Annotated in this window: 55 protein-coding genes and 4 pseudogenes (1 of these 59 cut by a window edge); 37 read left to right on the forward strand and 22 right to left on the reverse strand. The window is 63.2% G+C overall.

Going from position 1 to position 55909, the window contains the following annotated elements; all coding sequences use genetic code 11:
* The first annotated feature begins 228 nt into the window (after positions 1–228).
* The 6 genes from F6X39_RS18035 to F6X39_RS18060 all read left to right on the forward strand — a co-directional run bounded on the left by F6X39_RS18035 (position 229) and on the right by F6X39_RS18060 (position 3967).
* Positions 229–711: a DUF2778 domain-containing protein gene (locus tag F6X39_RS18035; protein ID WP_187617597.1), complete on the forward strand. Its 483-nt coding sequence runs from the start codon at positions 229–231 to the stop codon at positions 709–711.
* A complete protein-coding gene (locus F6X39_RS18040) occupies positions 708–986 on the forward strand; it encodes a hypothetical protein (RefSeq protein WP_187617598.1) in 279 nt (92 codons plus the stop codon). Before F6X39_RS18035 ends, F6X39_RS18040 begins: the two co-directional genes overlap by 4 nt.
* Positions 976–1446 (forward strand): Hcp family type VI secretion system effector, encoded by a 471-nt coding sequence (locus tag F6X39_RS18045; protein WP_187617599.1) that lies wholly within the window; start codon positions 976–978, stop codon positions 1444–1446. Before F6X39_RS18040 ends, F6X39_RS18045 begins: the two co-directional genes overlap by 11 nt.
* Before the next feature lie 179 nt (positions 1447–1625).
* The gene (locus F6X39_RS18050) at positions 1626–2924 is read left to right on the forward strand and encodes a TAXI family TRAP transporter solute-binding subunit (protein WP_187617671.1); all 1299 of its coding nucleotides are present in this window, start codon (positions 1626–1628) and stop codon (positions 2922–2924) included.
* Positions 2925–3159: 235 nt separating this feature from the next.
* Positions 3160–3363, forward strand: coding sequence for a DUF3562 domain-containing protein (locus F6X39_RS18055; RefSeq protein WP_184030727.1), 204 nt, complete (start codon positions 3160–3162; stop codon positions 3361–3363).
* Positions 3364–3505: 142 nt separating this feature from the next.
* Entirely contained in the window at positions 3506–3967 is a 462-nt protein-coding gene (locus F6X39_RS18060) for a GNAT family N-acetyltransferase (RefSeq protein WP_187617600.1), read from the forward strand.
* Positions 3968–4065: 98 nt separating this feature from the next.
* Here F6X39_RS18060 and F6X39_RS18065 read toward each other — a convergent pair.
* Together F6X39_RS18065 and F6X39_RS18070 are read right to left on the reverse strand one after the other, a co-directional pair.
* Positions 4066–4224: pseudogene (locus F6X39_RS18065) on the reverse strand (MFS transporter); the annotation flags it as partial.
* A 116-nt stretch (positions 4225–4340) separates the two neighbouring features.
* Positions 4341–4622, reverse strand: a pseudogene (locus tag F6X39_RS18070) (IclR family transcriptional regulator C-terminal domain-containing protein); the annotation flags it as partial.
* Between the two features lie 229 nt (positions 4623–4851).
* On the opposite strand from F6X39_RS18070, the gene F6X39_RS18075 reads away from it, so the two are divergent.
* The 12 genes from F6X39_RS18075 (at position 4852) to F6X39_RS18130 (ending at position 15207) form a co-directional block, all read left to right on the forward strand.
* Complete coding sequence (locus F6X39_RS18075) at positions 4852–5148, forward strand: hypothetical protein (protein ID WP_184030734.1); 297 nt, start codon at positions 4852–4854, stop codon at positions 5146–5148.
* A 101-nt stretch (positions 5149–5249) separates the two neighbouring features.
* Positions 5250–6962 carry an acid phosphatase gene (locus F6X39_RS18080; protein ID WP_187617602.1) on the forward strand — a complete coding sequence of 571 codons (1713 nt, stop codon included), beginning with the start codon at positions 5250–5252 and terminating at the stop codon, positions 6960–6962.
* A 217-nt stretch (positions 6963–7179) separates the two neighbouring features.
* Positions 7180–7539: a DUF3564 domain-containing protein gene (locus tag F6X39_RS18085; protein WP_184004683.1), complete on the forward strand. Its 360-nt coding sequence runs from the start codon at positions 7180–7182 to the stop codon at positions 7537–7539.
* A gap of 321 nt (positions 7540–7860) precedes the next feature.
* Positions 7861–8610: a DNA/RNA non-specific endonuclease gene (locus tag F6X39_RS18090; protein WP_090808067.1), complete on the forward strand. Its 750-nt coding sequence runs from the start codon at positions 7861–7863 to the stop codon at positions 8608–8610.
* Positions 8603–8863, forward strand: coding sequence for a hypothetical protein (locus F6X39_RS18095; protein ID WP_184057752.1), 261 nt, complete (start codon positions 8603–8605; stop codon positions 8861–8863). The genes F6X39_RS18090 and F6X39_RS18095 overlap by 8 nt, the downstream gene beginning before the upstream one ends.
* Before the next feature lie 309 nt (positions 8864–9172).
* On the forward strand, positions 9173–10288 hold the full coding sequence (locus F6X39_RS18100; RefSeq protein ID WP_187617603.1) for a SpoIIE family protein phosphatase: 1116 nt from the start codon (positions 9173–9175) through the stop codon (positions 10286–10288).
* Positions 10289–10300: 12 nt separating this feature from the next.
* Positions 10301–10864, forward strand: coding sequence for a SiaB family protein kinase (locus tag F6X39_RS18105; protein WP_090808073.1), 564 nt, complete (start codon positions 10301–10303; stop codon positions 10862–10864).
* Positions 10865–10883: 19 nt separating this feature from the next.
* Entirely contained in the window at positions 10884–11279 is a 396-nt protein-coding gene (locus F6X39_RS18110; RefSeq protein ID WP_090808074.1) for a DUF1987 domain-containing protein, read from the forward strand.
* Position 11280: 1 nt separating this feature from the next.
* Positions 11281–12006, forward strand: coding sequence for a GGDEF domain-containing protein (locus F6X39_RS18115; RefSeq protein WP_184073471.1), 726 nt, complete (start codon positions 11281–11283; stop codon positions 12004–12006).
* The gene (locus F6X39_RS18120) at positions 11933–14137 is read left to right on the forward strand and encodes a putative bifunctional diguanylate cyclase/phosphodiesterase (RefSeq protein WP_262414736.1); all 2205 of its coding nucleotides are present in this window, start codon (positions 11933–11935) and stop codon (positions 14135–14137) included. Before F6X39_RS18115 ends, F6X39_RS18120 begins: the two co-directional genes overlap by 74 nt.
* A gap of 148 nt (positions 14138–14285) precedes the next feature.
* A complete protein-coding gene (locus F6X39_RS18125) occupies positions 14286–14648 on the forward strand; it encodes a hypothetical protein (RefSeq protein WP_187617604.1) in 363 nt (120 codons plus the stop codon).
* Positions 14649–14889: 241 nt separating this feature from the next.
* Positions 14890–15207, forward strand: coding sequence for a hypothetical protein (locus F6X39_RS18130; protein WP_187617605.1), 318 nt, complete (start codon positions 14890–14892; stop codon positions 15205–15207).
* Here the strand turns inward: F6X39_RS18130 and F6X39_RS18135 are convergent.
* Positions 15204–15560 (reverse strand): annotated as a pseudogene (locus tag F6X39_RS18135) (Crp/Fnr family transcriptional regulator); the annotation flags it as partial. The gene F6X39_RS18130 and the pseudogene F6X39_RS18135 sit on opposite strands and share 4 nt — an antisense overlap.
* 127 nt (positions 15561–15687) lie before the next feature.
* On the opposite strand from F6X39_RS18135, the gene F6X39_RS18140 reads away from it, so the two are divergent.
* A complete protein-coding gene (locus F6X39_RS18140) occupies positions 15688–16215 on the forward strand; it encodes a DUF962 domain-containing protein (RefSeq protein WP_187617606.1) in 528 nt (175 codons plus the stop codon).
* A gap of 1 nt (position 16216) precedes the next feature.
* Here F6X39_RS18140 and rarD read toward each other — a convergent pair whose 3' ends face one another.
* Complete coding sequence (rarD, locus tag F6X39_RS18145) at positions 16217–17113, reverse strand: EamA family transporter RarD (RefSeq protein ID WP_187617607.1); 897 nt, start codon at positions 17111–17113, stop codon at positions 16217–16219.
* Between the two features lie 560 nt (positions 17114–17673).
* Between rarD and egtD the strand changes: the two genes are divergently transcribed.
* Positions 17674–18657, forward strand: a complete 984-nt coding sequence (egtD, locus tag F6X39_RS18150) for an L-histidine N(alpha)-methyltransferase (RefSeq protein WP_187617608.1) — start codon at positions 17674–17676, stop codon at positions 18655–18657.
* A 103-nt stretch (positions 18658–18760) separates the two neighbouring features.
* On the opposite strand, the gene F6X39_RS18155 is transcribed toward egtD, so the two are convergent.
* Complete coding sequence (locus F6X39_RS18155; protein WP_187617609.1) at positions 18761–19054, reverse strand: acylphosphatase; 294 nt, start codon at positions 19052–19054, stop codon at positions 18761–18763.
* Between the two features lie 138 nt (positions 19055–19192).
* Between F6X39_RS18155 and hpnA the strand changes: the two genes are divergently transcribed.
* Together hpnA and F6X39_RS18165 are read left to right on the forward strand one after the other, a co-directional pair.
* Positions 19193–20203: a hopanoid-associated sugar epimerase gene (gene hpnA, locus F6X39_RS18160; protein WP_187617610.1), complete on the forward strand. Its 1011-nt coding sequence runs from the start codon at positions 19193–19195 to the stop codon at positions 20201–20203.
* Positions 20204–20325: 122 nt separating this feature from the next.
* The gene (locus tag F6X39_RS18165; protein WP_187617611.1) at positions 20326–20952 is read left to right on the forward strand and encodes a hypothetical protein; all 627 of its coding nucleotides are present in this window, start codon (positions 20326–20328) and stop codon (positions 20950–20952) included.
* Positions 20953–21042: 90 nt separating this feature from the next.
* Here F6X39_RS18165 and F6X39_RS18170 read toward each other — a convergent pair whose 3' ends face one another.
* Together F6X39_RS18170 and hpnC are read right to left on the reverse strand one after the other, a co-directional pair.
* The gene (locus tag F6X39_RS18170) at positions 21043–22215 is read right to left on the reverse strand and encodes a glycosyltransferase (protein WP_187617612.1); all 1173 of its coding nucleotides are present in this window, start codon (positions 22213–22215) and stop codon (positions 21043–21045) included.
* Complete coding sequence (hpnC, locus tag F6X39_RS18175) at positions 22215–23081, reverse strand: squalene synthase HpnC (protein WP_187617613.1); 867 nt, start codon at positions 23079–23081, stop codon at positions 22215–22217. The genes F6X39_RS18170 and hpnC overlap by 1 nt, the downstream gene beginning before the upstream one ends.
* Before the next feature lie 376 nt (positions 23082–23457).
* On the opposite strand from hpnC, the gene ispH reads away from it, so the two are divergent.
* Positions 23458–24402 (forward strand): 4-hydroxy-3-methylbut-2-enyl diphosphate reductase, encoded by a 945-nt coding sequence (gene ispH / locus F6X39_RS18180; protein ID WP_187617614.1) that lies wholly within the window; start codon positions 23458–23460, stop codon positions 24400–24402.
* A gap of 10 nt (positions 24403–24412) precedes the next feature.
* Positions 24413–25567 (forward strand): adenosyl-hopene transferase HpnH, encoded by a 1155-nt coding sequence (hpnH, locus tag F6X39_RS18185; RefSeq protein ID WP_018423996.1) that lies wholly within the window; start codon positions 24413–24415, stop codon positions 25565–25567.
* 142 nt (positions 25568–25709) lie between these two features.
* Here the strand turns inward: hpnH and F6X39_RS18190 are convergent, their stop codons facing one another.
* Complete coding sequence (locus tag F6X39_RS18190) at positions 25710–26312, reverse strand: phospholipid-binding protein MlaC (RefSeq protein WP_184030891.1); 603 nt, start codon at positions 26310–26312, stop codon at positions 25710–25712.
* A 211-nt stretch (positions 26313–26523) separates the two neighbouring features.
* Here F6X39_RS18190 and F6X39_RS18195 point away from each other — a divergent pair, with 211 nt between their 5' ends.
* Positions 26524–29139: an MMPL family transporter gene (locus F6X39_RS18195; protein ID WP_187617615.1), complete on the forward strand. Its 2616-nt coding sequence runs from the start codon at positions 26524–26526 to the stop codon at positions 29137–29139.
* A 2-nt stretch (positions 29140–29141) separates the two neighbouring features.
* Entirely contained in the window at positions 29142–30161 is a 1020-nt protein-coding gene (locus F6X39_RS18200; protein WP_187617616.1) for a VacJ family lipoprotein, read from the forward strand.
* Positions 30162–30289: 128 nt separating this feature from the next.
* Here F6X39_RS18200 and F6X39_RS18205 read toward each other — a convergent pair whose 3' ends face one another.
* Positions 30290–30775: an acyl-CoA thioesterase gene (locus tag F6X39_RS18205; protein WP_090808106.1), complete on the reverse strand. Its 486-nt coding sequence runs from the start codon at positions 30773–30775 to the stop codon at positions 30290–30292.
* 296 nt (positions 30776–31071) lie between these two features.
* Between F6X39_RS18205 and F6X39_RS18210 the strand changes: the two genes are divergently transcribed.
* Together F6X39_RS18210 and F6X39_RS18215 are read left to right on the forward strand one after the other, a co-directional pair.
* Positions 31072–31530: a hypothetical protein gene (locus tag F6X39_RS18210; protein ID WP_187617617.1), complete on the forward strand. Its 459-nt coding sequence runs from the start codon at positions 31072–31074 to the stop codon at positions 31528–31530.
* Positions 31527–31748, forward strand: coding sequence for a hypothetical protein (locus F6X39_RS18215; protein WP_187617618.1), 222 nt, complete (start codon positions 31527–31529; stop codon positions 31746–31748). The genes F6X39_RS18210 and F6X39_RS18215 overlap by 4 nt, the downstream gene beginning before the upstream one ends.
* Before the next feature lie 55 nt (positions 31749–31803).
* Here the strand turns inward: F6X39_RS18215 and F6X39_RS18220 are convergent, their stop codons facing one another.
* The 7 genes from F6X39_RS18220 to F6X39_RS18250 all read right to left on the reverse strand — a co-directional run bounded on the left by F6X39_RS18220 (position 31804) and on the right by F6X39_RS18250 (position 38935).
* Positions 31804–32562 carry a phosphorylase gene (locus tag F6X39_RS18220; RefSeq protein ID WP_184030923.1) on the reverse strand — a complete coding sequence of 253 codons (759 nt, stop codon included), beginning with the start codon at positions 32560–32562 and terminating at the stop codon, positions 31804–31806.
* Between the two features lie 3 nt (positions 32563–32565).
* Positions 32566–34644 (reverse strand): squalene--hopene cyclase, encoded by a 2079-nt coding sequence (gene shc, locus F6X39_RS18225; protein WP_187617619.1) that lies wholly within the window; start codon positions 34642–34644, stop codon positions 32566–32568.
* Positions 34641–35909: a hydroxysqualene dehydroxylase HpnE gene (gene hpnE / locus F6X39_RS18230; protein WP_187617620.1), complete on the reverse strand. Its 1269-nt coding sequence runs from the start codon at positions 35907–35909 to the stop codon at positions 34641–34643. Before hpnE ends, shc begins: the two co-directional genes overlap by 4 nt.
* A gap of 4 nt (positions 35910–35913) precedes the next feature.
* Positions 35914–36762, reverse strand: coding sequence for a presqualene diphosphate synthase HpnD (hpnD, locus tag F6X39_RS18235; protein ID WP_187617621.1), 849 nt, complete (start codon positions 36760–36762; stop codon positions 35914–35916).
* A 244-nt stretch (positions 36763–37006) separates the two neighbouring features.
* On the reverse strand, positions 37007–37957 hold the full coding sequence (locus tag F6X39_RS18240; protein WP_187617622.1) for a diguanylate cyclase: 951 nt from the start codon (positions 37955–37957) through the stop codon (positions 37007–37009).
* Positions 37954–38577: a chemotaxis protein CheC gene (locus F6X39_RS18245; RefSeq protein ID WP_187617623.1), complete on the reverse strand. Its 624-nt coding sequence runs from the start codon at positions 38575–38577 to the stop codon at positions 37954–37956. The genes F6X39_RS18240 and F6X39_RS18245 overlap by 4 nt, the downstream gene beginning before the upstream one ends.
* Entirely contained in the window at positions 38570–38935 is a 366-nt protein-coding gene (locus F6X39_RS18250; RefSeq protein ID WP_090808122.1) for a response regulator, read from the reverse strand. The genes F6X39_RS18245 and F6X39_RS18250 overlap by 8 nt, the downstream gene beginning before the upstream one ends.
* Before the next feature lie 605 nt (positions 38936–39540).
* Here F6X39_RS18250 and F6X39_RS18255 point away from each other — a divergent pair.
* Complete coding sequence (locus tag F6X39_RS18255; protein ID WP_187617624.1) at positions 39541–41835, forward strand: hybrid sensor histidine kinase/response regulator; 2295 nt, start codon at positions 39541–39543, stop codon at positions 41833–41835.
* A 235-nt stretch (positions 41836–42070) separates the two neighbouring features.
* A complete protein-coding gene (locus F6X39_RS18260) occupies positions 42071–43240 on the forward strand; it encodes a hypothetical protein (protein WP_187617625.1) in 1170 nt (389 codons plus the stop codon).
* A gap of 104 nt (positions 43241–43344) precedes the next feature.
* On the opposite strand, the gene F6X39_RS18265 is transcribed toward F6X39_RS18260, so the two are convergent.
* On the reverse strand, positions 43345–43899 hold the full coding sequence (locus F6X39_RS18265) for an NADPH-dependent FMN reductase (protein WP_187617626.1): 555 nt from the start codon (positions 43897–43899) through the stop codon (positions 43345–43347).
* A gap of 290 nt (positions 43900–44189) precedes the next feature.
* Here F6X39_RS18265 and F6X39_RS18270 point away from each other — a divergent pair, with 290 nt between their 5' ends.
* Positions 44190–44405: a hypothetical protein gene (locus F6X39_RS18270; RefSeq protein WP_187617673.1), complete on the forward strand. Its 216-nt coding sequence runs from the start codon at positions 44190–44192 to the stop codon at positions 44403–44405.
* A 153-nt stretch (positions 44406–44558) separates the two neighbouring features.
* Here F6X39_RS18270 and F6X39_RS36870 read toward each other — a convergent pair whose 3' ends face one another.
* The gene (locus F6X39_RS36870; protein WP_018424013.1) at positions 44559–44693 is read right to left on the reverse strand and encodes a hypothetical protein; all 135 of its coding nucleotides are present in this window, start codon (positions 44691–44693) and stop codon (positions 44559–44561) included.
* Positions 44694–45152: 459 nt separating this feature from the next.
* Here F6X39_RS36870 and F6X39_RS18275 point away from each other — a divergent pair, with 459 nt between their 5' ends.
* Positions 45153–45761, forward strand: a complete 609-nt coding sequence (locus F6X39_RS18275; RefSeq protein WP_187617627.1) for an RNA polymerase factor sigma-70 — start codon at positions 45153–45155, stop codon at positions 45759–45761.
* Entirely contained in the window at positions 45742–45954 is a 213-nt protein-coding gene (locus tag F6X39_RS18280; protein ID WP_187617628.1) for a zf-HC2 domain-containing protein, read from the forward strand. Before F6X39_RS18275 ends, F6X39_RS18280 begins: the two co-directional genes overlap by 20 nt.
* Positions 45955–45978: 24 nt before the next feature.
* Here the strand turns inward: F6X39_RS18280 and F6X39_RS18285 are convergent.
* Positions 45979–46270 (reverse strand): annotated as a pseudogene (locus F6X39_RS18285) (DUF1272 domain-containing protein).
* A gap of 133 nt (positions 46271–46403) precedes the next feature.
* Positions 46404–47780 (reverse strand): gluconate:H+ symporter, encoded by a 1377-nt coding sequence (locus tag F6X39_RS18290; protein WP_187617630.1) that lies wholly within the window; start codon positions 47778–47780, stop codon positions 46404–46406.
* A gap of 247 nt (positions 47781–48027) precedes the next feature.
* On the opposite strand from F6X39_RS18290, the gene F6X39_RS18295 reads away from it, so the two are divergent.
* Positions 48028–49011, forward strand: a complete 984-nt coding sequence (locus F6X39_RS18295; protein ID WP_187617631.1) for a sulfonate ABC transporter substrate-binding protein — start codon at positions 48028–48030, stop codon at positions 49009–49011.
* Positions 49012–49065: 54 nt separating this feature from the next.
* Here the strand turns inward: F6X39_RS18295 and arsC are convergent, their stop codons facing one another.
* Positions 49066–49425, reverse strand: a complete 360-nt coding sequence (gene arsC, locus F6X39_RS18300) for an arsenate reductase (glutaredoxin) (protein ID WP_187617632.1) — start codon at positions 49423–49425, stop codon at positions 49066–49068.
* A gap of 730 nt (positions 49426–50155) precedes the next feature.
* Here arsC and parA point away from each other — a divergent pair.
* The gene (parA, locus tag F6X39_RS18305; protein WP_013092840.1) at positions 50156–50818 is read left to right on the forward strand and encodes a ParA family partition ATPase; all 663 of its coding nucleotides are present in this window, start codon (positions 50156–50158) and stop codon (positions 50816–50818) included.
* A gap of 24 nt (positions 50819–50842) precedes the next feature.
* On the forward strand, positions 50843–51898 hold the full coding sequence (locus tag F6X39_RS18310; RefSeq protein WP_187617633.1) for a ParB/RepB/Spo0J family partition protein: 1056 nt from the start codon (positions 50843–50845) through the stop codon (positions 51896–51898).
* Positions 51899–51956: 58 nt separating this feature from the next.
* On the opposite strand, the gene F6X39_RS18315 is transcribed toward F6X39_RS18310, so the two are convergent.
* Positions 51957–53306 carry a replication initiation protein gene (locus tag F6X39_RS18315; protein ID WP_184057688.1) on the reverse strand — a complete coding sequence of 450 codons (1350 nt, stop codon included), beginning with the start codon at positions 53304–53306 and terminating at the stop codon, positions 51957–51959.
* Between the two features lie 2025 nt (positions 53307–55331).
* Here F6X39_RS18315 and F6X39_RS18320 point away from each other — a divergent pair.
* Positions 55332–55909 carry the 5' end (the start) of a DNA-binding protein gene (locus tag F6X39_RS18320; RefSeq protein WP_187617634.1) on the forward strand. Its footprint extends 652 nt past the window's final position, so only the first 578 of its 1230 coding nucleotides appear in the window; its start codon is at positions 55332–55334; its stop codon lies off the right edge, out of view.

Here is a 55909-nt window from a genome sequence, read left to right on the forward strand (position 1 = left end):
GTGAGGTGGGGGTGGGGGCGTAGTACAGCACAGCGGTCGTGCGCACTCGTGATGTCATCAAAAGAGCTAGCAGGACATCGGCCCAATTTTGCCTCGCTTTCCGAGTCGTCTGATTGAGCATGGTTCCGTCTTCGCCGAAGCTGACGGTGTCACGAACGTTACCTCGAGTCACCCGTCTTCTCGCTTCCGTCGCCACCACGGAGTGACCGCCTTTTCGATGTGTAAACCATGCCCGCAGAGTGCTATTTCACGCTTAACCGTCGACTCATCTCTGTATTGACCTGCAAAGGCTTTGGCAACGTGTCTGCTTTTTCGGGCAAACCAGCCCATGTCAACAACCCCGCAGATACAGCGGTCGCCGAAAGCGGTCCGCTTCCGCAAGGCCTGTACTACATCGTAGACCGACAGAGTGGCGGTCATCTGGGATGGCTGTATGACCTTGTCAAGGACGCATGGTCCGATGTCGATCATTCGACCTGGTTAGCGCTTTATCGAAACGACGGCGTGATTGACGATTGGACATTTATCAATGGCGTGAAGCGAGGCAACTTCCGCCTGCATCCGACTGGTCGCTGGGGAGAAAGTGAGGGATGCATCACGGTCACGGACCAGTCCCAGTTCGATCGCTTACGCTCGTTCTTGCTGTCGCACCCAACCCGGAAGATGCCCGGCACCACACTGCAGTACTACGGTACGGTACTTGTGCAATGAAAACTGCCCTGCGGATCTTTACGGCCTTCGTGCTGACTGTCCCGGTCTGCCTTGCGTTGTCGACGATCGACCCGCTTGCGCGCTGGGTTGGCAGCGAATCCACGTTAGAAATGCTTCGCCCCCTCTTCAAGCTCGTTGGCGCCGTCGGTGTGGAAGGCGAAGAGGACGTGGTGGTTACGCTGCTGCTCGCAGTCAGTTTCCTACTATGCTGGGGGCTCTCCTGGGGCGGGTCCGTGCTTTTTGTTAGAAAGAGGTGTCGCCTTGATGTCAAATGACGTTTTCATAAAAATCGACGGGATTACGGGCGAGTCGCAGGACGCGACACACCCGGACGAAATCGAGGTGATCAACTGGACATGGAAGATGGCACAGCGGCTCTCCATGATGTCCGGACCAGGAAACGGCGTCAGCAAAGCCTCGGTCGACGACCTCGTGTTCTTCCACAACGTGGACCGGGCGAGTCCGAGCCTGATGTCCTACTGCCTGACCGGCACGCACGTTTCGAAAGCAGTTCTTACCATGCGCAGGGCGGGTGGCAGCCCCCTCGATTTCCTCAGGCTCACAATGAACGATGTATTCATCACGGGCGTAGAGATGACCGCACAACACGAACAGGTTCGCCTCTCTTTTGCCAGGGTCAAGCAGGAATACATCGTTCAAAATGCCAGAGGCGGCAGCAACGGCGTCGTTACCGGAATCTTCGACATCAGGGCCAACCGACCTGTGCCCCGATGACAGTGTCAGCCAGACCGTTTCAATGCACATCACTGACTATCCAATAAAACCCCCTGATATCGTAAAGTTGAGGAAATAGAGACCGCCTCCATCCCATTAGTCACCAAGGCCGGACCTGACCAAACCGGGTAACGATGCCGAGACCAGACCCCGCGCTGTACCGCAGCCCGACAACCCCGATGACGCGGCGGCGCCGGCGTCTTCTGATCGTCGGCGCGATCGTGCTCATCGCCGCATTCGGCTGGATGCTCGCGCTCGTGCTCGAGCCCGCGTTCCAGCGCACGATCGTCATCACCTCCGGCGCGGACGGCGGCATCTATCGCGGCTTCGCCGATCGCTACGCGCCGCTGCTCAAGCGCGAAGGCATCAAGCTCGACATCCGAAGCTCGTCGGGCTCGGTCGAAAACTACCAGCGGCTCGCGGACCCGGACAGCGCCTATCAGGTCGGCTTCATCCAGTCGGGCACGACCAGTCCGAAAGACACGGACAATCTGCAAACCATCGCCGCCGTGTCGTACGAGCCGATCTGGGTGTTCTATCGCGGCGATGCGACGATCGACCGGCTGTCGCAACTGCGCGGCAAGCGCATTTCGATGGGCGTGCCAGGCAGCGGGTTGCTCAACGTCTCGCAGGTGCTGCTCGGCTATAGCGGCGTCACGAGTCAGAACTCGACGCTGCTGCAGATGGACGCGAACGCCGCATACCAGGGGCTCGAAAGCGGTCAGGTCGACGCGGCATTCTTCATTGGCCGGCCCGACGCCGACATGCAGCACACGCTGCTCACCAGCAACCTGAAGCTGATGAGCTTCGCGCAGGCCGACGCACTGGCGCAAAAATTCCCATCGCTGTCCAAGATCATCTTGCCGCGTGCCTCGACGAGCGTCGCCGACGATCTGCCGCGCAGCGACGTCACGCTGCTCGCGGCGACGGCGCTGCTCGTGTCGAAGGACACGCTGCATCCGGCGCTCGTCTATCTGTTGCTCGACGCGGCGCGCACGGTGCACGGCGGCGAGGACTACTTCACGCCGCTCGGCACGTTCCCCAACCTGAACACCGAAGAATTCCCGATCTCCGACGAAAGCGTGCGGTACTTCAAATCGGGCCGGCCGTTTCTGTATCGCTACCTGCCGTTCTGGCTCGCGAGTCTGATCGAACGGCGGCTGCTGATTCTGGTGCCGTTCCTCGCGCTGCTGATCGGCCTCGCGCAGGCGCTGCCGCGCATGCTCGAAGCGCGGATGAAGAAACGCCTGTTCGTGTGGTACCGCGCGATCAAGGCGCTCGAGGACGAAGTGTGGAGGAACGCCGACCCGTCTCGCGCGCAGATCGCACAATGGAGTGAGGAGATTGAAAGCATCGACGCGAACGCTAGTCAGATCCGAATTCCGTACCGCTACTTTCAGGATGTTTACGCGCTGAAGCAGGCGATCGGCATCGTGCGCGACCGGATCGCGCATGTAGCGCAGAAAGCGCAGAGGTAGAGACGACGGTCGCTTAGCCCTGTGCGTTTCCCATGTATTCACCACCGCGCAGCCAGTTGATTTTCCGCACGGCCTCACCGCATGGGAGCTTGCCGCAGCGCAAGAAAAAAATCTCTGTGGAATCAGTCGAACGATAGGTCGATTCAATTGGCGCGCTCGCGATTCGCATCCTGTAATGGACTCCTACCGTCCGCGTACCGCCCATCCAGCCTGCCGTCCTACCCGGAGAGAGACCATGTCCCAGCCTGAGCCGAATGTAGACGAAGTGGTCCGAAGCATCGCCGAGGAAACCGACACGCCGGCAGAAACGGTGTCGCGCATGTACGCCGATACGCTCGCCGAATTCCGGAACGAGGCGCGCGTGTTCGACTACGTGCCGCTGTTCGCCGCGAAGAAGGTCCGCAACGAGTTGCGTCACAAGCAACATCGCGAGCACTGACTCGCGGCATGCGGTGATGCATCGGCTCACCGCACTGTCGCACGCGTCGTGGCTCCAGATGTTGCGAGCATGGTGGAGCTAACAATCGCGTCGCAAATTTTTTATGCTGGCGGTTCCACAGCTTTCCAAAGGAACCGTCCACATGTCCGCCCCGCTGCAGATTCGCGCCGTCACCCGTGACGATTTCGATGCATGGTTGCCGCTATGGGACGCCTACAACGCGTTTTATGGCCGCTCTGGCGAGACCGCGTTGCCGCGCGAGATCACGCAAATCACCTGGAATCGCTTTTTCGATGGCTACGAGCCGATGCATGCATTCGTCGCGGAATGCGCTGGGCAATTGCAGGGCATCGTGCATTTTCTCTATCACCGTCATACGACGATGGCGGGGCCGATCTGCTATCTGCAGGACCTATACACGCTCGATAGCGAGCGCGGCAAGGGTGTCGGCCGTGCGCTGATCGAGGCCGTCTATGCGCGGGCAAAAGCCGACGGCGCGCAACGCGTCTACTGGCAGACGCACGAGACGAATCACACCGCCATGCAGCTCTATGACAAGGTCGCGGATAAGTCCGGCTTCGTGGTTTATCGCAAAGCGCTTTAGCGCTCAGCGCTTCGTCAAGGCTCATCAAAGACGAAAGGCGCACCACCACCCGGTGCGCCTTTCGTTTTACTGCTCAAACGGTCATCACGCACTCCCGGTCAGGCCTCGAGCTGCTCCAGCACCTTGCCCTTGGTTTCGATACCGAGGATGTGCACCGCCACCGCCGCGATGAACGGCACGGCGGCGAGGATATAGAACGCCACTTCCAGGTTGCCGCCGATCATCGTCTTCGACACGATCGCCGGCGCGAAGATCGCCGTTCTGATGATTTTGACGACGTGACACGGCGAGTCCGGCTGTGCAATGCAGCAGGACTCGCCGACAGATATGAAATAAGTATTTGAAGTAGTTGCGCCGTGAAGTCAGCGCGCACTCAATGCGCGGCAATCGATCTGCGGCGCGCCTGCATCGCGGTCGGATCGTCCTGCCTCGGGCGATAGCTCAGGCGCTCGGACAGCTCCAGCGCCGCCTGGCATACGGCGATGATCAGCGGCTCGCGCTCGGCGGTCTCGCCGATATCCGAACGCGGGATCGTCACCGTCAACGCGGCGGCGATCTTACCGCGCTGGTCACGCACCGGCGCGCTCACCACCGCAATCCCCCGCTCGAACGACGCCTCGCTGACCGCATAGCCAAGCGCCGCGCTCTCGCGCGCACCGTTCATACACTGCCGCACGCGGTTTGGCCTGCCCGCGTCCCACTCCTGTCTGCTCTTCTTTTGCCATCTTGGCTGCCGTCTCTATGCGGTTCATCGGGTTCAATTCAGGTTGATAGCGCGAAGCATGCGGCGAATCGGCCATGCGCGGTGCTATGCTTTGATCCGGTCCGCGGCGCGGTGTATTCCAGCCGCTCGCTCGCGCCGCCCAAGCGTAGGAGGCCACGTCATGTCCAACGCGGTCCAGATTCAGGTTGCCGACTCGCATCTTTATCCGGGCTGCGCGGTGCGCATCGCGAATCTTCCCGAGCCGGCCTGCGCGTCAAACGTCGCCGAGGCGCGCGTCGAATTCGCGGACGGTTCCGGTGCGCACGCCACCTGCCATCGCCGCGCACATGACGAACTCGAATTGACCGTCGACCGTTATGCGACGCAAAAACGTCATCCGATCGACGCACGGCACTGGCTACTATTGGCCGTCGATGCCACGCATCACAGTTGGCGCGTCAAGCGTCGGCTGCCGTAAAGCCGCGAGGCCTGCCGCGCTCGGCGGACCCGTAACCGGTGTCGCGCGCGCCGCTTCGAGCGGCGCCGATGCGACCGTCACGTCTCCTTCGGAACTCACCGATGACCGACCACGATCCTCACCTGCCGCCGAAACTGGACAACCCCGATTCAATCGATAACACCAACGACGCCCCCGACGATCCCGAACGCCGGCGCGTACTGACCGGTCTCGCGGCGGTCGGCCTCGGCCTTGCGCTGACCGGCTGCAAAACAGGCGAGGGACTCGCGGGCAACGGGCCGCCGCGCAGCGCCGCCGACTTGCGGCTCGACGCTGCGCTGCACGATCAGGTGAAGAACATCGTGGTGATCTACGCCGAGAATCGCAGCTTCGCGAACCTGTACGGCAACTACCCGGGCGTCCAGCATCCGCTCGACGCGGTCACCGCCGAGCAATACGTCCAACTCGACCGCGATGGCAAGACGCCGCTGCCGCGGCTGCCGGCGATCTGGGGCGGGCTCGTGCCGCAGGCGCAGGAAGTGGACGGCAAGCGCTACATGATCGGCGAAAAGGATCTCGATCATCTGCGCAACCGGCCGTTCCGCATCGTCGATGCGCACGGCGCGCCGCTGCCGACCGGCGTGATCACGCGCGACCTCATCCATCGCTTCTATCAGAACCAGATGCAGATCAACGCGGGGCGCAACAACCAGTTCGCCGCGTGGGGCGATTCCGGCGGCCTTGTGATGGGGCACTACCGCAATTCCGCCGACACGCTGCGTCTGTGGAATCTCGCGCAGCAGTACACGCTGTGCGACAACTTCTTCATGGCCGCCTTCGGCGGCTCGTGGCTGAACCATATCTTCCTGATCTCGGCGCAGGCGCCCTACTATCCGGACATTCACAACAGTCCGGCGAAGAAGATGGTGTCGGTCGTGGAAGGCGACGATCCGACCGGCACCCGTTTGAAGCTCGCGCCCAATTCGCCTGCGTCGGCGCTCGACGGTCCGCCGAAGTTCGTCAATGACGGCGCTTTCACCGCCGACGGCTACGCAGTCAACACGATGGCGCCGCCGTATCAGCCGAGCAGTGTGCGTCCGGCCGAAGGCGGCGACCCGGCTTTCGCGGATCCGTCGAACCCGCGGGTGATGCCGCCGCAGAATTACGCGACGATCGGCGACCGGCTGACCGGCAAGGGCATCGACTGGGCGTGGTACAGCGGCGCGTGGCAATTCGCGCTCGATCATCGCGATACGGGGTCGATGCCCGACTTCCAGTACCACCATCAGCCGTTTAACTACTTCGCCAATTACGCGCCGGGCACCGCCGCGCGCCGCCGCTATCTGCGCGACGGCGGCATGGGTAACGACGCGTCGACCAATCGCCTGATTGCCGACATCGACGCGGGACGTTTGCCGACCGTGACGTTCTATAAACCGCAGGGCGACCTGAACATGCACGCGGGCTATGCGGACGTCGCCTCGGGCGACCGTCACATCGCAACGCTGATCGAGCACATCCAGCGCGGCCCGCAATGGCAGAACACCGTCGTGATCGTCACCGTCGACGAGAACGGCGGTTGGTGGGACCACGTCGCGCCGCCGATCGGCGATCGCTGGGGTCCGGGTTCGCGCGTTCCCGCGCTCGTGATCTCGCCGCTGGCGAAGACGGCTTATGTCGATCACACGGTGTACGACACGAACTCGATTCTGCGTTTCATTAACCGTGTGCATGGACTCGCGCCACTCGATGGCGTGGTCGCGCGCGACATGGCATTCGCAAGCAACGGACTCGCGCCGCTCGGCGATCTGACCGCTTCGCTCGATCTCGCTTGAGCGCCTCTCGGCTGCGTTGATTTGTCGCGGCTCGCGGTCTGCATGGGGTCGTTACTGCATGCACATCGCGTACGCCGCGGCGCAGTAAGGATTCACCGTACCTCGCCACACCTTTTGGCGACTTGATTTTCCATTCGCACGTCATGCCTTTGTCTTGCATAAAGCGCCGCGCCGCCTAGACTGATAAAGCGCTTCGCAATTTATGAACGGAACTGATATGCGGCTGACCATCCTGATTAACGGTTCCGATCCCACCGTAAGCCATGATTACGCTGTGCTCTGGCTCGATACCGATGAACATCGGTGGTCGAGAGAAGCGCATCAAGGGATCGACCTGCCCCCGTGGGGCGAACTGCGCGACGAAAACGGCGTGACCACGCTGTGCGCACCGAGCGCCGACGCGCCGCTTTGTACGTTGCGCGGTCTGCACGTCGATCGCAAGGAGCGAGTGAGCGCCGCGCAAGGCGCCGCTGCATGGACCGCGCTGCAAACACGCAAGGCGACTAGCGGCTTCTGGCGTTTGCAGGCGGTGGATCGTCAAAAAGTGCGCGCTGAAAACAGCGTGTTCGGTAATTAAGTTCTGGCGCGATTCGTCGCGCTTCTCTTTTCCGGTCGAAACTTCCGGCTCACTACGCCAGCACTGTTCGTACGCGTAAATCTGTTCGTGCGCAATCGAACATAACGTGCCGCGATATCGCAAAGCCTTAAGACATTCTTAAGATTGCGTGCGTAGATTCGGAAGTCCACGCATTCGGGTCGCTGCAAGGCGGCCCACTTTTTTGTCCGGCGCACGCCGCCTCTGCCGTTTCCAATTCCCTTCCTTCGATTCGCATTGTGCAGTCGCTCGATGCGGGCCACGACGCTATACTTGCGTCCCCGTTCATCGAACCACCGACACATGAAGAAGTGGCTTGCCTGTCTGTTACTCGCCGTCGCCGCTCATGCGAGCGCGGCGCCTTCCTGCACCGGATTCACGCCGAATGCGCAATGGCCCGTCCTCACCAATCAGAAGATGGCGCCGAAAACGCGCCTGCTTTGTTATAGCGATTTCGCGGTGCTGCATTCGGGTATCACGCACGGTCCGCTGTGGTCTGCCGAGCATCTGACGCGTGAGCACATCGAAGAAGCGAAGGACATGGTGCGCACCAACAAGTTCTTCGAAGACGCGCGTCTGCCCGAAGGCGAAGGCGCGACACTCGCCGACTACAAACGCAGCGGCTTCGATCGCGGTCATATGAGTCCGGCGGGTAATCGGTGGAACGACGAGGCGATGGCGCAATCGTTCTCGCTCGCGAACATCGTGCCGCAAAATCGTCAGAATAACCAACGATTGTGGGCACGCATCGAAACCGCCGTGCGCAAGATCGCACTCGCCTACGACGACACGTACGTCGTCACCGGACCGCTGTTCACCGGCCAGCAATTGCAGACGATCGGCCCGACGCGCGTGTTCGTGCCCACCCAGTTGTACAAGGTCGTCTACGTGCCGTCGCGTCAACTGGCCTTCGCAGTCGTGGTTGATAATGTAGCGACCAACCGCTACGACATCCGCACGATTCACGAACTCGAAGCGATGTCGGGCATCCGCTTTCCGGGCATTCCGGACAACCTCAAGGACCAGCGGCCAGGAGGACTGAAAGGTGTTTAAGCCCTATTCGAACGATGACGACGTGCTCAACATTCAAGGCGATGCGCTCACGCTCAGCAATGGCACGACGCGTGTCGTGCTGAACGGCACGCTCGAATTGACGCGCGATCAACGCGGACTGAAGGCGGCGCTCGCGTTGAAGGAAGCGCTCGATGCGATCGTCGCGAGCCTGCAGGCGCAGAAGGATTTACCGGCAAAGGTGCAGGACGAGCCGGATGCTAAACCGGGTATCGTGCAGAACCCGTTTCAATAACGGATTCGGCGGCGTTGCATTTGCGCAACCTCGCAGATCGTAAGTTTTACTGATGTCGGTCACGCAAACCTTTGCGTGACCGCTAGTTTTCTAATCTCGCGCCAATAGAGCGGATCGCCTCCCCTCTGTCACATAATGTACATAGAGAAACCTTAGCGTGCGAGGTTTCTTCACACATCGACTGGCGTCGCCATGCATGCTGCGTTCTCGAGATTTCGCCGTTCTTCCGCACAGGGTAATCCGCGCACTGCCGGCGACTTGTGCCAGGAAGTTCCATCCGTAGACGTTGAAGATCCCAACTCCGTGGTCATGGAGATCTTCTCGGTGCGCCGCGACATGCAGAGTCTCGCTGTCATCGACGACCACCGTCCCATCGGCCTGATCAACCGCGATATCTTCATGTCGCAAATGAGCAAGCCGTTCCATCGAGAGCTTTACGACAAGAAGAGTTGCATCGCGTTCATGGACAAGGAACCGCTCATCGTCGACGCCGACGTGAGCATCGAAGCGCTGACGTTCAGGACCGTCGAGGCCGGAGAAAAAGCGCTGGTCGATGGATTCATCGTGACACGTGACGGACTCTTCTCGGGTCTCGGCAGTGGTCTGCAGCTTATCAGTGCGGTCGCGGAAATGCAGGCGGAGAAGAACCGCCAGATCATGCAGAGTATCGAGTACGCCAGCGTGATACAGCGCGCCATGTTGCGTGCTTCCAGCGAGACCCTGTCGATGAAGCTGCGCGACGCGGCGATGGTCTGGGAACCTCGCGACGTCGTCGGCGGCGACTTCTATCATTTCGCGGCCTTTCCGAACGGCTGGTTTGGCGCTGTTGCCGATTGCACCGGACATGGCGTACCGGGCGCCTTCATGACCTTGCTTGCTTCGGCGTCACTGTCGAAGGCGCTCGAACAGATCGGTCCGCGCGACCCCGCCGCGCTACTGGCGGCCGTCAATCAAAACGTCAAGGGCTTGCTTGGGCAAGTGAACAGTGCCGACGAAGGAACCCAATCCAACGACGGTCTGGATACCGCACTCTTCTGGTTCGACGCCACGGAGAGCGTGCTGCATTTTGCCGGCGCGAGGATCGCTCTGCACATCCTGTCGCCCGATGCCGCGGAGTTCGAAACGATCGGCGCCGACCGCATGGGTGTCGGTTATGTGGACAGTCGCGCCGACTATGCGTGGAGCTTGCGCTCGATTCCGATCACGGCGGGCAGCCTGCTGTTCATCTATACCGACGGCCTCGCCGATCAGATCGGCGGCCCGCGCAACATTTCTTTCGGCCGGCGCCGTGCGCTCGACCTGATACTCGAAAACCGCGCCGAAACTCCGGCGACGATTTGCGAGCGCGTCCGGCTCGCGCTCGCGGAGTGGCAAGGCAAGCAACCGCGCCGTGACGACGTCACGCTTTTCTGTGCCCGCATTTAGCGAATTCCCAGAATGTCCCAACTACTAGAACAAGACAGCGCCTTTTTCGAACTCGCGCAGCGGCGCAACGTGCTCTTCTATCACAAGGGCTACTTCTCCCATAACATCGTCGCGTCGATGGGCGAAGTCGTGAAACTGCAGCTCGAAGTCGCCGGCGTCAGCGGTCCTACTCGCCGCAAACTCTTCTCGTCCTTTATCGAGCTGGCACAGAACATCGTTCATTACTCATCGAACGCGCTGGAGCCCGGTGGCGAACGGGCAGGCGAGATACGCGAGGGCGCGGTGTGCATCTCCAGGCACGGCGAACATCACGTAATGTTGTGCGTCAATCCCATCGCGACCGCCGAAGTCGAAGACCTGCGAAGCAGGTTGGAGCCTCTGCGCAACATGTCACTCGAAGAAATCAAGCAAGCGTACAAGGTTTCATTGCGCACCGATGCTCCGAAAGACAGCAAGGGCGCCGGGCTCGGCTTCCTGACGATGGCGCGCGATGCGAGCGCGCCGCTTGAATTCGCTTTTCATCCGCGTGCCGACGAACCGGGCACCACGCTGTTTTGCCTCATGGCCATCATCTGAGCAGGAAGGCACACGAACAATGGAAAACCTACACATCCCCGCGACGACGACGTCGCCCGAAGTCGATTTTCGCTTCGACCAGCACGCGTTGTCGATCAGGGGAGAGTCCTACCCCGAAAACGCAGCCGCCTTTTACGCGCCGATCATCGAGCAGATGCGCAAATACCTCGCCGCGAACGCCGGGGCCGAGATCACCATCGACGTCGCGCTGACGTACTTCAATAGCTCGAGTACCAAAATGCTGTTCAGCATCTTCGACGCGCTCGATCAGGCGGCGGAATCGGGAAGCCGCGTGTCGATGAACTGGTATCGCGACGAGGAAGACGAGACCATTGCCGAATTCGGCGAAGAACTGAAAGCCGATTTCCGCGCGATCGAGTTCACCGATCGTCCCATTGCGCAGCAGGGAAAGTAAAGTGCGTTCGACCTCTTCCCTTGACGTGTCCTCGGGTGGCGCACCCGATCTGTTCCAGAACGAAAGCACCGCGCTGGCAAAGGCTCGGGCCATGCATTCGATCATCGATGCGGACCCCGCGGAGTATCGCCAGTCGTTGGGCGAACTGATCGAGCACTTCCAGCGCCTGATGCGCGAGACACGGCGCCTGATCGGCCGCAGCGACCGGGCCGAACGCGAGATGCAGGCGCTGGCCCAGCAGTTGGCGTATCGTGCATCGCACGACGCGTTGACGGGCGTACTGAACCGCAGTGCCGTGATCGAACGGACCACCAAGGTCTTGCGCATCAGCAGCGCGGTGATGATCATCCTCGACATCGACGAATTCAAGCGGATCAACGACGACTACGGCCACCCCACCGGCGACGCGGTCATTTCGGGGGTCGTCGATTGTCTGCGCAGAATCGTCGGAGAACAAGGCTTCATCGGGCGAGTGGGCGGTGAGGAGTTCACCGTCCTGCTGCCCGGTCATGAACCGGCCAGCGGTGCCATTCTTGCCGAGCGCATGCGAGAAGCCATCGGTGACTCGCTGGTCGTTCCACCCGTCGAGCGCCGCATCACGGCCAGCTTTGGCGTCAGCATCAACGAGGTCGGAACCTGTTTCGACACCGCATATGGCCTCGCCGATGCGGCTCTGTACCGCGCCAAGCGAAGCGGGCGCAACCGCGTGGAGTTTGCCGATCGATAGGCGGATAAGCAGGCCCATCGCGCGCCGTTACAGGCAGATCCGGAGCGCCCTAAGGCAAGTCATGCAGCCACCTAAACATTCACTATCCGGGCGGGTCGGTGTTCGCCCGCGCCGGGTTGACGGAAAGGGAAGGGCCTTGGGACAGGAAGCAACGCGCAAAGCCGGTACTGTCATAGCCGTACTTGCCATTCTCGCTGTCATTGCGACGAGTACCTTCCTCGCAATCCGCCAGAGCAGCGAGCAGGACAGTTCGCTTCGGACGATCCAGGCTTCCGGGCGGCTGCGCCACGACCTCGACCGGGTTCAGCAAGTCATGCTCGATGAGCATGCGACGCTCTACACCTCGATCGCAACGGTGCCGCTTTACAACCGCGCCGCTTATAGCTTTCCGATGCTGGAACTGCTCGCGTTGACGCGCGATGCGCGCGAGAGCTGCAGCGAGAATCAGGAATGCATATCGAGGCTGTCGGATCTGGACGACATGATCGGCAGACTTAGCGAGCTGAGCTTTGGTCTTGCGCGCAAGATCGCGGAACATCCCGGCAGTGTGGCAGTGGGCGACCCCAGACTCGAAGAAATCGATGCCTATTTCTATAGCGTTCTCGAGCGGGTCGTCGACGTACGACTCGCGGCCGACGCCAAGGTCGCTTTAGTCGTCAGCAAATCCTCGTTGGATGGGAAGTGGTTTACGCGCATGCTGTTGAGCTGCGGCGTCGCTTCGGCCTTGTTGCTGCTTTCGCTGATTCACTGGAACGGGCGCATTGGAGCGCGTCTTCGTCGTTCGCTCACAAGACTCGAGCATCAAGCCAGGTATGACGCCCTGACCGATCTGCCGAACCGGGTGCTGCTCGGCGAACATCTTTCAGAGTCGCTCGTCCGCGCGGCAGCGACAGGTCAGAACGTTTCCGTCCTATTCCTCGATCTCGATCGTTTCAAGGACGTCAACGATTCGCTCGGACACCGCATTGGCGATTTGCTGCTACAGGCCGTGGCGCGAAGGCTTCAGCGTCTGCTGCGCGCGACGGATTTCGTCGCGCGTTACGGGGGCGATGAATTCGTCATCGTCGCGGAACGGGCCGACGCGAAGGAACTCACCGAAATGCTGGACACGCTGATTCACGAGATGAGCGAGCCGTATCGCATCGGCGAGCACGAGCTTTATCTCGAAGCAAGCATCGGCGTCAGTACTTTTCCACAAGACGGCGCCCAGCCGGAACTGCTCACGCGAAATGCCGATGCCGCGTTGTACGTGGCGAAATCGCGCGGGAGAAACGGCTATCAATTCTACGAACCGGAGCTGAGCCGGGCGGCCGCCGAGAAGTTGCGGCTCACGACGCGACTGCGGCGCGCGGCGAAAGCCAATGAGTTGTATCTGGCGTATCAGCCGCAAATCGACATGAAGACCGGATGCATCGTCGGTGCCGAGGCACTTTTGCGGTGGCACGACGACGAACTCGGTGAAGTCTCGCCGGCCGTCTTCATCCCGCTTGCCGAAGAAACCGGTCTGATCCAGAGCATCGGCACGTGGGTATTGCGGCAGGCGTGTCTGCAGGCGAGCGCATGGGTACGCTCGGGGCTTCCGCCCGTGCGCATATCGGTCAATGTTTCGCCACTTCAACTCGAACGGGCAGACCTTCCAGGCGTAGTGCGCTCGGCACTCGACGATGCCCATTGGCCCGCCGAACTGCTGGAGCTCGAAGTCACCGAGGGCACGTTGATGCGCAACGCTGAAGAAGCGCAACGGGCGTTTCGCGAACTGCGCGAACTCGGTGTGTCCATCGCTATCGACGACTTCGGCACCGGTTATTCGAGCCTCAGCTATCTGAAACGCTTTAGCGTCGACCGCATCAAGATCGATCGCGCCTTCGTTTGCGAAATCGGCAGAGACAAGGAACTCGAAGCTCTGTCGCTTGCCATCATCGCGATTGCTGAAACGCTGAGCTTCGATGTCGTCGCTGAAGGGGTCGAGCTCGATGTCCAGCGCGAGTTTCTGGTCCGTCACGGATGCACGGTGGCCCAGGGTTTCCTGTTTAGCCCAGCGGTCTCGCCGGAGGCTTTAGCGCAATTGCTCGGCAAGACCGCGGTCGCGTCTTCATTGAGCGTGGCGTCTTTCCGGGGATTCGCTTTGTGAGTCGCAACATGTATCCGCGCTGACGCACTACTTACGTTTTGTCACCAGCGCAGCGTCAACTCCTGTATTCCGCCCTACGTTAAACCGGCAGCGCTGAAATGATTCAGCCGCGACAAACGAATCCACCGATTCAACCTGGAGTCACATCATGAAGACGCTGTTCGCCGCTGTTGCTTCCGCACTGCTCGTGTCGACCGCCTTTGCTCAAACGGCCGCACCGTCTGCCGCACAACCCGCGCAAACCACGCAGTTGCCAGCCACCGGCCAGGCGAATCTGAAGGCAAGCACCGCGGTACAAGCCGGCGCGACCGCAACGAAAGCGCCTGCCGAAGCCGCTACGCAAAAGCACGTGAAAAAGACTTCCACCCATATGAAGAAGGCCCACAAATCCACGGGCAAACACACCGTGGAAACGAGTGCCGCGAAGACTAAAACGGAGAGTGCGAGAGAGGCCAGCACTGCCCCGGCGAAAGCCGACGGCGCACAAGCCGACACGACCAAAACGCAATAACACGTGATCGGTTTCGGCTCTGACCGGCCATGCAGGTGCTGTTCAAATAGAAGTTGATCGAAGCCGGACTGTGCCGTTCAGGGAGGGCGAGTCTTATGACTCGCCTTTTTTTATGCCGCGTGTCATTCCCCGTCGTATCTTTTTGCCGACAAACGCGCGAATTTTTGCACCGTCTTTACTCGCGGACGACTACTCTCGAATTGTTCCAATTCACCATCGCGTCGCACCAACGCCGCATCACATGGCTTTTACCCAATCGCTCGACAAGCTCTCGCCGCAACCTGCCAGCAAGCAGGTTCAACACAGCAACGTCATTCCGTTTCCGTCGGCGCGCGCGGCTCTACTCGTGACGCTGCCGCACCCTCACTTGCGCGCACTGCTTCATTCGCCGCTCGGCGTCTATGTAATCAACACGGAAACCGTGCGCGAAGAAGACCGCGTGCAACTCGACATCGCGCGCGAAGATCTCCACTTCACGTTGCACATGCTGCTCACCACGTTGCCCGCCGCGACGATCGGTCCATTGAAACGTCGGGCCAGCCACCCGAGCGCGCGTTAAATGCGCTCGACGAGAGACTGTTCACGCAGCTTGTCGGCATCGACGATTTCGATCTCCGCATAGCGCAGCTTCAACGCGCCCTGCGTCTCGAAGTGCTTGAGCACCTGATTGATCGTCTGCCGCGACAACGCGAGCATCATCGCCAGGTCTTCCTGCGGGACCTTCAGCACGTTGCGCGATGCGCCGGGTTCGCCATAGCCGCCCGCCATCAGCAACAGGCGCCGCGCGACATGCGGTGCGGCCGGCAATAGCGCGGCTTCCTCGATCGCCTCGAACGCCAGACGCAGCTTGTGCGCGAGCAGCAGACCGAACGCATGCCCGTAAGCCGGCGTGCGCTCGAGCAGCCCGGCAAGCTCCTTCGATGAAAAACGCTCTGTCATGGACGGTATCCGTGGACGGTCGTTGCTGATTGTCGGCTACCCGATGGTTTCAAAATCCGCTGCCCGCGATTATGCTGACTTTGACACAGGAGTGGCCCTGATGAGAACGCTGACGCAGCAACTGACGCAATACGCGGCCTACCATCGCGACCGGCGCAATATCGCCACGCACTTCGTCGGCATTCCGATGATCGTGCTCGCGCTCGCGGTGTTGCTGAGCCGCCCGTCGTTTGGCGCCGGGATGTTCCCGGTCACGTTGTCGCCGGCGTGGCTGCTGTTCGTGGCGGCGACCGTCTTCTACCTCGCGCTCGACGTGCCGCTCGGCGTGCTGATGGCCTGCGTCTCGGCGCTCTGCGTCGCGTTCGGCGAGTGGATCGCCGCGCAAACGACGCTCGTGTGGCTCGCGACCGGCATTGGGCTGTTCGTGGTCGGCTGGGTGTTCCAGTTCGTCGGCCACGTGGCCTACGAACATCGCAAGCCGGCATTCGTCGACGACGTGACCGGCCTGTTGATCGGCCCGCTATTCGTGCTCGCCGAAGCGCTGTTCGGTGTCGGCTGGCGCCCCGAACTGCGCGATGCGATCGAGGCTGAGGTAGGCCCGACGCGCATCGCTGAGCGAGCGCCGTAGTTCAGTTCGACGCGAACCGAACGAAGCGCACGCTGTGCAGCGCGGTCAGCGCGACGGCGATCCAGATCGGCACATAGGTCGCGAGTTGCGCGACGCTCAGCGTTTCGCGCAGCAGCGTGATCGACACGAACACGAGCAGCACCGGCTCGACGTAGCCGAGAATGCCGAACAACGCGACCGGCAGCAGTCGGCTCGCCTTCAGATACGAAGCGAGCGCGAGCGTGCTCAACGCACCGAGGCCCGGCAATAGCAGACACCACATTTCGGCGCGTCCGGCGATTGCTTGCAGCGAGCCGCCGCTGAGAATGCACACGACGGCCACCGGCAGCAGCAACGCCATTTCGACGGTGAACATCGCGAGCGAATCCTGACTGATCTGACGACGCAGCACGAAATAAGGCGGATAACCGAGCGCGACGACGAGCGTCGGCCACGAGAACGCACCCGTCACCCACAGTTCGTGAGCGACGCCAACCGCCGCGCACGCGACCGCGAGCCACTGCAACGTGTCGAGCCGCTCGTGATAGTGGAAGCGCCCGACCAGCACCATCGCGAGCGGCAGCAGGAAATAGCCGAGCGACACTTCGAGCATGCGCCCATGCAGCGGCGCCCACAGAAACAGCCACAGCTGTACGCCGAGCAGGCCCGCAGCCACGGCCATCGCGGCACCGAGCTTCGGCTGCGTCATCATTTGGACAACGAGCGCGCGCAGAATCGGCAGGCGCTTGCGCACCGCGACGAGCAGCAGCGCGCCGGGCACGGTCCACACGATGCGCCACGCGAAGATGTCGAGGCCCGACAGCGGTTTGAGCAGCGTCGCGTAAGCGGACAATAATGCGAACATCGCCGACGCGCCGACCGACAATGCGATCCCGCGCCTGAAGTCGTTGTGATTCATTGCGCGGTCGGGGATCGGTGTGACGCGTGGGCTTGCGGCGCGCGACGCGGGCTCGCGGCGTTCGTTGTCGTCATGAATATGATGTCTCGTGAGCAGGCGGCCACGCGGGCAAAGCGGCAGACGCTGCGTTGTTGTTCTGAAGCGGCGGTGCAAAACCGTAGGAAAACGGGCATTCTAGACGGGTTATTCGCCAACGGGCTTGCGCTTTTTCGTCAGTCGGCTGCAATTAGTCGTGCGCGTCGCGTGTCGATGCACTAAAACATAACTCTGTGCGCCGCGGCCGGCGAAACCATTTCCGGTTCGTCCTCGCCTCGCGCGAATCTTGCTACCCAAGTTTTGCACGCTGTGGCCGCACCACTCGCGACAACGACGTCCACAGCGGCACGCAACGAGCAGCACCCACGAGCCGGGTCGGCGAATGCAGCCTCGAGCGCAGTCTGTCAGGCCGCCACGAATCACCGCCCGCGCATCTCGCCCACGGCATGCCTCAACTGTGTTTCATCGCGCATGCCACCGCCCGGCAGCAATCCCGCTCATCGAATGTGACTACTGGAGCCAGCATGACCCAGCCAGCCCTATCGCTCAGCAACTCGCCTTCCGAACTGCGTCGCGCCTTCGCCGCCGACGTGTACGCCGGCCTCACCCATACGCCGCAAAAAGAGCTGCCGTCGAAGTATCTGTACGACGAGGTCGGTTCCGCACTTTTTGAAGTGATTACCGTATTACCCGAATATGGCGTCACGCGCGCCGAAGAACGTCTGCTCGCGAAGCACGCGGCCGACATCGTCGAGCATTTGCCGCATGACGTCACGGTCGCCGAACTCGGCAGCGGCAGCGGCCGTAAAACGCGGCGCATTCTCGAGGCGCTGTGTAAAAAACGCCCTACTTCCTACTGCCCGATTGAAATTTCGCGCAGTGCTTTGCAGTTGTGCCGGCGCGAACTCGGTGACATCGAGCGGATTTCGATCGTCGGTTATGAGCGCGACTATCTGGCCGGTCTCGCCGAAGTGAGCCGGCAGCGCGCGCCCGGCGACCGCTTGCTCGTGCTGTTCCTCGGCAGCACGATCGGCAACTTCGGCAGGCTCGCGGCAACGCGTTTTCTGCGCGAGATCCGCAACATGCTCGCGCCCGGCGACGCGCTGCTGCTCGGCACCGATCTGATCAAACCGACGCCGGTGCTGGTCGCAGCCTACGACGACGCGATCGGCGTGACCGCGTCGTTCAATCTGAACCTGCTCGCGCGCATCAACCGCGAACTCGACGGCGACTTTCCGCTCGATGAGTTCGAGCACGTCGCGCGCTTCAATCCGGACGCGCGCAGCATCGAGATGCATCTGCGCGCGAAGCGCGATATCACCGCTCACGTGCGCGCCGCAAAGCTGACGGTGTCGCTGACGGAAGGTGAGACGATCTGGACCGAAAGCAGCCACAAGTATCGCGCGGAAGAATTGCCCGCGATCGTCGATGGCGCCGGCTTCGTGTGCAGCCATCAATGGATCGAGGACGAGTGGGGATTCGCGGAGAGTTTGCTGGTGGCCCGGTAAGCGCTGACCACGCGGCAAATAACGGCCGATAAAGGCATAAACGAAAAAGCGGCGCGCCCTCCTCTGGACGGCGCGCCGCTTTTCTAACTCGCGCAGCTCGAGCTCAATGCTGCTCGAAGCGCTCGTAACGCCTGTCCGTCGCGCGCTCCTCGCCGCTCACTTCGGTCACGCGCGCCGCCGGCGGTCCGTGACGCAGCCACGACAACATCCGGTCGATCTGATTGGCCGGTCCCTGCAACATCGCCTCGACCGAACCGTCGTCGAGATTCGCGACCCATCCCTTGATGCCGAGCGCGTGCGCCTGGCGCACCGTCGCAAGGCGAAAGCCAACGCCCTGCACGGTGCCGCGCACCCGCGCGTAATACGTTTCGATCCGCTCATCCAGATCCGGGGCCATGCCGCTACCTCCTTTTAATGCCTGACAGTCTTTCAAGCCGGCATTCTAGTCGCGTCGCGGCGAGCGCGCTCGGCAACGCCCATCCTTTGCGCGCGCCACGTACAATCCGTCGACCGTCACGCAGGAAATGGAAACAGAATGACCGAACAGCATCGCGATCTCGTGCTCGTGACCGGCGCGTCCGGCTTCGTCGGCTCGTCGGTGGCGCGCATCGCGCAGAGCAAGGGCTTTCGCGTACGCGTGCTGGTGCGCGCGACGAGTCCGCGCAAGAACGTCGAATCGCTCGACGCGGAAATCGTCGTCGGCGACATGCGCGACGAAGCATCGATGCGCAACGCGCTGCGCGGCGTGCGCTATCTGCTGCACGTGGCCGCCGATTATCGGCTGTGGGCGCCGGACCCCGGCGAGATCGAGCGCGCGAATCTCGAAGGCACCGAGGCGACGATGCGCGCGGCGTTGAAGGAAGGTGTGGAACGCATCGTATATACGAGCAGCGTCGCCACGCTGAAGGTGACGAGCTCCGGCCAGTCCGCCGACGAAACCTCGCCGCTTCGCGCCGACCAGGCGATCGGCGTCTACAAGCGCAGCAAGGTGCTCGCCGAGCGCGCGGTCGAGCGCATGATCGCCGAGGACGGTCTGCCCGCGGTGATCGTCAATCCATCGACGCCGATCGGCCCGCGCGACGTGAAACCGACGCCCACCGGGCGCATCATTCTGGAGGCAGCGCTCGGCAAGATTCCCGCATTCGTCGATACGGGGCTGAACCTCGTGCACGTCGACGACGTCGCCGCCGGTCATTTCCTTGCGCTCGAACGCGGCAAGATCGGCGAGCGCTATATTCTGGGCGGCGAAAATCTGCCGTTGCAGCAGATGCTCGCCGATATCGCGGCGTTGACCGGCCGCAAGGCACCGACACTGAGCCTGCCGCGCTGGCCGTTGTATCCGCTCGCGATGGGCGCGGAAGCGGTCGCCAAGTTCACGAAGCGCGAACCTTTCGTCACCGTCGACGGGCTGAAGATGTCGAAGAACAAGATGTATTTCACGTCGGCGAAGGCGGAACGCGAGCTGAGGTACCGGGCGCGGCCTTATCGCGAGGGGCTCGCCGATGCGCTCGAATGGTTCCGGCAGGCGGGGTATCTGAAGCGGTGATCAAGGGATAAGTGAAGGGCTGAACAGCGGCCGTAAGCATTTTGTTACAAGTCCCGCGCCGGCGACGGGTGCAAGCCTGCGCGCAGCAGGTAAAATCGCGGGTCCTACCTGAGAAACCTCGCATGAATCTTCACGAACAGCTCGGCGCGCTGGAAATGGGCGTCGATCAGCTCATTCAGGCTGTCGTGGCCACGCAGGCCGAGAACACTCCCGAGACAAGCGCTGACGCTGCGGCATCGCCCGCAGCGGTGGAGCATGCCGCGCACGAAGGGGTGGAGCATGCCGCGCACGAAGCGGTGGAGCATGCCGCGCACGAAGCGGCGGCGCAAGCAGCAGCGGAACAGCCCGCGAGCACCGAAGCAAACGCAGAAGCAAACGCAGAAACGCACGCCGAAGCGATCGATACGCCGGCCGCCCCGCAGTTCCAACCGACGCTCGAAATCAACCGCCCCGCGCGCGACGAAATCACGATGACGATCGGCGACCAGACCGTCGCGCTACGCCCGGATCAGATCAGCCGGCTGATCGAGGAACTGTCGAACGCACGGGCCTCGATGACGCCGGAGCAGCCGCAAGGCATCCCGCCGGGCTGGCAATTCGTCTCGACGAAGAATCCGATGATGGCCGTGCAGAAGCAGTCGAACGGCGACCGCTTGCTGGTGATGCGCCACACCGGCCATGGCTGGGTACCGTTCACGTTCTCGCCGGACATCGTGATCCAGATGTACATGATGCTGACGAACGCGTGATGAAACGCGCTACGTAGAAAAAGCGGCCTGGAGCCGCTTTTTTTACGCCTGCCGTCTGCATCCGACGAGCGCATCGGCCATCGCCAGACTTCAGCGCTCCTGCACCGGCGCCTGCACGCGCGCCTTCCACTGCCCACCCTTGCCACGCCAGTAGCGCACCGCCGATGCGAACGTTGCGCCGACATAGAACAGCGCCACGAGCGGCAGAAACGGCGCCCACAGCGGTGAGCGCCGGTAGTAGACGAGCATCGGCGCATAGGCGCAGCACATTGCCGCCCACGCGATCCAGGCCGGCCAGCCGAGTGGCCCGAGGATCAACGCCGCGACCGGCGGCAACAGATAGATGATCGCCATGCCGACGAGCGTGCCCGCGAGCAGTAGCGACGAGTAGCGCAGCTGCGTGAACGCGGTGCGCGCGATCATGTTCCAGATGTCGCGCCAGCTATCGTAGGGACGCAGCGACACGCTCTTCGCCGCCACATCGAGCCGGATCGGATGGCGGCCGGTGCCACGATGCTTGATGCGCGCGGCAAGACTGCAATCGTCGATCAGCTCGGCGCGGATCGACTCGATGCCGCCCGCTTCCTCGAGCGCCGCGCGGCGCACCAGCATGCAGCCGCCCGCCGCGGCCGCGGTGCGGTTGCGTGGATTGTTGACCCACGCGAACGGATACAGCTTCGCGAAGAAGAACACGAAGGCCGGAATCAGCGCCTTTTCCCAGAACGAATCGCAGCGCAGCCGGACCATCAGCGAGACGAGGTCGCGCTTTTCGGCATCCGCGCGCGCGACGAGCTGCGTCAACGCCTCGGCGGGGTGGCCGATGTCGGCATCGGTCAGCAACAGGAATTCGGCCGGCAGATCGAGCGTGCGCACCGCCTCGATGCCCTGCGACTGCGCCCACACCTTGCCGGACCAGCCTGGGGGCAACGGCTTCGCGCTCAGCACGGTGAGGCGCTCCGGACATTGCAGCCGCAGCGCTGCGGCACGCGCGGCGTCGGCGGTGCCGTCGGTGCTGTGATCGTCGACGACGATCACCTGGAACGCGCCTGCATAGTCCTGCTCGAGCAGCGACGTGACCGCCTCGGCGATCACGTCGACTTCATTGCGCGCCGGTACGACGGCCGCGACGGCCGGCCATGCGTCGCGCGCCGCGATGGCCAGCGGCGCGGCGGGGCGCGCGCGCCAGAAGCCGCCGCGCGCGAACAGCAGTACGCACCAGATCAGCAGGGAAACACACGAAAGCACGAACAGGACCGCCGCCATTAAGCATTACCCTCGATTGAGCGCGCCGCCATGCCGACGCGTCTGGATAGTCGCATTTTCAGGGTGCGCGCCGCCACCACGCACCAGTCGAACAGATTGAGGACCGGGCGCGCGCGGAACACATCGTAATCCGCGCGCTCGATGCGCTCGAGAAACCGAAAGCCTGCATGCACCGCGCCGCACAGCTCGATGCCGAGCCGCCCCGGCGTGCGCAGCGCGAGCGGTGCGCCGCGGACCAGCGTGGCGCGCACGAACGCGATTTCATACGCCATCAGCGCGCGCCACGCATCGTCGACGACACCATCGGCAATCTGCGCCTCGGTCACGCCGAAGCGGCGCAAATCGGCTTGCGGCAGGTACACGTGCTGTCGTTGCCAGTCGGCGGCGACGTCGAGCCAGAAGCTGATCAGTTGCGACGCCGTGCAGATCGCGTCGGCGTCGGCAAGATTGTGCGGCGTCGCCGCGCCGACCAGATGCAGCAGCAGATGCCCGACCGGATGCGCCGAGCGGCGGCAATAGTCGACAAGCGCGGCGCGATCCGCATAGCGATTCGTATCGATGTCCTGCGCGCAGCCGTCGAGCAGATCGTAGAACGGTTCGAGCGGCAGCTCGTATTGCGCGATCACGCCAGCGAGCTTGCCGAACAACAGCGCATGCACGGGTGCGGCGCGCCGTTGCGCGATCGCGTCGAGCCCGGCGCGGAAATCGGCCAGCCGGGCATGCCGCTCGGCGGCGCTCCACTGGCCTTCGGCGGAGATATCGGCCGCAGTGCGCACGACCTGATAGATAATACCGACAGGCGCGCGTAGGGCCTTAGGCAGCAACACGCTCGCGATCGGAAAGTTTTCGTGCTGATCGACGTCCATCCAGCGAGCCTCGAAACCATTCTGTAATACAGCGCGATGTCCGCGCGGCAAGGATCGGTAGTTTAAGGGTTCCGCCGTGACGGTGCAGTGTGCGGTCATGGTCGGGCGCGTTACGAGGCAATCCCGCGCTGGCTCCTTACATCTTTGTAACGCTCGCCGCCCCGGTCCTCCGCACGGCCCGGCGGCTGCGGCAAGCGGCCAACACACGGGCCGCAGCAAAAAGCAAAGTGGCCCCGATAGCGTTAGAATGCGCGTTTGGTTTTGCTGTACCGGCCGGTCGCCGGGGCTCAAGACGTCAACTAATCAAGATGAGCGCGGCGATAAAGTCAGTTTCACGACTTCTTCGAAACCCGCGTTAGTCGGAGTTCGCCAACTTATGCGAGTCATCCTTGCTCAGCCCCGCGGCTTTTGTGCGGGCGTTGTCCGCGCAATCGAAATCGTCGATCGTGCGTTACAGCAACACGGCGCGCCCGTGTATGTCCGCCACGAGATTGTCCATAACCGTCACGTGGTCGACAATCTGCGCCAGAAGGGCGCGCGTTTCGTCGAGGAACTCGATGAAGTGCCGCAAGGTGCCGTCGCGATATTCAGCGCGCATGGTGTTGCGCAAACCGTCGAACGTGATGCCGAAGCGCGCGGCCTCGACGTGCTCGACGCAACCTGCCCGCTCGTGACCAAGGTGCACGTACAGGGTCGTCAGTACGTGGCCGCCGGCCGCACGCTGATCCTGATCGGCCACGCCGGCCATCCCGAAGTGGAAGGCACGATCGGCCAGATCCCCGGCACGGTGCTGCTCGTGCAGAGCGAGGCAGAAGTCGCGAAACTCGAGTTGCCGGTCGATGCGCCGCTCGCCTACGTGACGCAAACCACGTTGTCGGTCGACGACACGCGCGGCATCATCGACGCGCTGCTGCGCCGCTTTACCGACATGGTCGGTCCCGACACGCGCGACATCTGCTATGCAACGCAGAACCGCCAGGCGGCGGTGCGCGAATTGAGCAAAGAGGTCGATGTACTGCTGGTGGTCGGCGCGACCAACAGCTCGAACTCGAACCGGCTGCGCGAAATCGGCAGCGAGAGCGGCGTGGCGAGCTACCTCGTCGCCGACGGCTCCGAAGTGAAGCCGGAATGGTTCGCCAACGTGCACACGGTCGGCATCACGGCCGGCGCGTCGGCGCCCGAAGAAATGGTCGAAAACGTAATCGATGCGCTACGCGCATTGGGGCCCGTCGATGTCACGACGATGGCGGGCCGTGAAGAAACAGTCGAATTCAAGTTGCCATCGAAACTGATGCAACCACTCGCTGCACGCGAAGTTTAAGGAGGACGCCTTGTCTATTCCGCTGCTACAGAAAGTCCGCGTCGGCGCATACATCATGCGCCAGCATCTCTCCGGCAACAAACGCTATCCGCTCGCCCTGATGCTGGAGCCGCTGTTTCGCTGCAATCTCGCCTGCAATGGCTGCGGCAAGATCGACTATCCGGATCCGATTCTGAACCAGCGTCTGTCGCTGGAAGAATGCCTGCAGGCCGTCGACGAATGCGGTGCGCCGGTCGTGTCGATCGCGGGTGGCGAGCCGCTGCTGCACAAGGAAATGCCGCAGATCGTCAAGGGCATCATGGCGCGCAAGAAGTTCGTGTACCTGTGCACGAACGCGCTGCTGATGGAAAAGAAGATGGACGACTACGAGCCGAATCCGTACTTCGTGTGGTCGGTTCACCTTGACGGCGACAAGGAAGCGCACGATCACTCGGTGTCGCAGGAAGGCGTGTACGAGAAGGCCGTGGCCGCGATCCGCGAAGCGAAGCGCCGCGGCTTCCGCGTGAACATCAACTGCACGCTGTTCAACGACGCGCAGCCGGAACGCGTGGCGAAGTTCTTCGACACGTTGGGCCCGATGGGCGTCGACGGCATCACGGTATCGCCCGGATATGCGTATGAGCGCGCGCCGGATCAGCAGCACTTCCTGAACCGCGACAAGACCAAGCAGCTGTTCCGCGAAATCTTCAAGCGCGGCAACAACGGCAAGAACTGGTCGTTCAGCCAGTCGGCGATGTTCCTCGACTTCCTCGCGGGCAACCAGACCTACGAATGCACGCCGTGGGGCAACCCGGCGCGTACCGTGTTCGGCTGGCAAAAACCGTGCTATCTGGTCGGCGAAGGCTACGTGAAGACCTTCAAGGAACTGATGGAAACCACGGACTGGGACAAGTACGGCACCGGCAACTACGAGAAGTGCGCGGACTGCATGGTCCACTGCGGTTTCGAAGCGACGGCCGTGATGGACACGGTTGCGCATCCGCTGAAGGCGCTGAAGGTCAGCATGCGCGGCCCGAAAACCACGGGCGCATTCGCGCAGGACATTCCGCTCGACAAGCAGCGTCCCGCCGAGTACGTGTTCTCGCGTCACGTCGAGATCAAGCTCGAAGAAATCACGCGCGCCGGCAAGGGCAAGAAGGTGGAGACCGCGACGGCCGCGCACTGAGGCGTTCGACAGGAGAGCGGCCGCGCGCCGCCCCTCTATTGCGCCTGATCGTTAGCGCAAGCAACTCGAAAAAAAGCGCGGTGGCCAATCAAGACCACCGCGCTTTTCTTTTACCGATTGAAACTTCTGTCGACCGACCCGCTTACGCGCCGCGCGCATTATGCGCGGTCAGGAATTTGATCAGCCCGTCGATGCCGCCTTTGGCGATCTGGTCGGCGAACTGCGTCTGATACACCTGGATCAGCCACGCGCCCATCATGTTGATGTCGTAGATCTTCCAGCCCGACGGCCCCTTGGTGAGCCGGTAGTCGATCGAGTCATCGCCGCCGTTGCTGATCACGTGCGATTGCACGACGATGTCGGTCGCGCCGCCTTGCACGCTGACCGGCGCAAACTGGAACTTCACGTCCTGGTCGCGCAGTTGCGACAGCGATGCGGCATAGGTACGCGTGAGCAGCAGCGTAAACTGCTCGTACAGTTGCTTCTGCTGCTCCGGCGTCGCGGTCGCCCACGGCTTGCCTACCGCGATACGTGTGGTGCGCTGAAAGTCAGTGGCGGGCAGGAAGTGCGTCTGGACGACCTGGGTGATCTTCGCCATGTCGCCGCCGCGCGCCTGCGGGTCAGCCTTCATTGCAGTCACCGTGCCCTGGACTGCACTTTTTACCACCGCGTCGGGTGCGCTCTGCGCAAACGCCGCCGTGGATACCACGGCCGCAGCCACAAAAGCAGTCAGATATCGTTTCATACGCTTGTCATGACTCGAAAGAAGTAGCGCCGACGGGCCGCAGCCCCGCGGCTAAAGAGAGGTACACCAGTATAGCGGGGATTACGTTCCCATCCGGACGAAGCCGTCAGGAGCCGTACTTGCTACCGAAGTCGGGCTTGCTTGCCCGGGCTCTGTATACTTATGCACCTTCGTCAAAAACAACACCCGTGATAAGGCCACGTCCGCCTACATGCTGAAGTCATCTATCGTCCGTCTCGTCGCGTATTCGGTGCGTCATCCGCTGAGGATCATCGCGCTGTCGATCGTGCTCGCTGTCCTGAGCGGCATATACGTCGCGCATAACTTCAAGATCAACACGGACATCAGCCGTCTCATCGAGACCGACAAGCAATGGGCGGCAGTCCAGAACGCGCTCGACGCCGCCTTCCCCGACCGTGGCGACACCGTGCTGGTGGTGGTCGAAGCGCGCGCGCCCGAATTCGCCGACGCCGCCGCCAACGCGCTGACCGCCGCGCTCAGAGCCGATCCGAAGGAGTTCACGTCGGTCTCGCAGCCCGCCGGCGGCCCCTTCTTCGAACACAACGGCCTGCTGTTTCCGTCCACCGACGAGGTGATGTCCACCACCTCGCAACTCGTGCAGTCGCGCCCGCTCGTCAATCAACTTGCGCATGATCCGAGCCTGACCGGTCTCGCCGGCACGCTGACTACGACCCTGCTGCTGCCGCTGCAACTCGGCCAGGTCAAACTCCCTGACATGAGCCGGCTGCTTGCGCAAAGCGCGAACACGCTCGATCGCGTGCTGGCCGGCCAGCCCGCCGCGTTCTCGTGGCGCGCTCTCGTCGATAAAAGCGCCGCCACCGATCCGGCGCGTTCGTTTGTCGTCGTGCATCCGGTCGTCAACTACGACGCGCTGGAGCCGGGCGCGAGCGCGTCGAGGGCGATTCGCGCAACCGCGGTCTCGCTGCATCTCCAGGAGCGCTACGGTGCGACGATCCGCCTGACCGGCGAGCAGCCACTCGCCGACGAGGAGTTCGCGTCAGTGCAGGACGGTGCGGTGCTGAACGGCATCGGCACTTTCATCGTCGTCCTGATCATTCTGTGGCTCGCGCTGCGCTCGGGCCGCATGATCGCGGCCGTGTTCATCACGCTGTTCGTCGGCCTCGCGATCACGGCCGCGCTCGGCCTGTTGATGGTCGGCGCGCTCAACATGATTTCGGTCGCGTTCATGGTGCTGTTCGTCGGGCTCGGCGTCGATTTCGGCGTGCAGTTCGGCGTCAAGTATCGCGAGGAGCGCAACCGCGACGACCGGCTGTCGGCCGCGCTGATGCACACTGCGCACAGCATCGGTGTGCCGCTCACGCTCGCGGCCGTGGCAGTCGCGCTGAGCTTCTTCTCGTTCCTGCCGACCGCTTATCGCGGCGTGTCGGAGCTTGGCCAGATCGCGGGCGTCGGCATGTTCGTCGCGTACTTCACCAACATGACCTTGCTGCCAGCGCTGCTGAAGCTCTTCAATCCGCCGGGCGAAGTCGCCTCGCCCGGTTTCAAGCAGCTCGAGCCCGTCGACGACTTCCTCGACCGCCATCGCAAGCCGGTGTTGATCGGCACGCTGCTCGTCGTGATCGGCGCGACACCGCTGCTCACGCACCTGCGTTTCGACTTCAATCCGCTGCATCTGAAGGACCCGCACACCGAGTCGATGGCAACGTTGCTGTCGCTGAAGGATTCGCCCGAAGCCGCGGTGAACAACGTGCAGGCGCTGGCGCCGTCGCTTGCCGACGCCGACGCGATGGCCGAGCGACTGCGCAAGCTGCCGCAAGTGGGCCGCGTCAACACGTTGAGCACCTTCGTGCCGGCCGACCAGCAGCAGAAGATGATGCTGATCGCGAGCGCCGCGCAACAGCTGCTGCCGGCGCTGCAACAGCAGCCCGCGCCGCAAGCCACCGACGAGTTGCGCGTCGCCGCATTGAAGCGCGCGGCGAATCAGTTGTCGCTCGCGGCCGAGGACCATCCGGGCCCGGGCGCGGCGGACGCGCAGCACCTGTCCGCGACCTTGCAAAAGCTCGCCGCCGCCGACGCCGCCACGCGCGACCGCGCCGAAGTCGCGATGTCCGACACGCTGCGCATCGCGTTGAAGCAGCTTGAGAACCTTCTGCAGCCGACCGAAATAACCCTGCAGACCCTGCCGCCAGGCATCACCGCGATGTGGATCGGCAAGGGCGGTCATGCGCTCGTCGATATCGCGCCGAAGGTGCCGCCCGGCGTCGATCCAAACGACGACCAGATGCTCGCGCGCTTCGCGCACGCGGTGAAGATGGCGGAGCCGGGCGCGATCGGCGGACCGATCTCGATCCTGCATTCGGCCGACACGATCATCAAGGCGTTCCTGCAGGCGGCCGTCTATGCGCTGCTGTCGATCGCCGTGCTGCTGTGGATCGCGCTGCGCCGTGTCGGCGACGTGCTGCGCACGCTGGTGCCGCTGCTGGTGTCCGCGATCGTCACGCTCGAACTGTGCGTGGTATTCGGCATGCCGCTGAACTTCGCGAACATCATCGCGCTGCCGCTGATGCTCGGCGTCGGCGTCGCGTTCAAGATCTACTTCGTGATGGCGTGGCGCCACGGCCAGACCGGCCTGTTGCAGTCGAGCCTCACGCATGCGGTGCTGTTCAGCGCCGCCACAACGGCCACCGCGTTTGGTAGCCTGTGGCTGTCGCACCATCCGGGCACGTCCAGCATGGGGAGGCTGCTCGTGCTTTCGCTGTTCTGCACGCTGATCGGCGCGGTGGTTTTCCAGCCGGTGCTGATGGGCAAGCCGCGTCAACGTCGCGGGAAGCAAAAAGGAATATAAGCATGAAGCTGCGTAACACCGCGCTGGCGCTCACCGCCGCGGGTCTCATTTCCGGCTGCGCGACCGCTCCGGATCGCAAGCCGGGCGATCCGTTCGAGCCGGTGAACCGGGTGATCTTCAATTTCAATGACGGAGTCGATCGCTATATCGCGGTGCCGGTCGCGAAGGGCTACCAGAAAGTGACGCCGCAGCCGCTGCGCACCGCCGTCAGCAATTTCTTCTCGAACCTCGGCGACCTCACCAACGCCGCAAACGCGCTGCTGCAACTGAAGATCACCGATGCGACCGAAGACATCATGCGCTTCGCGTTCAACTCGGTGTTTGGGATTGGCGGCCTGCTCGACTGGGCGACGCCGGCCGGTCTGCCCAAGCATCATCAGGACTTCGGTCTGACGCTCGGGCATTGGGGCATTCCGTCGGGTCCGTATCTGGTGCTGCCGCTGTTCGGGCCGAGCACGGTGCGCGACAGCATGGGGCTCGTCGTCGATGTGAAGTTCAATCCGCTGAACTATATCGAACCCGCGACCCGCAATCCGCTGTACGTGCTGCAGTTCGTGAGCACACGTTCGGATCTGCTCGGCGCGACCAGCCTTCTGGAGCAGGCTGCGCTCGACAAGTACTCGTTCGTTCGTGATGCCTTTTTGCAGCAGCGCCTCGCGCGGCTGCGCGGCACGAGCAATAACCCTCCGCCGCTGCCGAACTACGACGATCACGGCGATACGGGCCCGGCTGCTGCCCCAGCGGCAGGCGCGCCGGCGGGCGGCCTGCCGAATTACTCCGATCCGGGCGATGTGGGCGAGACGCCCAATGGCGCTTCGGGAGCGGGCGGCGCGGCCAAGGGCGCGCCCGGTGCGCTGCCGGATTACAACGATCCGGGTGAGTCCTCGCCGGCGCCCAATGGGGCTTCCGGTGGAGCGACCAACGCGCCCAGCGGGGATCTGCCGAACTACACCGATCCGGGTGACAGTGGCGCGGGCGCTACGCCAGCCGTGCCTGCTGAGCCGGCGTCGGCCCCGCAATAGCGCTCCAGGGGATCTGGGCACGTCGATCCAGCGCTCCAAGGCACAGCGGGCGCCCTCGATGGGTGCCCCGCGTGGGAAGTACAGCCAGACGTCGCCCGACCAAGCCCGCGGGCATCGCTGCAACCCGCTCAGTGCAGGCTTTCGACCTCGCTGCGCGCCGCGCCCCGATCTTCCTCGACCGCCGCGACTGGTGCCGTTTGCGGCACTGGCTTGGAGTTCGCGCGATAGTGAGCGAACTGCTCGTCCGCATAACGGATACGCGTGCGGCCATGTGGCACCGGATCGCCGTTTTCGTCGAGATTGACGAATACCATTTTCTCGACCGTCAGAATGCTCTTGCGTGTGATCTTGTTGCGCACTTCGCAGCGCAGCGTGATCGACGTGCGGCCGAAATGCGTGGCGGTCATGCCCAGTTCGATGATGTCGCCCTGGCGTGCCGAACTGACGAAGTTAATCTCTGACATGAACTTGGTCACGACGCGCTGATTGTCCAGCTGAGAGATCGCGTAGATCGCGGCTTCTTCGTCGATCCAGCGTAGCAGGCTGCCGCCGAACAATGTCCCGTTGGGATTCAGGTCTTCGGGCTTGACCCATTTTCTCGTGTGGAAATTCATTTGGTACTCCGTGTCTGAGGCTCCCGGGCGGGCGCGTCATGCGCGGGACCCTAAGGGTTAACACTAGCATTGTACCAAAGGTAGGGGTTTTCCCTAATATTTCAGAATTGCATAATTAATCGTGCTGATAGTTTTGGGGGCCCACGATGGACCACCGCTAGTGGTCAACCGCTTCGGGCGATGGCTAGCAGGCACGTCCATCACTGTCCCGGCAATTTTTAAGAAGTCGCTGATTGGTTCGGGCTCGGTCGGTATCTAAAGTTGGCATCCACAACTACGACGGAGGCAGACAATCTATGAATTCGGTCACTTGTGGCAACTTCAGGAGTGCATTTGCAGCAAATATGAACGCGTTGGGCCTTCCTTCGCCGAGCAGCCTGTTCGGCACTCTCGAGACGGCGACGTCCAATATCACGGCCATGCTCAACGCGCTGAAGACACTTGGACCTAGCGCAACGGTTGCCGAGTTGATCGGCGCAACAACGACACTCGAGGCACTATCCGTCGCCGGCGCGCTAAGTGCGGCGTTCTACGTCGGTGCATGCATCGGTTCGCTGATCGTCGCGACCAAGGCAGCGATAACGTGCGGCACCAGCAGCGCGGCGGTCACTGCGCGAATTGCAGCGGCCCGCCTCGGATTGGTCGTTCCAGAGTCGATGCTGGCATTCATCCATCGCCATCCGGAAGTGCTGACAAACAGGCCAGCGCGCCGGCACTACGCCTGTCTGGCGCTCCATCGAGCGGAATTGGTATGAATTGGATCGCCGATAAAGTGGCGCTTCTGCTCGCCGCTATCGCCTGTGCGGCGATCGCATGGGCGCTGATTCGCTACAGCGGCCAGTGGTTTCCGCTGCTACTGTTCATACTGGCATTTGCGGGGCTTTACGCAGATAACCAGCGGCTGCGCAACCGCCTAAGGGACCTGGGCGAAGACTCGAGTCGCCGCTCCAGGGGTGAGTCACGCACACGCTAGCGACTTGCTGCCGGCCCCAGACGCAGTCGGGATGGCTAACCGCCATCCCCGTCGCTCAACTGCTGACGCCCGCGATCCGCAGCGCGCCGCCCTTCCCCAAGGCCTCCCGCGCCTCGACCAGCGTAGTCCGCGCGGCGCGCGCATCGCCGGCGAGTCGCAGCAGCGCGCCGAGTTGCGACGGCTGCCTCAGCAATTCGCGCAGAATCGGCCCGAGGGCGGTGCTGCCGTCGTCGCGCAAACCAGCGGTCGCGGCCGGCGGCAGCGTGCGCCAGGCCGGATCGACGATCGCGCGACACACGGCGAACGGCAGACCGTGAGCGGCAGCGGTCGCGCCAGCGATGTGCGATTCCATATCCACCGCGAGCGCGCCGGTCGATTCGTGCAGCGCGCGTTTGTCTTCGGCGGTGATCAGCGGCGCGGCGACCGCCGCCATCGCGCCACGGCGCAGACGTCCCGCGAGCCCTTCGGCCGTCCTGACGTTGGTCACGGCGGCGGCAATCCGCTCCGCCCATTGCCGATCCGTGTCGATACGCCCGAACGGCCCATGCACGGCATCCGCGACGATCAGCGCGCCCGGCTGCAGATCCGGCGCGAGCCCACCCGCCGTGCCGAAACTGACGATCCCCGCCGCGCCGCGAGCGACCGCCGCGTTCAGCGCGCGCTCGAGCAGATCGGCGCGCGCCGCGTACACGACTTCGACGCGCACGCTGCCGTCGCCGCGTGCGATGCGCGCCTCGAACGCCATGCCCGTCACGACGATCACCGGCAAGCTGCTATCGCCCGTCCCCACGGACGGCGTCATCGACACGGACATCCGTCACATCCCGACCGTGACGCGCGTGAGCCCATTGCGCTTCAGATGACGGAAGCGCGCGAGCGCCCACAGCGGGAAGAACTTGCGATAGCCGTGGTAGCGCAGATAAAACACGCGCGGAAAGCCGGTCGCGGTAAACCGGGTTTCGTCCCACAGCCCATGCTCGCGCTGCTCACGCTGCAGATAGTCGATACCGCGCGCCACCGCTTCGTGATCGACCTCCCCCGCCGCCATCAGCCCGAGCAGCGCCCAGGCTGTCTGCGACGCGGTGCTCGGCGCACGCTCGTAGCCGCGATAGTCGAGCTTGTAGCTCTCGCCGCCCTCGCCCCAACCGCCGTCGTCGTTCTGGATCGACACGAGCCATTGCACCGCGCGCCGCATGCGCGGGTCGTCGTGTGGCATGCCGGCCGCGTTCAGCGAGCACAGCGCGGTCCATGTGCCGTAGATGTAGTTCAGGCCCCAGCGGCCGTACCAGCTGCCGTCCGACTCCTGCTCCTGCAGCATGTAGTCGAACGCGCGCCGCGCCGGCTCGCTGCTTTGCGGCAGCTCGCCGATCTGCGCGAACATCGACAGACAGCGGCCCGACACGTCCGCGGTCGGCGGATCGAGCAGCGCGCCGTGGTCCGAGAACGGAATGTTGTTCAGGTAGTACTGCGTGTTTTCCGGCTCGAACGCGCCCCAGCCGCCGTCGCTGCTTTGCATGCCGACCACCCATTCGCGCGCGCGGGCAATTGCTTCGCGATCGACATCGGATTGCGTGAGCGCCGCCGAGCGGTGCATCGCCATCGCGACCACCGCGGTATCGTCGACATCCGGGAAATGCGCGTTGTTGTACTGGAACGCCCAGCCGCCCGGCCGCACGTTGGGGCGGCGCGAAATCCAGTCGCCGCGCACGTCGAGAATCTGCAGCGGACGCAGCCACGCAAGCCCGCGTTCGGCCGCCTGTTCGGCGCGCGCTTCGCCGGTTTCGAGCAAAGCATGCGCGGCGAGCGACGTATCCCACACCGGCGACAGACACGGCTGGCAATAGGCTTCGTCGTCCTTGATGAGGAGCAGCTTGTCGAGAGATTTGCGAGCGATCGCGCGATGCGGCTGATCGGCCGGATAGCCGAGCACGTCGTACATCATCACCGAATTGGCCATCGCCGGGAAAATCGCGCCGAGGCCGTCCTCGCCGTTCAGCCGTTCGTCGACGAACGCGACCGCCGCGCGGATCGCGCGCTCGCGGGTCGCCTTCGGCAACAGGCCATCGACCGCGCGCAGCACCGAATCGACACAACGGAACAGGCCGAACCAGCCCGCGTGCTGATGCGGTGCGCGCTCGTTCATGCCGGTGTTCACCGGCGCGCCGCGGAACAGCTCGTCGATCCGCACCTTGCGCGGATTACGCGCGAGCGGCCGCTTCGCGTTGAGCACCAGCAGCGGCACGATCACCGTGCGCGCCCAGTACGACACCTTCGACAGATGGAACGGGAACCACACCGGCAGCAGCATGATCTCGACCGGCATCATCGGCACCGCGCGCCACGACACCACGCCAAAGAGGGCGAGCAGGATTCGCGTGAACACGTTCACGTGTTCCGCGCCGCCGTGCGCGAGGATCGCGTCGCGCGCGCGCACCATGTGCTCGGCATCGACCGGGTCGCCGATCATTTTCAGCGCGAAGTACGCCTTCACGCTCGCGCTGATGTCGGGCGCGCCGTCGGTGAAGAGCGGCCAGCCGCCGTTCGGCAACTGGATGCGGCGCAGATAACGGGCGATCTTCTGTTCGAGTTCGAGGTTCGGCGTTTCGCCGAGATAGTGGACCAGCAACACGTATTCGGCCGGAATCGTCGCGTCGGCTTCGAGTTCGTAGACCCAATGGCCGTCCGGCTGCTGCGCGGCCAGGATCGCATCGGTCGCGCGCGTGATCGATGCGTCGAGCGCGTTCGCGCCCTGCACGGGCGCCGGCGTTGCGGTTGCCAATGCGTCCGCCACGGCGGGCGCGTTGGCAACCACGGCAGCTTCGGCCAGGTCCGGCGCCGCATCGGCGGCTTCGGGCAGCGCCGCGTCGAGCGGCTGGGTGTGAGATAAGTCGTTCATCTGCGTTCCATCGGTTGATTCAGCAGCGTATCCGCGGCCTTCTGGCCGGAGCGGATCGCGCCTTCGAGCATCGCGGGCAGGCCGGTGGCCGTCCAGTCGCCCGCGAGCAGCAAATTGTTCCAGCGAGTGCGCGTGCCCGCCCGCAATGTCTCCTGCGCGGGCAGCGCGGCAAACGTCGCGCGCGATTCCATCACCACCTGCCAGCGCGGCAGCGGCGCGACCGGCAGATTGACCGCCTGCGCGACCTCGGCCCAAACGGTCGCCGCCAGCACGTCATGCGGCGTGTCGAAGAGCCGCTCGGCGCCGTTGAGCGTCACCGACAGGCGGTCGTCGAACGCAAACAGCCATTCGGCCGTTCCGTTCAGCAGCGCGGTGATCTGCGGCAGGCCGAACGGCGGCTCGACCGCGAAATGCACGTTGAGCACGGCCGCGAAACGCGTCGGCGCGCGCAGACCCGGCACGAGAGCCACCGCGGCTTCGGGCGGCAGCGCGAGAATCACCGCCTCGTTCGCGCCGAGCGCGATGCTCTCATCGTCGAAATGCAGCGCCTGCACACGGGCCGGGTCGGCCGCGAACGTGATGTCGCGCAGACGCGAACCGAGCCGGATCGTCGCGCCGCCATGTTGCAGCAGACGCAGCGCCGGATCGACGAACGCGCTGCCAAGACCATTACGCGCGACCAGCGGCCGGCACGCGAGCCCGCCCGCGAGCAGCGTTTCGCGCACGAGCGCGCCGGTCAGTTCGGCCGACGCGTCGCGCGGCTCCAGATTCAGCAGCACATGCAGCAGCGGCCGCAGCAGCCGTTCCCACAGCGGACCGTGACAGCGCATCGTCTGCGCGACGCTGCGGCCCGGTTTCGCAAACAGCAGCGGCACGAGCGACAGGTAATCGGTCGGGCCCGTGTTCGGCACGCGCGCGTGCGCATCGAAAATCCACCACGGCAAACTCCCCGGCGACAGACGCACGCTCCAGCGCGAACGCGTGGCCAGATCGACGAACGGATACTCGGGCTGCGCGGGGCCGACCAGTTCGTCGGCGGCGCCGATCGCGCGCACGTAGTTGAGCGTCGCGGCATTGGCCGACAACACGATGTGATTGCCGCTGTCGAGCGTCGCACCAAGCTTCGCGTCGTAGTACGAACGGCAGCGGCCGCCCGCGTGATCCTGCGCTTCGTGCAGCACGACCCGCGCGCCGCGCCGCTGCAGTTGCACGGCGGCGGCGAGCCCGGCCACGCCCGCGCCGACCACGTGGACGAGCTTCGGCATCAGCTCAGAAAAGCGCGTAACGCGCGACGATCCACAGCAGGCGCAGCTTCGGCTTGCGGACCTTCGTGCGCGGAACGTCGAAGCCGCGCTCCAGCGCGCGCTCGAGCAGCACGCGATAGACGCCCGACATGATGCGCGGCGCGCGCACCTGAGCGCGCGGCTCGCGATCCATGATCGCGTCGGACTCCGCGAAGTGCTGCTTCGCGCGCTCGGCGAGCGTCGCGCAGACGCGCGGCAGCGTCGGATCGTCAGCGATCTGCCGCGGGTCCGTGGCCGCGATGCCTTCGCGCGCGAGCAGCTCGCGCGGTAGATAGCAGCGGTTGATGACGGCGTCTTCGTCGATATCGCGCAGGATGTTGGTGAGTTGCAGCGCGCGGCCGAGATGGTGCGCGAGCAGCCGGCCCGGCTCGTCACGCATCCCGAATATCCTCACCGACAGACGGCCGGCCGCGCTCGCGACGCGGTCGCAATAGAGGTCGAGCGTGGCGTCGTCGGGCGCGCAGATGTCGGCGGCGGCATCCATCGCCATGCCGTCGATCATCGCGTGAAAATCCTCGCGTTGCAGATGAAACGTGTGAATGTGCCGCGTCAGCGCGCGCAGCGACGCGCGCGGCTGGCCGGCGTAGCAAGCGTCGATCTCGGCGCGCCATTGCTCGAGCCCGGCCGCGCGCTCGGCGCGCGGCAGGTCGCTGTCGGCGATGTCGTCGACGGCGCGGCAGAAGGCGTAGACCTGGTACATCGCATCGCGCTGCGCCGCCGGCAAGATGCGCATCGCAAGATAAAACGAGCTGCCGGACGTGGCAGCAGCGGCGTCGATTTCAGTATCGTCCACGACAAGATTGGAAACAGCCAAGACGATCTCCGCTGGAGGCGCCCGCTGAAAGGCGTTCAAAGAGGTTTTTATGCCGACCCGCAGGGCAGTGGGCCCGCGCGCGCGGACACGCGCGAAACATCCGGCTGGGCGGCCGGAAACGGCGAAAAGTATAGCAATCTTTGCCGGTGACCGCAGTTTCGCCGGTCAATAGGGGGACGGGAAGGAAGGCCGCCGGGCGCGGCGCGGCGGCGGCGGCCTCGACCGCGCCGCCCCCGCTAGCGGATCAGGCTCCCGCGAGCCGGAACGCGACCGCGCAGTTGCGGCCCTGACGCTTTGCGCTATAGAGCGCCGCGTCGGCCTCGTTGATCAGCACGTCGTAGGCGGGCACGCCGGCGCGCGCCGTCGCGCCGCCGAGGCTCGCCGTGACCGGCACGCTGGTGCCGATCAGCTCCACCGGCGTTTCCTCGATCACGCGACGGATCTTCTCCGCCACCAGCATCGCGTCGTCGAGCGGCGTGCACGGCAGCAGCAGCGCGAACTCTTCGCCGCCGAAGCGCCCGAACGTGTCCTGTGCGCGCACCACGCCGGCGACGCGCTGCGCCATCACACGCAGCACCGTATCGCCGACGCCATGACCGAACTGGTCGTTGATCTTCTTGAAGTGATCGAGGTCGAACAGCAACATCGACATCTCGCCGCCGTAGCGCTGCCAGCGCGTGAACTCGTCGCGCAGCCGCGTTTCGAAAAAGCGCCGGTTCGCGATGCCGGTCAGTCCGTCGCGATTCGCGTACTCCTGCAGCTTCGCAACTGCCTCCTCGCGTTCGCGCTGCACGATGCTCACATGCGTCACGTCGGAGATCGTCACGCACACGGCCACCACTTCACGACCGCGCATCAGCGGCATGAACGTGCAGTCCTGCTGCATGAAGTCGACCCCACCGGTGATCGGCCGGTCGTGATCGAACTTGAACAGATACGGGCGCTGCTCCCACGAGCTGAACGCAAAGCTGCCGAGCTGAAACACGCTCTCGATCTTGCGCGACAGCCACACGCGCGGCAGCTCCGGAAAGTTCTGGTAGATCGAGTGGCCGACCACCTGCTCCGCCGACAGGCCGCTATGGTCCTGCATGAAGCGATTCCACATCAGCACGTTCAGTTCACGGTCGAGCACGAAGATGCCAAAACCGACCCGCTCGACCACGAGGTCGCTCAACGATTCCACGGAGACGTTCATATACTGGACAGCAGCGCATCGAGCGCTTCGTTCATGTGACGGATTGATTCTTCGGCCATCAGCATCACCAGATGCGCGCGAAAACTCTGATGTTCGAGCGCGAAATTCACTTCGACGAGCAGCGCCACCTGCCATTGCAGCACGCCGGGCTGGAACACTTCGTCGAGCGTCAGCGTGTCGCCGAGCATGCCCGGCGCGGAAAACACCGGCGTGCGGCCGAGCTGGTCGAGTATCGACGACACGCACGCGCCGGACAGCAGGTTCGCGACGTCGAGCATCAGTTCGCGCTCGCCGACCTCCTCGTAGCTCGAACGCGCGTACGGGTCGCGGACGAGCGAACACAGCTGCGCGATGCAGTCGCTGCGACAGATCACCAGCACCTCGCCCTTGATGTCCGAGCGAAAGCCCTGACGCACCGCGCTGACCGTGTCGTCGATATGGGTCATCTCGCGCAGCGTGCGCGCCGCGTCGCTCACCGCGACCATCCGCACGCGCGGCACCGATAGCTCGATGAACGAATCGAGCAGGCCCGCGAGCCGCGTCGCGGCCCGGCCCATCGCGAGATTGGCGATTTCCTGTAGCGCGTCGCGCTGGTCTTCGGTGAAGGCGGGCTCAGACATACAAGCCGTACTCCTTGAGGATGGGCAGGACCGCCTCCGGCGTCACCGGCTTGGCGATGAACGCGATCGCGCCGAGCTCGCGCACGCGCTGCTGGGCGAGTGGCTGCACGTCGGCGGAAACGACGATCACGAAGGTGTTGAGGTCCTCGTGCTGCAACGCTTCGAGGACCTGGTAGCCGGTCATGTCCGGCATCGTCAGGTCGAGGAACATCACCGATGCCTTGCCCTCGCGATACAGCGTGAGCGCCTCGTGCCCGTTCGTCGCGTAGGACACGTCGACTGCCCAATCGGGCGGCAGTGCCTTCGTGAGCAACTTGCGGGCGAGCAGCGAATCGTCGGCGATCACAATGGGGAGCATGGCAACGGCGGCTCGGGCGGTTTGGGCGGGTCGGATAAAGGAATCGGCTGGTTCATCTGAGCGCTTTCCGCGCCTGGTTGTGTACGTATTTCGTTCGTCACGACAGCGGAGGGTGGCACACCTTCGCGTGATGCCGACCGATGCGCGACCAGGTACAGTGGCGCCTGTCGAATTGCAATTGCCTTTGGCGAGAGGGGGTGCGAATGCAGCAGGACGCGTTTGGCGAACCTTGACGATCCGGCGCACAGAGGGGGCAACGGCCCTTTTATCGTGGTGAGGATTGTCGAAGTAAAGTCGCGCAAAAGCAACTCGCCAGAATCGCTGACGGTAACGATCTGTTTCTCTGCTAGGCGAATTTCAGAAATGGATCTATCGTCGAGGCGGACATTTTTTTATCTTTATCCTTTTGTGTACGTTTGCGCTTCCCGATTCGTCGCTGTTTTAAAGCCGCTCTTAAAGAACGGCCGGCACGGCGGACGCCCATCCCCCACGCTTTGCGGCAAATTTTTCCGTGCTGCGTCTATGCTTGTTCTGAAGGCGGCATGGTGCCGGCAACGGCCCGATACGGGGCTGCCACATCCGAACGACTTTTCGCGTCAACGACAATGACATCAGACCGGGTCGACTCCGCGCGCGCGGGCCGTCTTTCGCGTCGTCCTGCCCGCGAGCAGGACGACGCGTCGTTTCCGGCCGTGCCGGAACAGAATTTCCAGGTGCGTCGCATCACGCTGATCGCGCTGCTGGTCGCGGCGATCGTGCTGCCGTTCGTCTACGTCGCGGCGATGGCATTCGCCGATCTGCGCTCGCGCGAGGCCGACGCCACCGATCTGGCGCTGCGCACGGTGCGGGTCGCCGAAGAACACGCGTTGAAGGTGTTCGACATGAACGAGACGCTGAACGCGCGTATCGTCGATCTGACCGACGGCCTCGACGACGACGGCATTCGCGCGCGCGAACACACGATTCACGACAAGTTGCGCACGATGGGCGGCGGCTATCCGCAGGTAGCCTCGGTGTCGATCTTCGGCCAGCAGGGCGCGCTGCTCGTGAGCAGCCGCCTGTATCCGTCGCCGGAAAATTCGATCGGCCAGCGCGACGATTTCGTCGGCATCCGCGACGGCAACGTGCTCGAACGCGTGTCGAAAGTGATGACGGGACATGTGAGCGGCGAGCAGGTGTTCAACATGGGCGTCGAGCGCCAGGCGCCCAATGGCTCGTTCGCGGGCGTCGTGTCGATCGCGCTGCGGCCCAGCTATTTCGACGCGTTCTATCGCGAGTTGCTCGGCAGCAGCGACGCTACGCCGATCATCATGAGCCTCGTGCGCACCGACGGCGCGGTGCTCGCGCATTACCCGCGCGGCCCACGCGAGCCGACCGCGCTCGCATCCGATTCGCCGTTCGCCGAAGCGGTCAGGCAGGGGCAGCGCTCCGGCGTCGTGCGGATGCGCTCGAGCTTCGCCGGCGGCAACCTGATCGTCGCCTTCCGGCACGTCGGCTCGTATCCGGTCTACGTGCTGTGCGGCTATCGCACGTCGGCGATCTGGGCCGCCTGGTACAAGCATCTGAGCGTGCTGGTCCTGTCGATGTTCACGCCGTCGATCGCGCTGTGGTGCGTGATCTGGCTGTCGCTGCGCCGCCTCGGCGCCGAAGAGGAAGCGTGGCAGCGTTGGCAGGCCGAGGCATCGATGCGCCGCTCGATCGAATCCGCGTACCGCCAGTCGCGCAAGATGGAAGCGCTCGGCACGCTGGTCGGCAGCGTCGCGCACGACTTCAACAACCTGCTGATGATCCTGTCGGCCAACGTGCAGATCGTGCGACGGCGCGGCGTCGGCGGACTGGAGCGCGAACTGTCGGCGATGGAGCGCGCGCTGAAGAGCGGCCAGTCGCTGACGCGGCAGCTGCTCGGCGTCGCGCGCAAGCAGCCGCTGCGCACCGAGACGCTGTCGCTCGAACGCTGGCTGCCGTCGTGCCGCGAACTGTTGCGCGCGTCGCTCGGCGCGAAGGTGTCGCTCGTGATCGATAGCGGCGTCGATACCTGGCCGGTGCGCGTCGACGTCGCCGAGCTCGAGCTCGCGCTGATCAACGTCGCCGTCAATGCGCGCGATGCGATGACCAACGGCGGGCGCTTCACGGTGCGCGCGAGCAATGTCGTGTTCCGTCACGAGGACGGTTTTCCGCTGACCGGCGAGTTCGTGCAACTGTCGCTCGAGGACACCGGCGCCGGTATGGCGCCCGACGTGCTCGCGCGCGCGTTCGAGCCGCTTTTCACGACCAAGCCCAAAGGCATGGGCACGGGACTCGGGTTGCCGCAGGTCTTCGCGTTCTGCGAGGGCTCGGGCGGGCTCGCGGCAATCGACAGCGCGATCGGCGCAGGCACCTCGGTGCGGCTCTATCTGCCGCGCGCGTCGACCGAGCCGCACACGGCCGGGCCTGCAGAAGCGCTAGCGACCGAAAGCGGCGTGCCACAGGGTCTGCGCGTGCTGCTCGTCGAGGACGACGAAGAAGTCGCCGCCGGCACCGAGGCGCTGCTGCAGATGATGGGTCATCAGGTCACCTGCGTGTTCAACGCCGACACGGGGCTGCGTGTACTCGACGACGCCCGCGCGAAGCGCGCGAGCACCGGCGAGCCGCTGCCGTTCGATCTGGTGCTGTCGGACATCCACATGCCCGGCAAGATGAACGGCATCGATCTGGCCGAAGCGGTGCTCAGGTTCGACCCACAGTTGCCGGTCATCCTCGTCACCGGCTACGCGGAAGAGCTCGACCGCGCGCGGCACGCGAACGTGCGCGTGCTGTCCAAGCCGTTCGATATCGGACTGCTGGAGCAACTGCTCGAAACGATCCAGCACGACGCCGTGCAAACGAGCAACGATGCCGCCACGCATCCGGCCGATACCTGATGTCCGCGCCGTGCCGGCGTCATTTACCGGGCCTTGTAAAAAGCGCGGCGCTTACACGCCGCGCTTTTTTCATCGTGAGCCCGCGTCATGCGTAGCACGCCGGGCAGCGCGGCTGGGCATGGGACGCGGCGGCGCCGCGCGGCGGTGCGGGGCATGAAGGTTGCTTACCTTCAGACGGCAAGGGGACGACGCCGCGAGCGCCGCCCGTTCCAGCAGAACATGTCGGGAGACAACCATGCAACATACCGTGATTGGTTTATTCGACACTTACATGCAGGCCGAAACCGCCCGCGACACGCTCGTGCAAACCGGCTTTGCGCGCGAGAAGATCGAGTTGCAGGCGAACGCCGAACCTTCGGTTGGCTCGGCCACCAGCGAAGTCGCCAACGCGGGCGTGCTCGCGAATATCGAGCGCTTTCTCGCCAGCCTGTTCTCGACCGGGCCGCGCTCATCGGACACCGCGCGTTATGCCGAGGCGATGCGGCGCGGCGCGGTGCTCGTGTGCGTTCACGCGGCAAGCGAGTCGCATGCGGAGCTGGCGCGCAATACGCTCGTGCGGCTCGGCGCGACGGATATCGGCGACCGCCCGCCCGAGGCGGACACGCCGGCCGCCACCGACCGTGACCACTCGATACTCGATGAGCTGGGCATCGGCGCGGTGATGCCGGGAACGCCGCGCACGTCGAGCGTAACGACCGAGGCGGGTGCGACGCCCGGGATGCGCGACACCACTGCGACACCGGGTGCGGCGGGCGTGAGTTCGAGCAGCGGCGCAGCGGGTGCGGCGGCCATGACCGAATCGACCGGAATCGCCGGCGCGACGGGCGCCACTTCGGCGTCCGGTACGACCGCACCCGACACCATGCCCCCTCCCGCCACCCCGCGCCCTGATCCGCTGACCGCCATGCCGCCGGCGGACATCGGCGCCGCCGCCAAGCCGTTCGCGCCGCCGCCGAGCAGCGAACGGCCGATGAGCGATCCGGTCAACGAACCCATCGTCGATCCGCTCGCCGGCGATGCGGGACGCAGCGCGATCGCCGCCGGCTCGGTACCAGGTTCGGGCGCGGTGATGCAGCCGTCCGACATCGTCCCCGAAGGCGGGCAGCCGGGCACCGGTCCCGGCGCGCAGATGCCGAACGAGTATCTGGAGTACGAAGAAGATTTCCGCGCGCACTACGACGAGCAGTACGGCGCCGCGAACGCGCGCTATGAGGACTATGTGCCGGCCTATCGCTACGGCGCGGAGATCGCTCGCGACGCGCGATTCCGCAATCGTCCGTGGGATGAGATCGAGCCCGAAGCACGCCGCCATTGGGAAACCACGTCGCCGGACAGCACGTGGGAGCGCTTCAAGCTCGCGGTGCGTCACGGCTGGGAGCGGGTGACCGGCCATCACCACGCGTAGGCGATGCGCCGAGCGACACGAGCGCGGCCGCCTTACGCGTCGCGCGCTGTGTTCGCGTTGCTTCGGCGGATGGTCAGGACGCGGTCAGCGGCGCTGAGGCTCGGCTACACCGCCCCGTGCCGCTTGATCCACGTGACGTAGCGGTCCATGAACGTCTGCAGGAACTTGCGCGTGCCGTCGTTGACGATTTCGCCTTTTTCGTTGATCACCGCTGGATCGTGCTTGATGAACACCTCGGGCTGCCCCATCGCCGCGACGTCGAGATAGGCGAGCACGTTGCGCAGATGCTGCTGAGCGAGCGCGCTACCGGTCGCACCGACCGAGGTGCCGATCACCGCGCCGGGCTTGTTGGCCCACGAGTTGGTGCCCCACGGCCGCGAGCCCCAGTCGAGCGCGTTTTTCAGCACGCCCGGTATCGAGCGGTTGTATTCGGGCGTCACGAACAGCAGACCGTCCGCGGCTTGCACGCGCTCCTTGAGCTTCTTGCCTGCTTCGGGATAGTCGGCGTCGTAGTCTTGGGAGTACAGCGGCAAGGAGCCGATATCGATGTATTCGAAGGTGAAATCGGCTGGAGCGAGGGAAATCGCCGCCTGAGCCAGCTGACGATTGAACGAATCCCGCCGCAGGCTGCCGACGACCACTGCAATGTGATAGGCCATGTTCGCTTCCTCAGGTAAGGCGCTCGACGCGCGGAGAGTACGAACTGTCCATCATAGGCAAAAGCCGCGCGAAACGCCCAGGCCCTGGCGGATTTGGCCAGGTCATAGCGGATCGGGAAGGATTCTTGCGGCACCTGACGGTGGATAACCTCGCGGCTCGAAAAGTTATCCACAGATTCGCTGAATAACCTTGTGGATAAGTGGAACTTTTGCCTTGCCAATCAAGCATGCCTTCGGGCCAGGGCGATCTGAGGCAAATGGACACCATCGACATTCTGGAGGACCGGATCATGAGTCTCGACTATGCAGGAAAATCCCACGACGAAGCGGTCGCCGCGCGCAAGAAAGTGCGGCAGCGCGCGCAGGAGCCGGCGGGCGGCGAGATGGCCGTCGACGGCGTCGAAGCCGATGCCACGCATAGTTGCGGCGAGTTGTCGGAACAAGGCAAACAGGTGTGGCGCACGGGCGCCGGACTCGATGGCGGAGGGAAGGCGCCAAGCCGCTAGGACTCGCGGGTTGTGCGTCGGCCGTGGCTAGAAGGGGCCGCTTGACGCCGCCGTATCCCCATGCAGGCCGAATGCCGAATACTGGAATACGAAAGGGCGCCGTTGCCGGCGCCCTTTTCTCATGCTTCCTTGCTGCGTATTTCGACGTGTCGATCAGTTGCCAAAAAATACGTTGCAGTACGACGCCGGGCCGTTGCAGGTCGAAGCCGGAGCGTCGGCGTGAGCGACACCCGAAGCCGCTGCGAACAGCGCGGCCGAAGCGATCAGGGCGGAGAAAATGCGTTTCATGGTGTGCGTCCTCGTTTGTGTGTGGGTTGCGCGATCTGATGCAATCGATGGCGTGAAGAATAGCGAGCGAGCCCGCGTCCACAAACAGCGAAGATGAGAAGAGATTATTTTATAAATTGAAATAATCGCTATTGTGCGATTGCGTTGAATTGGCGGCCGACCGCGACGCTGATCGGCCAGTATGGCGATCAGCCCTGTCGCGCGCAGACTCGAAATATCATTTCTTGCAACAATTAATTTCCGATGTCATAAGCGGCCGCGCCGCGCGACGAAGCTCCTCGGGCATCGATGGCCAAGGGGCATATGTTCAATACCGATTCGCTAGGGCTGGAACGTGAGGGAGAATGGCGCACGCATCCGCAAACCGTGCGAGGACGACCATCTGCTCATGAATCACGACGTTTCAGGACGACACGCGCAGCGCAGCGCGCGGCCGACAGCGCAGCGACGGAGCATGCCGTGACGCAGCCAGGCGCTCCCTCGCTGGACGATCCCATTTATCTCGCGCAATTGCGGCGTGACCTCGTGCGCTTCGCCCGTCTGCAATTGCGCGATGCCGCGGCCGCCGAGGACGCCGTGCAGGAAGCGCTGACCGCCGCGTGGACTCAGGCCACGCGTTTCGCCGCGCAGTCGGAGCACAAGACCTGGGTGTTCGGCATCCTGCGCCATAAGCTCGTCGACACGCTGCGCGCGCGCCAGCGCACGGTCAATCTGTCGGCGCTCGAAGCCGAACTCGACGGCGAGGCGCTGCTTGATCGCGAGCTCTTCAAGGACAACGGCCACTGGTCGCGCGAGACCAAACCGCGTCCGTGGCCGACACCCGAAACTGCATTGCGCCAGCGGCAATTCTGGACGCTGTTCGAGATGTGCCTCGAGCATTTGCCCGAGCACATTGGACGCGTGTTCATGATGCGGGAGTTTCTCGACCTCGACATCGCGGCGATCTGCGCGGAACTGCAGATCAACGCGAATCATTGCAGCGTGCTGATCTATCGAGCGCGGCTGCGGCTGCGCACGTGCCTGAGCGAAAAAGGCCTATCCAGCGAGGATGCGAATGGGGAAATGTAAGGACATCACGCGGCTGCTATCCGATGCGCTCGACCGCTCCCTGTCGACTGGCGAATGGCTCGCGATCCGCCTGCATCTGCCGACCTGCAGCGGGTGCCGGAACTATCGCAAACAGATCCGCCTGCTGCGGGTCGCCGCGCATGTGGCGAGCGGAGTGGCGAACGTGGATGGAGAGGTGAGCGGCGACGAGTGATTTGCCGCTTTGCCACACCGCAGTTCAGCGCTCGCCGATCGGCACGTCGCGATAGCGTTCGAAAAAACGAGCATGCGATGCTTCATCGATGCCGACAGGATGTCGCATCGGCACGCGCCGGATGTTTGGCGAGTTGCGCGCGGGTGCGAATCGGCCGATGCGCGAAATTGCCGCCGCAATTCGGACACACGTTGCGCAGCCTCGTCAGCGCGCAGACCTCGCAGAACGTGCATTCGTGGGTGCAGATCATTGCGTCGGACGCGTTCGGCGGAAGTGACTTGCTGCAGCCTTCGCAGGTTGGTCGCAATTCGAGCATGACGGTGGCTCCTGTTGTTGATGACGCGAGGCGCGGCTTGCTGCCTGGCGTCGCGTGAGGTTCTGCGCGCGTGTTCCGCTGTGCGCGCGTCAACCTGCTGCCCAAATGGGTGAGGCTGTCGCGCGCGCCGTGCTCACGTCAACACGCTCCACAGCACGAGCGTCAACGCGAGACCGACGACCGATACGATCGTCTGCAAGACCGACCACACCAGCACAGTCTGTTTAAGCTGGAGTCCGAAATATTCGCGGACCATCCAGAAGCCGGCGTCGTTCACATGGCAGAAGAACACCGAGCCGGCGCCGATCGCGAGCGCCATCAGCGAATTGTGCGTCGCGCTGAGGCCCGCGACGACCGGCGCGACGATGCCGGCCGTCGTCGTCGTGGCGACCGTCGCCGAGCCGGTGGCCTGACGCAGCGCGACGGCGATCAACCAGGCGAGCAAGATCAGCGGCATATGCGCCCCGACCGCGATCTTGCCGATCGTCGTGCTGATGCCAGCGACGACGAGCGCCTGTTTCAGGCCGCCGCCCGCGCCGATCGTCAGCAAGAGCGCGGCGATCGGCGGCAGGCTTTTGCGCAGAATGCCCCCGACGCGCTCGCGCGCCATGCCGCGCGACCAGCCGAGCGCGACCACCGCGAACAGCACGGTGAGGCCCAGCGCGATCAGCGGCTCGCCAAGAAAATTCAGCGTATCGAAGAGCAACGTTTCGGGCTCGAGCAGCAGCTTCGCGACCGTGCGGCCGAGCATCAGAATGACGGGCAGCAGGATCGTGATCAGAGAGATCGCGAAGCCCGGCGGCTCGAAGCCGTTCTGCTCGGCGGTGAACAGCTTGCCCATTTCTTCAGGCTCGACGACGTGCATGCGTTTCGACAGCCAGATGCCATACAGCGGACCGGCGAGGACCACCGCGGGAAGTGCCACGATCAAGCCGAGGCCCAACGTCAAACCGAGATCGGCGTGCAACGCGCTCACCGCGATCAGCGGACCCGGATGCGGCGGCAGCAGCGCATGCAGCGTCGTCATACCGGCGAGCGCGGGAATCGCGATGCGCAGAATCGGCTGCTGCGCGCGACGCGCCATGACGAAGATGATCGGCACCATCATCACGAGGCCGACTTCGAAGAACAGCGGCAGGCCGATGAGCAGCGCGACGACGGCCATCATCCACGGCAGCGTGCGCGGGGTCGAGTGCGCGAGGATCGTCGACACGAGCCGGTCGGCGGCGCCCGATTCGGCCATCAACGCACCGAGCATCGCGCCCAGCGCAATGATGATGCCGACGTCGCCGAGCAACGCGCCGGCGCCTTTGCTGAACGCGCTCGCGACTGCTTCGAGCGGCAGGCCGGCCGTGAAGCCCGCCGCGAAGGTGCCGACCAGGATCGACAGGAACGGCGCGAGCTTCAGCACGCTGATGAAGATGATGATCAGTGCTAGTCCAAGCGCGCACGACAGGATCAGTTGGGTGTCGTGGGCGGCCCACGGTGTCAGTGTTGTCGTTACAGGCACGGCGGCTTTTTTCCTCTCTTCGTTTGCAGTCGATCGATGCAGCCGCGAGCTGGTGGTCGCGGGCGCTTGTTTTGCCGCTCGATTGTAGCGGGAGGGGGTAGGTTGGGCTTTGGGCAATGCTTCGCTACTGCCGCATGATTTGCTTATGCGAATTTATCGGTTCGTCCAGGCCCGCAGACGAATTATCGTCGGAGCCAGTCGGACCATCTTTTGGCGTCCGTTAAATTCTTTTTCGACGAGTATTCTCATGTCCCGTGATTCGCTGCTGACGCGCCGTACGTTTCTGGCCGGCGCAGGCGCAACGCTGGCCGCCGCCGCGTTGCCGGTCTTCTCCGCCGCCGCATTTGCCGCCGATGTACATGCAAAAGAACTTCGCATCGGATATCAGAAAGCCGCAAGCACCCTGGTATTGCTGAAGGCGCACGGCACGCTCGAAAAGCGGCTGGCGCCACTTGGCATCACGGTCAAATGGACCGAGTTTCCGGCTGGGCCGCAATTGCTGGAAGGGCTGAACGTCGGCGCGATCGATTTCGGCTATGTGGGCGAAGCGCCGCCCGTGTTCGCGCAGGCCGCGGGTGCCAATTTCGTCTACACGGCGTATGAAATTCCGACGCCGCACGCCGAAGGCATCCTCGTGCATCCGGACGCGCCAATCAAAACCTTGGCCGATTTGAAGGGAAAGAAGATTGCGCTGAACAAGGGCTCGGATGTGCACTGGTTTCTCGTCGCCGCGTTGCAGAAGAACGGCGTGAAGTTCAGCGAGATCCAACCCGTGTATCTGCCGCCCGCCGATGCACGTGCGGCCTTCGAGCGCGGTGCGGTCGATGCGTGGGCGATCTGGGATCCGTTCCTCGAAGCCGCCAGGCGGCAAACGAACGCGCGGCTGCTCGCCGATGCCGAGGGTATCGTGAGTCACCACCAGTTCTTTCTCAGCGCGCGGCCCTTCGCGCAACAGAACGGCGACGTCCTTGCGATCGTGATCGATGAAGTCGGCAAGGAAGGGGAGTGGGTGCGCGGCCATTACAGCGAGGCCGCCGCCCAACTCGCGCCGATTCAAGGGCTCGACGCGAGCGTGATCGAATCAGGCTTGCGGCATTACGCGCATATCTACAAGCCCGTCGACGCGAACGTGATTGCAGAACAACAGCGCATCGCGGATACGTTCACCGAACTGCATCTGATTCCGACGAAGATCGTGACCAAGGATGCCGCGCTGTCCGGCAAAGCGTAGCGCAGCAGTTCGAGTCCGCATTGCCCACATCGTTTTACTTCGACGGTCGCGCGATCAGGCGAAAAGCGCGGCGACATTTTCCGGCGGGCGGCCGATGGCAGCCCGTCCGTTTCTGACGACGATCGGTCGTTGCAACAGAATCGGATGCTTCGCCAATGCGTCATAGAGCTGGGAGTCCGTCAGCGACGTGTCGGCAAGATTGAGCTCTTTATATTCGACCTCGGTGTCGCGGATCATTTCGCGGACGGGACAGCCGAGTTGAGCATTGAGCTTCTCAAGCTCTGCGACGGTGAGTGGCTTCTTCAGATATTCGACGATTTCCGTCGTTTCCTTTGCGGAGTTGTAGGTGTTCGCGACGAGTTCGCAGGTGGTGCGAGATTTGGAGCAGCGCGGGTTGTGGTAGATGGTGATCATGGGCTGGATTCGGGGCTTACGCCGTTGAAGGTTGCTGCGACGGTTAGAACGATTCGGGAATTTTAGCGGGTGACTTGATGACGTGGCGCGAGATGACTGCGCGGCATCCGCGTTGTTGTTTGAACCATCGGCGAGGTGGGTCGGTTTATGCGCATAAACCGACGCTGCCTTCGAGGCGAAGTGGGAAACAGTTTAACGCTGGCACCCTGAGTTCTAGTCGCACCTGAGATTTGCTCGCGCGGGCGCGATTCAAACGGCAACCTATATCCCCCGCTGATGAGGCGCCGGACGCACGTTTGCCGCTTGCCGCCATGTCTGGGGAGAATCCGCGTCGGACGAATTCATGACCAATGGTCCCTCCGAGCCAATTGGCACGCGAACTTTATGCGCATAAAGTCTGGCACCTCTCACCTCTTTGGTCGCTCAGATGCGTGCGCTCCTTTTCTCTGCACATCAACCCGAGAATCGCGAACAGTCACCGACGACTGTGCACGCAGTACGCGAGCCCTCGTTACTTTCCCTTTGCCGCCGCCGGACAGCGATCAGCAACGCTTAAGCAGTCCACGCTTGCTCTGATATCCCGCAAGACCCCAGGCACACGTCCGATGCCTCTTTATGCGCATAAACCCTTTGCCGAATGGCCAATTTCGGAACTGCGCTTACGCAAATCATTTGAAATCGCAATTCAACCAGGTAAAATCCATTTGCGTCTAAAAAGAGGAGGTGAAATTTGGCGGCAGAAATCATCGCGGTAACACAGCAGAAAGGCGGGGTCGGGAAGAGCACCATCGCGATGCATCTCGGCGCTGCATTTCACGAGAAAGGCAAACGCGTTCTCGTCGTCGACGCGGATGGCCAAAACACTCTGATTCACTGGGCCAGTGCTGCCTCCGACGGCGACATCGGTATTCCATTCGCCGTCGTCAACCTGTCCGAAGCAGGCAGCCAGATCCATCGCGAGATCAAGAAGTTCGTGGCTGATTACGACATCATCGTCGTCGACTGCCCGCCCTCCATCACCGAAAAAGTCTCGGGCGTCGTTCTGCTCGCAGCGAGCGTCGCGGTGATCCCAACTTCCTCGTCCCCAGCCGATTACTGGTCGAGCATCGGCCTCGTCAAGCTGGTCCAGCAAGCGCAGGTCATGAACGAAGACCTGCGAGCCGTGTTCCTGCTCAACAAGACTGAAGAGAAACGGATGCTGACGCGCGAACTGAAGCGCGCGCTCGAAGAACTCGGCTTCCCTCTCCTCAAAACCCAGATTCCCACGCGCGAAGCCTACAAGCAGGCAATGGCGTTAGGGCAAACGGTGCTTCAGATGAACGACCGCGGCGCGAAGCTCGCCGCGCTCGAAGTACGGGCGTGCGCCAACGAGATCGCCGCCTTGCTCCCGTGAATTTATGCGCATAAAGGACCCTGAATGAAACCGTCCCAGTTCGCCAAAGGCTTTCAAGCACGTCCTGACACGACCAGCAGCGAAAAGCGCACCGCGCTCGACCGTCTAAATGCGATCGACGGCCTGGTCAGAAACGAGGCGAAAACTCCCGTGATCGCCGGGCGTCCGATTCCGGCCGTCTTGCCGTCGCGTCTGCAGGACGCGGAGATTCCTGATCCGGACAACGAATCGGCGGCCTACCGCGCCTGGAGGCTCGAACACGGCTATCGTCCCGGCCAGATCATCGAACTGGCACTCAAGACAATCAAGCCGAGCCCGTTCAATCCACGGTACTTCTATGTGAAGTCGTCGATTGCGGAGCTTGCCGTCAATCTGGCGAAGCAGGGGCAGCAGCAGGCGATTCACGTCATTCCCGACTATGACAACCCTGGCACCTACTTCGTCAGTGACGGCGGCAGACGGGTGCGTGCGCTGAAAGAAGCGAACAAGGAGTCGGTGAAAGCGATCGTCATCGATCTGCCGATTGGCATCCAGAGCTACAAGCTCGGTTACGACCTCAACGTGCAGCGCGACTCGCAGACGGTGTTCGACAACGCGATCGTGTGGCGACGCTTTCTCGACGAGCGGCATTTCCAGAGCCAGAAGGAACTGGCCGAACATCTCGGCCTCGACGAATCGACGGTCGCAGTCGCGCTGTCCATCGCCAAACTCCCGGAAACCGTGATGCAGGAGATGGTCGCGCGCCCTGACCGCTTCGGCTCGAACATGGCGTATCAGGTGGGCCGCTACCACACGGCTCGCGGCGCGGAGGCGACACTGCGACTGATCAACCGAATCCTTTCCGACGATCTGAGCACACGCCAGGTCGCCGACATCGTCAAAGGCCGAGCGACCTCGCAGGAAAGCGCCAAACCGGCGGGCCGGCAGCGCTACGCGCAACGTCTGGAAATCAAGCTTGGTGGTGTGTCGGTCGGCGATCTGAAGTCGTATGGGGACGACCGGCTCGAGTTGCGCCTGAAAGGCCTCACGCGTGAAAAGCGCGACGACATCCTGCGGCAGATCGAGAAGATGCTGAAGTAAGACGTGAGGGCGGTGCGCATGCACCGCCGCCTGGATTTCAAAGGCAGTTATCGACCCATCACGCCGCGCGCGACTGGCTCAGCGTAAAGGCGAGCAGGTCGCCGTCGGTCGGTTCGCCCCAGGTCCTGCGCGCGAGCCAGTCGAAGAACGCCGTTTCGACGATCTTCGAGTCGAGCCCGCGACGCCGCCAGTCGTCGCGCATGTGCGTGCCGAGCCCCGGCAATTCATCTTCCTCGAACGACTGTCGCGCGATATCGCGCTCCGACTCGCCCTGTTCGTTGTACAACTCGTAGGCCTGCTTGCGACGGTAAGCCGAGTATTCACCGAGCAGACGCGCCTTCAGATCGTCGGCCGGCGACGCCGCGGCCTTGCTGGTGCCGCCACCCGCGGGCAGCGCCTCGACCGGCGGCGCATAGCCTTTCTTCAACGCATCCTTGAACAGCGCCGGCGCACTGCGCACCGGCGGCAGTGACGTGCTGCGCATACGCTGCTCGGTCATCTGCAGCGCCGCGCGGATCCGGTTCTCCTCGCTGTCCGCATAAAGCGTCTGCGCCTCCTTGAGCGGAATGCCGATCTTCACCATCCGGTCGACCAGCGTGCTGTCGAACACGTTCGGATGTTCGTCGAGCGCGAGCATCGGCTGCTTGCGCTCGGTCACGCGGAACTGGATTTCAGCGACGCGCCGACCCTCGCGATGCTCGATCAGCTCGACAAAAATGTTCGTGACCGCGTTGACCTCGGCGATGGCCGGGCGCAGGTAGTCGCGCTTGAAATACTTGTACTCGCGCTTCGCCTCGTCGCCGGCTTCAGTGTCCGGGGTGCCCGACAGAATCGGCCGCCACCATTCCCAGGTCTCGCGCATCGTCAGGTGGCTGGGGTTGGTCAGGTAGCGCACGCAGATCTCGTAGAGTGCGAGGCCCGCGCTACTGCGCAGCTGGCTCTGGAACTGCAGACTCAGCCGCGCATACTGAACCGGATCGAGCAGTTTCTTCTTGATCTTCGGCGCAAACGAAAACTCGACCCAGACGCGACGCGTGGTCGGATCTTCGAGAATTTCCGCGTCCGCGATCAGCGTCGAAATACCCCATTTGCGGCCAGGCTTCTGACTCGACGTGCCGGTGCTCCACTCGACCTGCACCGACACCATGCGGCGCAGATGCTCCTTGACGAGCGCGGTGTCATTGGAATCGAACGCGGAATTGGCGACGATGTCGGACAGCAGCGCCCGATAGGTGTCGCCCGATTCATCCGCTTGCTGGGCAACCGCGAGTAACACGTTAAATAGCTTGCGCGTGAGCAGCGTGATCTTGCCGCTCTTGGGCTGGATCGCGATCGCCTCGACGGCTTTGCGCAGCTCAGCCGAGCTCGGGCTGACAACATCGGTCTTTTTCGCGCGCTTCGTGGCCATGCGTCGAGGTGAGGAGGGGATTTCGCGAGAGCATACCGGCTGTGGTGATACGCGTCTATAGCGCCCATCTCACCATTGCCGGTGAAGCGAGTTTACGAAGCGCAACTCACCTCGACCAACTCCCGAAAACCCTCACCTCGTGTGCGTGCCGCCAAGATCGGGCTCTCCTTGCCGGTCGCGGCGTTTGCGAATCGGGCTCGTTTCGCCGCCTGCGGCAACGGGGAGCATTTGATCCCGAATCTTCTCACCTCAAAAATTTTCGCGGATTTTTTTCGAGACCCTCCTGTAAACGGATGGTGTCCGGGGCGGGTGATGACTTCGTCGTGCGGCCTCGCGATCGTTTCGTCGATCGTCGCGTGCTGCCGGCCGACGCACAGTCCCGGATCGATAGATGGAATGCCCGCACGGTATTGGGACCGCAACGCGGCGCGGGCGAGCGACGGGCGCCCCGTCAGCCCTGTTGTCGGTGCATCAAGCTTCCTGTCGTCGGACGCGCCATTCGACCTGCTTGGTGACTCTGCTGACGAGTCAGCCCTCACTACCGAGAACCTACCGGCGGTAATCACCTGTTTCGACTTCGAGCTTCGTCCGAAGCCGCCGAAATAGGGGAGATCCAACCACAGGCAAATCCTCACTGCTCCGATGCTCCCGAAAAACCTCACCGTAGCACCGCGGAACGGCACAACACGATACGCGCTCATGCCGCGCCCGTACCGCATTTCCCCAATGCAACCTCCTGAAAAGCCTCACCTTTGACGTTTACGGAGGCCCCGGCGCCCCCTTCCAAAGAACTCCTGAAAACTCTCACCTTTGCTGGAGGACAGGAAAAAAATCAATGATTTCCGTGACTTGCGATAATCCCATCTAGCGCTCGAACCATCGGTGTTCCCGTAAAATCTCACCTTAAGCCCGTTTTTCGCACCGCAGCACTTTTCATTGCGTCCCGTGAATCTCCCGAAAAGACTCACCTTTGCAATCAGAGACCAGGTATACCTACACTCGCAAATCGCCATCCGCCGGGCATCTCCGGCCGATAGCCCACGTTTCAGTCCCGAATCTCCTCACCTTAACGCGCAGAACCCTGTCCAGACCTTCCCGAAAAGCCTCACCTTTGACGGAATCGCCGGCCAAATCAGCTCGCGGATCTAGCTGATCAGCCAGTTCCCCGAATCCCCTCACCTTTCCAATCGCCAGCGGTTCCCGCCGACCAGTCTTTCGGGCAATCGATGCGTCGAATTCCATCCTGGCTCCCGTAAAACCTCACCTCAGCAGTATGGATGCTCAAAAAGAAAGCAAAACTGGACCCCGCGCCCCGAAAAATCTCACCTTCGCTTTCCGTTTTCTCCCGCCACGGCTCACCAAAGCGGTTAACCACCCCAAAAAACCGGCAAAAAACCACGCTCGCGAGCCTCCCGAAAGCCCTCACCTTGCTGCAGACCAAACCGAACAGACACTTCGAGGGGTGTCGGGCGCTTCGCGGCTGCGAAGTCCCGCAAAACCTCACCTTTGGCCAAACCCCAGGTATACGGCGCTTCCTGAACCCGCTCACGTTCCGTCCCGCAGCCGCTCACCGAGCTTCCCGAACCCCATCACTCGAGTTTCCCGCAGACCCTCACCAAGTCTCCCGCAAAGCTTCACCTTGCTGGCCTGAAAGCCCCGCCAGATAAGGGCTTGCGGAGTCGTTAACGTCTTTAACAAGGGTTCAAAGGTGTTTATTTTTATTACTCTCAAGCCTTACACCCCGCGAGCCCCGTGAAACAGAAGACCATCCCCCGCAGCCATTGCCGATCAATCGTGAAACAGTGCTCAATCATGCGAAAATCAAACAAAATGCTTCTAATACAATGGCTTATTAGCTATTCTTCGTTTTGTTTCACGGAGAAAAACGGTAGGCGCGGGTTTACTATCGCCATTTGCACGCAAAAGCCCGTCGGTATACGCCAATCCGTTCGCCACCGATAAATCGGTAGCAAACACTACGTAAATTGTTATGATCCATCCAATTCGAGCCACATCGAGGTAGACATGAATCTGGATCAGGAGCGGCAAGCCATTCGCGACGAGCTTGAATCAATGCGTGCGCAGGGCGTGCGCCGCCAGGATCTGTCGCTGCATGCATGCAAACGGCTCTTTTTCGATCTCGGCATTCGGCCATCGATGGCGGCCGTGCGCGATCTCACGCAAACCGGCAGCGCGAGCGACATCCCGAAGGACATCGATCATTTCTGGGAGCGCATCCGCAGTGTGTCGCGGGTCAAGGTCGGAGCGGGCGCAATACCAAAGGCACTCGAAGATCGCGCCGGCGAACTGCTGGGCGCGCTATTCGAAGAAGCGGTCGTGCAGGCCAAAGCGTCGCTCGATGGCGAACGTGAAGAGATCCGCGCGCAGATCAGCGCCGCCGATTTACGCGTACGCGAGGCGGAAATTCGTCGGGATGCGGCCGACGACTCCATCAGGCGCAGCGAAGCGCGCGCCGAAGCCGCGTGGGAGCGGGTTCGCGCACTTGAAACCCAGTTATCGAGCGCGACTACGCACGGCAGCGTTCACCTCGAAGGCATGCAGGCAACCACGCGCCGGCTCGACCAGGAGAACGAGACGCTGCG

The organism is Paraburkholderia sp. UCT2 (assembly GCF_014397665.1).
GTDB lineage: Bacteria > Pseudomonadota > Gammaproteobacteria > Burkholderiales > Burkholderiaceae > Paraburkholderia > Paraburkholderia tuberum.

What these genes read in the sequence shown, in the direction of transcription:
- F6X39_RS18035 (WP_187617597.1), top strand. Translation starts at nt 229, where the DNA reads ATGCCCGCAGAGTGCTATTTCACGCTTAACCGTCGACTCATCTCTGTA.
- F6X39_RS18040 (WP_187617598.1), top strand. Translation starts at nt 708, where the DNA reads ATGAAAACTGCCCTGCGGATCTTTACGGCCTTCGTGCTGACTGTCCCG.
- F6X39_RS18045 (WP_187617599.1), top strand. Translation starts at nt 976, where the DNA reads ATGTCAAATGACGTTTTCATAAAAATCGACGGGATTACGGGCGAGTCG.
- F6X39_RS18050 (WP_187617671.1), top strand. Translation starts at nt 1,626, where the DNA reads ATGACGCGGCGGCGCCGGCGTCTTCTGATCGTCGGCGCGATCGTGCTC.
- F6X39_RS18055 (WP_184030727.1), top strand. Translation starts at nt 3,160, where the DNA reads ATGTCCCAGCCTGAGCCGAATGTAGACGAAGTGGTCCGAAGCATCGCC.
- F6X39_RS18060 (WP_187617600.1), top strand. Translation starts at nt 3,506, where the DNA reads ATGTCCGCCCCGCTGCAGATTCGCGCCGTCACCCGTGACGATTTCGAT.
- F6X39_RS18075 (WP_184030734.1), top strand. Translation starts at nt 4,852, where the DNA reads ATGTCCAACGCGGTCCAGATTCAGGTTGCCGACTCGCATCTTTATCCG.
- F6X39_RS18080 (WP_187617602.1), top strand. Translation starts at nt 5,250, where the DNA reads ATGACCGACCACGATCCTCACCTGCCGCCGAAACTGGACAACCCCGAT.
- F6X39_RS18085 (WP_184004683.1), top strand. Translation starts at nt 7,180, where the DNA reads ATGCGGCTGACCATCCTGATTAACGGTTCCGATCCCACCGTAAGCCAT.
- F6X39_RS18090 (WP_090808067.1), top strand. Translation starts at nt 7,861, where the DNA reads ATGAAGAAGTGGCTTGCCTGTCTGTTACTCGCCGTCGCCGCTCATGCG.
- F6X39_RS18100 (WP_187617603.1), top strand. Translation starts at nt 9,173, where the DNA reads ATGGAGATCTTCTCGGTGCGCCGCGACATGCAGAGTCTCGCTGTCATC.
- F6X39_RS18105 (WP_090808073.1), top strand. Translation starts at nt 10,301, where the DNA reads ATGTCCCAACTACTAGAACAAGACAGCGCCTTTTTCGAACTCGCGCAG.
- F6X39_RS18110 (WP_090808074.1), top strand. Translation starts at nt 10,884, where the DNA reads ATGGAAAACCTACACATCCCCGCGACGACGACGTCGCCCGAAGTCGAT.
- F6X39_RS18120 (WP_262414736.1), top strand. Translation starts at nt 11,933, where the DNA reads ATGGCCTCGCCGATGCGGCTCTGTACCGCGCCAAGCGAAGCGGGCGCA.
- F6X39_RS18125 (WP_187617604.1), top strand. Translation starts at nt 14,286, where the DNA reads ATGAAGACGCTGTTCGCCGCTGTTGCTTCCGCACTGCTCGTGTCGACC.
- F6X39_RS18130 (WP_187617605.1), top strand. Translation starts at nt 14,890, where the DNA reads ATGGCTTTTACCCAATCGCTCGACAAGCTCTCGCCGCAACCTGCCAGC.
- F6X39_RS18140 (WP_187617606.1), top strand. Translation starts at nt 15,688, where the DNA reads ATGAGAACGCTGACGCAGCAACTGACGCAATACGCGGCCTACCATCGC.
- rarD (WP_187617607.1), bottom strand. Translation starts at nt 17,113, where the DNA reads ATGAATCACAACGACTTCAGGCGCGGGATCGCATTGTCGGTCGGCGCG.
- egtD (WP_187617608.1), top strand. Translation starts at nt 17,674, where the DNA reads ATGACCCAGCCAGCCCTATCGCTCAGCAACTCGCCTTCCGAACTGCGT.
- F6X39_RS18155 (WP_187617609.1), bottom strand. Translation starts at nt 19,054, where the DNA reads ATGGCCCCGGATCTGGATGAGCGGATCGAAACGTATTACGCGCGGGTG.
- hpnA (WP_187617610.1), top strand. Translation starts at nt 19,193, where the DNA reads ATGACCGAACAGCATCGCGATCTCGTGCTCGTGACCGGCGCGTCCGGC.
- F6X39_RS18165 (WP_187617611.1), top strand. Translation starts at nt 20,326, where the DNA reads ATGAATCTTCACGAACAGCTCGGCGCGCTGGAAATGGGCGTCGATCAG.
- F6X39_RS18170 (WP_187617612.1), bottom strand. Translation starts at nt 22,215, where the DNA reads ATGGCGGCGGTCCTGTTCGTGCTTTCGTGTGTTTCCCTGCTGATCTGG.
- hpnC (WP_187617613.1), bottom strand. Translation starts at nt 23,081, where the DNA reads ATGGACGTCGATCAGCACGAAAACTTTCCGATCGCGAGCGTGTTGCTG.
- ispH (WP_187617614.1), top strand. Translation starts at nt 23,458, where the DNA reads ATGCGAGTCATCCTTGCTCAGCCCCGCGGCTTTTGTGCGGGCGTTGTC.
- F6X39_RS18190 (WP_184030891.1), bottom strand. Translation starts at nt 26,312, where the DNA reads ATGAAACGATATCTGACTGCTTTTGTGGCTGCGGCCGTGGTATCCACG.
- F6X39_RS18195 (WP_187617615.1), top strand. Translation starts at nt 26,524, where the DNA reads ATGCTGAAGTCATCTATCGTCCGTCTCGTCGCGTATTCGGTGCGTCAT.
- F6X39_RS18200 (WP_187617616.1), top strand. Translation starts at nt 29,142, where the DNA reads ATGAAGCTGCGTAACACCGCGCTGGCGCTCACCGCCGCGGGTCTCATT.
- F6X39_RS18205 (WP_090808106.1), bottom strand. Translation starts at nt 30,775, where the DNA reads ATGAATTTCCACACGAGAAAATGGGTCAAGCCCGAAGACCTGAATCCC.
- F6X39_RS18210 (WP_187617617.1), top strand. Translation starts at nt 31,072, where the DNA reads ATGAATTCGGTCACTTGTGGCAACTTCAGGAGTGCATTTGCAGCAAAT.
- F6X39_RS18215 (WP_187617618.1), top strand. Translation starts at nt 31,527, where the DNA reads ATGAATTGGATCGCCGATAAAGTGGCGCTTCTGCTCGCCGCTATCGCC.
- F6X39_RS18220 (WP_184030923.1), bottom strand. Translation starts at nt 32,562, where the DNA reads ATGTCCGTGTCGATGACGCCGTCCGTGGGGACGGGCGATAGCAGCTTG.
- shc (WP_187617619.1), bottom strand. Translation starts at nt 34,644, where the DNA reads ATGAACGACTTATCTCACACCCAGCCGCTCGACGCGGCGCTGCCCGAA.
- hpnE (WP_187617620.1), bottom strand. Translation starts at nt 35,909, where the DNA reads ATGCCGAAGCTCGTCCACGTGGTCGGCGCGGGCGTGGCCGGGCTCGCC.
- F6X39_RS18240 (WP_187617622.1), bottom strand. Translation starts at nt 37,957, where the DNA reads ATGAACGTCTCCGTGGAATCGTTGAGCGACCTCGTGGTCGAGCGGGTC.
- F6X39_RS18245 (WP_187617623.1), bottom strand. Translation starts at nt 38,577, where the DNA reads ATGTCTGAGCCCGCCTTCACCGAAGACCAGCGCGACGCGCTACAGGAA.
- F6X39_RS18250 (WP_090808122.1), bottom strand. Translation starts at nt 38,935, where the DNA reads ATGCTCCCCATTGTGATCGCCGACGATTCGCTGCTCGCCCGCAAGTTG.
- F6X39_RS18255 (WP_187617624.1), top strand. Translation starts at nt 39,541, where the DNA reads ATGACATCAGACCGGGTCGACTCCGCGCGCGCGGGCCGTCTTTCGCGT.
- F6X39_RS18260 (WP_187617625.1), top strand. Translation starts at nt 42,071, where the DNA reads ATGCAACATACCGTGATTGGTTTATTCGACACTTACATGCAGGCCGAA.
- F6X39_RS18265 (WP_187617626.1), bottom strand. Translation starts at nt 43,899, where the DNA reads ATGGCCTATCACATTGCAGTGGTCGTCGGCAGCCTGCGGCGGGATTCG.
- F6X39_RS18270 (WP_187617673.1), top strand. Translation starts at nt 44,190, where the DNA reads ATGAGTCTCGACTATGCAGGAAAATCCCACGACGAAGCGGTCGCCGCG.
- F6X39_RS36870 (WP_018424013.1), bottom strand. Translation starts at nt 44,693, where the DNA reads ATGAAACGCATTTTCTCCGCCCTGATCGCTTCGGCCGCGCTGTTCGCA.
- F6X39_RS18280 (WP_187617628.1), top strand. Translation starts at nt 45,742, where the DNA reads ATGCGAATGGGGAAATGTAAGGACATCACGCGGCTGCTATCCGATGCG.
- F6X39_RS18295 (WP_187617631.1), top strand. Translation starts at nt 48,028, where the DNA reads ATGTCCCGTGATTCGCTGCTGACGCGCCGTACGTTTCTGGCCGGCGCA.
- arsC (WP_187617632.1), bottom strand. Translation starts at nt 49,425, where the DNA reads ATGATCACCATCTACCACAACCCGCGCTGCTCCAAATCTCGCACCACC.
- F6X39_RS18310 (WP_187617633.1), top strand. Translation starts at nt 50,843, where the DNA reads ATGAAACCGTCCCAGTTCGCCAAAGGCTTTCAAGCACGTCCTGACACG.
- F6X39_RS18315 (WP_184057688.1), bottom strand. Translation starts at nt 53,306, where the DNA reads ATGGCCACGAAGCGCGCGAAAAAGACCGATGTTGTCAGCCCGAGCTCG.